The sequence below is a fragment of the Desulfovibrio sp. ZJ746 genome, assembly GCF_011039155.1.
Taxonomy (GTDB): Bacteria; Desulfobacterota; Desulfovibrionia; order Desulfovibrionales; family Desulfovibrionaceae; genus Desulfovibrio.
Map to the genome: position 1 here is coordinate 110,569 of NZ_JAAKEK010000007.1, position 50,910 is coordinate 161,478.

A 50,910-nucleotide genomic window follows, 5' to 3' on the forward strand; every position below is an offset into this window, starting at 1 on the left:
ATCTCCCCGGCCTCCACCTCGAGGCTCACGCCACGCAGCACGGGCGCGAAACCCGCGTAGCACTTGTACAGATCCTTGGCGATGATGACTGGTGCCATGCTTCACCCTTTCATTCAAAGCGCAGGGCCGAGACCACGTCCATGCGGCTGGCCTGGATGGCGGGGTAGAGGCCGCCCGCCACGCCGATGAGGGCGGAGAAAAGGATGCTGCCCACGCTGCTTGCGAGCAGCAGCGGGTAAGAAATGCCCGTGCCCAGCGCCCAGGAGCCCACCTCCACGATGATGACGCCGAGGAGGATGCCGAGCACGCCGCCCGCCAGCGACTTGCACAGCGCCTCGGCGAGGAACTGGGCCAGGATGTCTGCGTCCGCGCCGCCCATGGCCTTTTTGAGGCCCACCTCGCGGGTGCGCGCCCGCACCGCCGCGAAGGTGCCGTACCAGATGCCGAAGCCGCCGAGCATGAGCGAGGCCACGATGCCGAGCCAGAGCAGCGCCTCCACCCACATGAAGGTCGTCTGGATGCGGTCGAGCTGCTCCTCCTGGGTGCGGATGACCATGTGCGGCGCGGACTGGTGTTCGCGCACCACCTTGGGGATGAGCTTGACGAGCGGGGAGACATCCTCCCAGCCGATGGCGCGGATGAAGAGCCTGTCCACCTTGCCGCCCACCCAGTTGCGGTCGACCATGACGGTATAGGGCAGGAAGCCGCCGCGGCCCCAGCTCCCGAGCATGACGCCGCTCACCACGCCCACCACCTCGAACACGTCCTTGCCGAGGATGAGCAGCTTGCCCACGGCCTCTTCCGGCTTCTTGTAGAGCATGAGCGAGGCCTCGCGGCCGAGCATGGCCACGCGCCGCCGGCGCTCGATATCCGAGGTGTCGAAGAAGCGCCCCGCCACGAGCGTGAGGGAATAGACATCGGCGAAATACTGGTCGACACCGATGAAATCCATGTGGATCTTGCGCTCGCCCGATGTCCTGAGATCGAAGGCGCGGCCGCCGCGCAGGTTGCGGCTCACCATGCCCACACCCGGGAGTTTTCTGAGCGCCTCCACGGTCTCGGGATAGAACTCGCGCCTTGGCTGGCCGGGATAGGCCGCGTCGTCCATATAGACCTGAATGACATTTACGCCGCCCATGAGCACCATGTCCTGCCCGACCTTGTAGCGGATCTCGCGGCCCAGCACGGAGAGCACGATAAAGGCGGTGATGCCCAGGGCGATGGACAGGATCACCCCGAAACCGCGCTGGCGCACAACCTGCCTGAGGCTGACGCGAAAAAGGTCCGACATGACGATCATGGAAAGCTCCGGCTCCTCCGGCGGGAGTGGACGGCGTGCGACACCCGGCGCCTTCCGGGTGCCCCCCGGAAGGCCCAATGTACGGCCTTGGGCGCCGCCTGTCAAAACGGCGCCGGCGCATGCGGCAACGCGCCTACCCCCGGCGGCGCATGCCGAGGAGCACGCCGCCGCGCCCCACGAGGTAGACCATGTGCCGCCACGTGATGGTCCTGGCCGGGATGGTCCTGAGATACACCCAGCCGAAAAGCCCCGACGCCAGGAAAAAGGCCCCGAGCCAGCGCCCGAGCGGCACGCGCACGGGCACGAGCCGGCGCCACCCCGAGAGCGTGCCGGCAAGCAGCAAAAGCCAGAGCAAGGCGAGGAAGGGCCCGGTGCCGCCGCCGCGCCCGACAAGGTCGCGGCAGAAGGTGAAGCCGGCCCACAGGGTGGGCGCCAGCATGAGCGCGGCGAACACCCCGAGCAGGAGCCACTGGCCCGGCATGCAGAACTTGAGGAAGAGCACCTGCCGGTCCATCCACGCCCGCCACGTGCCGAAGGCGTGCCTGTGCGCCGTGGTGCGCAACAGCGCGGCCGCGCACAGCTTCACATGCACCCCCCGCGCCTCGAGCATGGCCCCGAGCGAGCAGTCGTCCACCACGGTGGAGGCCCAGAGCCTCGCCACGCCATAGCGCTCGAAGGCCGCCCGGGTCATGGCCATGGCGCCGCCCCAGGGCTGGGTGAAGGCGGAGAGGCCCTGCAACAGCCGCATGAGCAGCACGCTCAGGGCATAACCCAGGGTGACGAGGCCGTGGTCGCGCGGCTCCACCTCGTGATAGCCGGTGCTGAAGGCCGCCTCGTTGCGCGCGAGCGGCCCCACGAGGCAGCGCGCGAACTCCGGGTCGGCCATGTGCGTGCTGTCGCAAAACATGTAGATGTCCGCCGCGTCGCCCACGGCGGCCACGCCCGCGAGGCTGTTCCAGTTTTTCTGGCCGCAGTCCTTCGCTTCGCCGGCGATGACGTGCCTGAGGGATGGATAGTCCTCTTTCAGGCGCCGGATGATGTCCGCAGCCGGGTCGTCCGCGCCGGAAGTGACGAGCACCGGGAGCAGGTGCGGATAATCCTGCTCCAGCAGGCTTTTCAGCGCGGCTTCCATGCGCGGGTCATTGCCCGCGGCGGGGATGATCATGGCCACGCGCGGCCAGCCGCCGTGGGGCACATAGCGGGCTTCCTCCCGCTCTTTCCTCGCCCGGCGCGCCAGCTTGGCGCCCGTGCCCGTGAGCAGGAACAAAAGGCCGCACTGGACAAGGCCCACGATGAACAACACTACTGTCATGGCTCCTCCCCAAAGGGGCGCCGGCGACGGGGGCGCGGCTTCTGCGACGGGTCAGGGGGCAAGCGGCGCGCAGTCTTCCGCCGCCAGGGGCACATCGAGGGTGCGCTCGCCCTCGAGGTTGAGGGTAAGGCCGTTTTTGAGCTTTACCCGGCCTTCCATGCTGCGCGGGCCCGTGATGCGCCCGGTGAAGGAATGGCCTGAGGAATGCGTGAGGTCGAAGGCATTGGCGTGGATGGTGCCGTAGAGGTGGTACGGGTCTTCCTGGCCGTTGGCATGGCGCAGGATCAGCACGCCGCGCGCCCTGCCGTCCGCCCCGAAGCACATGCCCGCGCGGAAGGTGGCGCTGAGCACCTTGCCCGTCCAGAGTTCCGTCACTTCGCCGGGGCCGCTCGTGATGGTCTTTTGCGCCCCGGCAGCCCACAGGGGGGCGGCGCCGCAGAGGGCGCACAGCAAGGCCGCGGCAGAAAGGATGATCCCGCGCTTCATGCGTCGTCCTCCTCGCGTTCGCCGCGCCGCGTCCTGTGCAGGCGGTCGAACAGTTCCTCATGCGCCCCCACCATGGCGGCGAAGGAAAAATCCCGCTCCACGCGCGCTCGCCCCGCGCGCCCGAGGGCGTCGCCCAGGGGCGGCTCGCCGAGCAGGCGCAACAGGGATGCCGCCAAGGCCTCGGCATAGCCCGCCGGGGAAAGCAGGCCGGTCACGCCGTTCTCCACGAGGCCCGGGATGCCGCCCACGGCCGTGGCGCAGACGGGCAAGCCGCAGCTCATGGCCTCGAGGATGACATTGGGCTGCCCCTCGCGCACCGAGGCCAGGGCGAAGATGCGCGCCTCAGCATAATGCTCGCGCACATCGGGGCTTCCGGGCACGAATTCCACGCGCTCCTCGAGGCCGAAGGTGCCGACGAGCATGCGCAGCTGCGCCTCCTGCGGGCCGTCGCCCACGAGGCGCAGGCGCGCCTCGGGCACCTCGCGCGCCACGATGGCGAAGGCGCGCAGCAGGGTGAGGTGGCCCTTGTCCTGCGCGAGCCTGGCCACGCAGAGGATCAGCGGGGGCCGCGCCGAGGGTGGCTCGGGCGCGGGGCGGAAGCGCTCGGTATCCACGCCGTTGGGGATATAGCTGATGCGGCCGGCGGGCTCGCCCAATTTGCGCAGCCCCTCCGCCAGCGCGAGCGAATTGCAGACATGGTGGTCGCAGAGGCGCCAGAGAAAACGCTCGTGCTGGCGCCGGAGCGCGCCGCCGCCCCGGCAGGTGCCCACGATGGCCGGCAAGCCGAGCAGCCGCCCCCAGATGGGCCCCCAGATATTGGGCAGCGCCGTGCAGGGCACGAGGATGTCCGGCGCAAGGCGCTTGAGCGCGGGCCCGAGCCTGAGAAAGAAGAGGCTCGCCACGCCCCGGCCGGTGCCCAGATAGTGGAGGGGGATTTCCGCGCCGGCCGCCACGGCGTCGAGGTCCGTGGGGCCGGTGAGCATGAGCATGGACGGCGCGAAACGCCCCCGGTCAAGGCGCTTCGCCAGCTCGAGGGTCTGGCGCTGGGTGCCTCCGTAACAGAGGTCTTCCATGAGGAACAGGACGGAGCAGGGCTCGGGCATCGTTTCTCCCGTCGCCGGCGTGGCGACACCGCCCAACCATACGCCATCGGGCCCCGCTTGCAAAGCGCCGGGGCATTGCCTTGGCGCAAGGCCCGCGTTAAAGTCGGCCCATGCCTGCCCAAGCTCCGCCCGCCGCCGGCGCCGCCGGCCTCAAGCCGCCCCTGCGCGTGGTCATCAGCCTCGACGTGGAGGAGGAGGGCCTTTTCTGCGGCACCTACGCCGCCACTGGCTGCGGCGTCAGCAACGTGGCGCTCCTGCCGAAGCTCGCGCCCCTTTCGGACGAGCTCGGCTTTCCGCTCACGCTCTTCTGCGCCTACACGGTCTTCGCCTCGGCGGCCGCCCGCGCCGTGCTGGAAAAGATGCGCGACCGCCACGGCGCGGAGATCGGCGCCCACCTCCACCACTGGAGCACCCCGCCTTTTGACGGGTCGCCCCAAGCGGGGGTGTCGGGGGCACCCATGCGCACCCACCTCCTCCCGCGCGAGCTCCTGCGCCAGAGGCTGCGCACCCTGCTTGCCGCAGGGCGCGACTTCCAGGGCGCGCCGCTCACGAGCTTCCGCATGGGCCGCTGGGACCTCAAGGCGGAGCTTCGGCCCCTGCTCGCGGAAGAGGGCATTCTGGTTGACAGCTCGGTGTGCCCCTTGCGCGCCTTCGCTGGCGGGCCGGACCACTTCCTCGCGCCGGCCGACCCCTACTGGGTGGAGGGCGCGCCGGAGAGGCCCCTCCTGGAGGCGCCCATAACGCAGGTGCCGCTCGTGCCGGGCCTGGAACGCCTCTGGCACGGCCTTGCCGGGCGCCGGCGCGAAGGGCTCGACCGCTTCCACTTTTTCGGGGCGCTCAGCGCCAATCCCTTCTGGCACGGGGCAAGCGCCATGCGCCTCGCCACATGGCTCCATGTGCGGCGCGGCGGCAAGGTGCTCGGGCTTTTCTGGCATTCGTCCGAGATGCTGCCCGGGGGCTCGCCCCATGTGCCGGACGAGGCCGCGGCCACGGCCGCGCTCGAAAAGATCTTCAGCTTCTGCCGCTGGCTGCGTAAGCACTTCGCCGTGGAGGGCGTCACGCTGACGGCCTTGCGCGCGCTCGCGCCCGAACTGCGCTTTCCCGGCCGCGATGCGCTGCCGGACGCCGGCAGGGGCGACTGGTGAGCCGCCTCGTCTTCGTGCTGCTGGACGGCCTCGCCGCCGCGACGGCACGGCGCCACATGAGCTACATGGCCGCGCTCACCGAAAGCGGCGCGGCCCGGCACACGGAGCTCATGGCGGAACTGCCGCCGCTCTCGCGGCCGCTCTACGCCACCCTGCTCACCGGCATGGCGCCCTTGGAGACCGGCATCGTCCGCAACGAGGACGCCCGCCCCTCCCCGGCGCCGACCCTCTTTGCCCGCGCGCGGGAGGCCGGGCTCACAACGGCGGCCGCCGCCTACCACTGGATGAGCGAGCTCTGCAACCGCGCGCCCTTCGAGCCCGCCCGCGACCGCCTCTGCGACGATGCGCGCCTTCCCATCAGCCACGGACTTTTTTACAGCGAGGACGCCTATCCCGACGCTGAGCTCTTCCGCGACGCCGAGGCCCTGCTCCTGAAATTCGCGCCCGACCTCCTGCTCGTGCACAGCATGGGCATCGACTTCGCGGGCCATGCCCACGGCGCGGGCTCGCGCGCCTACCGCGAAGCCGTGCGCGCCGCCGACAGCCTGCTCGCAGCCGCCCTCCCCCGCTGGCTCGCGTGGGGCGCCACCGTCATGGTCACGAGCGATCACGGCATGGATGCGGACGCGAGCCACGCCGACCCTTCGGATGCCGCCCGGCGCGTGCCCTTCTGGCTCGTGGGCGCGCCGGCGGAGGCGCCGCTCCCCACCCGGCAGACGGACATCGCGGGGCTCGCCTCGCGGCTGCTCGGCCTTGCGTAGTCTTGCTAAGTTGCTCTCGTTTGTGTAAACTCAATTTTATATAACACATCGCGCACGGAGCTGCCCTACCCTCACCGAAGAGGCTTCGCTTTTTGCAGGCGCCGCACCTTCTCGGCTGCCAATGGAGTAGGTACGGGGTGTATAGGACACCTCGTTTCATCAATCACCGAATTTCGTCTCTCTCATTTCTACGATATTACAAATGTGAGGATATTACGCGCTCGAAAACACGTCTTCATTCGCGGGCTAGACAGCAGTATTAGCAATTTAATAACCCAGCGAAACATTTTTTGAACTCTTCCGTCATTTATGTACTTATTTACTTCGGATGGAGATACGCTGAACCAAACTTTTGAGGCAATCATATTTTCTTCCCTTCTCAACTAGATACAGGTTGCAGTTCATGGATGATAATCCTATAACCCATATCGATTGCTTTTCTGGTCCTGGCGGAATCTGCACCGGATTCCGAGCTGCGGGCATACGCACCATCGCTGCAATTGAGCAAGTCAAAAGCTGCGTGGATACATATTCAGCCAATCATCCTGAAGTTGTAGTCCTCCATGATGATATCCGCAACATCGGTCCCGAGAGGTTACTTCCACTTGTGCCCGAAAGAGGTATTGACATCGTCACGTCCGGAATGCCTTGCGAGACTTTTTCTACTGCCGGGAATACCTCCAGATCTTTCTACGATGACAGACAGTTTTTATTCCGAGAAGGAATCCGCATTGCGCGCATGGTCAATGCCAGAGTCATCCTTTTTGAGAATGTACCCGCCATTACTTCAAAAAAAATAAAAAAGAATTCAAGAGAACTCGTAGTAGAGGTGCTTGAGCGGGAGCTTGAGGAAGCCGGATACCCTATGCAAGCTCGTTTCCTGCTCAATGCACTCGACTACGGAGTCCCCCAGCGAAGGAAGCGTTTTTTTCTTCTCGCGTCACGCGAGAAGGATGTCAAATTTTCCCTCCCCCAAACAACTTTTAAAAAGAACGTGACGGTCGCACAGGCTTTGTCGGGTCTTCCTGACATTCTGCCAAATTCCAGTAACGAGGGACGGGAGTACAGGGGAAAATGTTCAGCCTATGCCAATCTCATGCGCGACGAGTCCTTCTGGAAGCTGGGTAGGGGCGTGACCGATACTGTATCCTACCAGACGCCGATGAAACACAGGGATTGCACTTTGGAGCGTTTCGCTCTCCTCAAGCAGGGGGAGAACCTGAAAGACCTTTTTGACAGGTTCATCGGCGATAAAAGGGCAGAACTCCAAGCGAAGAGAATACTCCCCAAAAAGTGGTACATCCAAAGAAACTATCGTCTTGTGCCAAGTGAAGCCGCGCCGACAGTCACGAGCCACTGTCTTGATGAGATGGTTCATCCCTTCAAAAATAGGGCGCTCACCGTTCGAGAATGCGCAAGGCTCCAATCCTTTCCTGATTGTTATGATTTTGCCGGGGGGCCATTCATCGTCCCCCATATCAACCGCGAGGTGCAGGACAAATACGAACAGATTGGCGACGCCGTTCCGCCGCTGCTTGCGTATGCGTGGGGAAGGTATCTGAAAAAATTACTGGTGGGAGACGAATGCCCGTTGACCTAAAAAAATTCTGTTCCCAACTGTATCTCCGTTACAGTACGCGTGAACTCGCCAGAATAGTAGGCGCGAGACATCTTTCACAGCAACAGATGGAGAAAGCAGCTATTGAGGCCCGAAAAAAGGCCATTGAGCAGTCCTTTGCAGAGGCAGTGACCGAATACCCTGACGTGGAACCACACCAGCTATGGGATGCCATATATGTGTCCCATGTAAAATTAAAAAGTGGTGTTGATAATCTAGATGTCATCGGAAAAATTGTAAGCTCTCATCAAAGCTGGATAAAATCAAGTGGACACGCATATGAAGAAATTATCAAATCAAAAGCTACTGAAGCTCTTAGCCCGCATAAGATAAAGATCGTTCTTCAACGAGACCTCACAGAGATGCTAAGGACTGGTTCCCTCACGAATGCCTCTCGAGATATTGAGATATTCGAGAGAATGAAGAGGGGCACTTTTGATTTGTACGCAATCGTGTCGCCCGAGAAGGACAAAAATTATTGCTTCGGGTGCATCCAGTGCAAGACCAGCATTCGCGAAAGGGTCAAGGGAGATCGGGAACCTTCAATCCAAGCAATGAATGATTTTTTCTGGAGCACCATATTTGTTCTGAACGGCGACTTTTTGCGCCTCCCTGAATTTATCGAGATGGTAAACGGGGGTACTGAAAAATTTTCTGGCAACGGCTGGCACGGGATGTATGTGTTCTCCCACTTACCGCAAAATGACCGCATCTATCCCACGAATCTCGCATTTACCAATTTCCAAGAGCATGCCGTTCAGGCCGCCAATATGTGGCTAACACAACGCCAATGGCTAAACACCAACTGGCGAGCAGACTGAAATTTAATATCCCGCTGGTTTCACTTCCCCCACCGCATGCCAGTAAAGGGCGATATCCACATACTCCCCGCCGGGGCGGCGAAAGCCCCCGGGGATGGTGCCGAGCGGCGTGAAGCCCAGTTTTTCATAGAGCCGCCGCGCCGGCGCGTTGTCCACGGCCACGGCGTTGAACTGGAGGATGCGGAAGCCGAGTCGCCCGGCCTCTTCAAGGCTCGCGCGCACAAGGGCGCAGCCCGCGCCGCGCCAGCGGGCGTGCCCGGCCACGGCATAGCTCGCGTTGGCGATATGCCCGCAGCGGCCCACATTGTTGGGATGCAGGATGTAGAGGCCGAGCACGCGGCCCGCGCCGTCCACGGCCACGCCGCAGGCGCTTTGCGCGGCGAAGAAATCCGCCGCCTCCCCGGGCGTGAGGCGCTCCTCCTGCGGGAAGGCCTGCCCCGCGTCCACCACCTCGTTCCAGATCTCCCGCATGGCGGCGAGGTCCGCCGGCGCAAAGGGCCGGACCCGTACCGCGGCCGCCTGCCCATCCTTTGCCATGCCCTCCTCCTTTCCTTTTGCGCGGAACTGCGCTAGTTTTACGCCGTGGCCGTTCTTCCGCGCCGGCATGCGGCGCGAAGTTCACGGAGGCTGGCATGGTTACGCCCATAGAGGTCGTCTGTCTACAGATGGCGAGCTCGGCCCGCGGGGGCGACGAGGCGCACTACCACCTCGCCGACCCGCAGCGCGCCAAGCCGCGGCCCATGACCGAAATGGCCAATTTCCATATCGTGGATCGCACCATCTCCCTCGCGCAGATCGGCTTCGACTTTTACGACAATATCGTCACCTACCGCGTCTAGGCCGGCCTGCACGGCGTGCCGCACCGTCCCCTTTCCCCATCTTCCCTTGATTTCGGCGTTTTCCGCAGGTACTGTGCCGCCGGGCGCCCCTGCTGCGCCCGAAGCGGGAGGAGGCACGATGAAGATCCTGTTTCTCGGCGCGGCGCGCACAGTCACGGGCTCCTGCCACATGATCGAGGCTGGCGGCTCGCGCTTCTGCATTGACTGCGGCATGCACCAGGGCAACCGCGCCATCGAGGCGCGCAACCGCAACCTCGCGCCCTACCGGCCCCGCGCCCTCGATTTCGTCATCCTCACGCACGCCCACATGGACCACGCGGGCCTTCTGCCGGCGCTCGCGGCCAACGGCTTCAAGGGCCCCGTCTACTGCACCACGGCCACGGCCGATCTGCTCGGCGTCATGCTGGAGGACAGCGCGCACATCCAGGAGATGGAAGCCGAGCGCGAGGCCAAAAAATTTCGCCGCCGCGGCCTCAAGCATCCGCCCGCGCCGCTCTATACGGTGGAGGACGCGCGCAAGGCCGCGGCACTCCTGCGCCCGGTGGACTACCACGCGCCTTTTGAACCCGCGCCTGGCGTGCGCGCCGTGCTTCACGACGCGGGGCATATCCTTGGCTCCGGCACCGTGCGCCTTGAGGTGAAGGAAGGCGGCGCGCGAACGAGCCTCATCTTTTCCGGCGACATCGGCCGGCCCGATGCGCTCATCGTGCGCGACCCGGAAACGCCGCCCGCCGCAGACTATGTGTTCATGGAATCCACCTACGGCGACCGCAACCACAAGAACGAGGGCGAAAGCGAGGCTGAGCTCGCGGCCGCCATCGCCTGGGCCCACGGCCACGGCGAAAAAGTCATCATCCCGGCCTTTGCGGTGGAGCGCTCGCAGGAGGTGCTCTATTGCCTGCTCAATGTCTGGCGCGGCGGCGGCTTGCCGGACGACATGCCCATCTTTCTCGACAGCCCGCTCGCCATCCGCGCCACGGAGATCTTCACCCGCCACGGCGAGCTTTTTGACGAGGCGGCCCGCGCCCTCTACCACGACGCGGACGCGGCGGCCTTCATGGCGCGCGTCAACTATACGCTCAGCGCGCAGGAATCCATGCGCATCAACGCCCTCGACGGGCCGGCCATCGTCATTTCCGCAAGCGGCATGTGCAATGCCGGCCGCATCCGCCACCACCTGCGCCACAATCTCTGGCGCCCCGGGGCCAGCGTGGTCTTTGTGGGCTACCAGGCGCAGGGCACGCCGGGCCGCAGGCTTGTGGAAAAGGCCACCAGCCTGCGCCTCTTCGGCGAGGAGGTGGCCTGCGCCGCGCGCATCTTCACCATCAATGGCTTTTCCGGGCACGCGGGCCAGAGCCAGTTGCTCGACTGGCTCGCGCCGCTCGCTGGCGAGGCAGGCGCCCGGCGCCCGCAGGTGGTGCTCGTCCACGGCGAGCCAAAGGCCCAGGCGGCCCTCGGCGCCCTTATCAGGGAACGCTTTGGCATCACGCCGCTCGTGCCGGACTATCTCGAACAACTGGCGCTCGAAGGCGGCCGCGTGGCCGGCGTGGAGCGCCACGAGGAGGCGCGCCCGCCCGTGGACCTCGCGGCCCTCACGGGCGAGCTTGAGCGCAAGCTGGCCCTGCTCAGGGAAAGGACGGCGGCGCCCCCACGGGACGACCAGGGGGAGCTTTCCGAAGCGTTGGCCCGGCTGGATGGCGAGCTCACGCGCCTGCTCGGACGGTTGTAGCCGTGCGCGTCATTGCGGGAGCATTCGGGGGCCGCAGGCTGGCCACGCCCGCGGGCGAAGGCTGCCGCCCGGCCATGGGCCGCACGCGCGAGGCGCTGTTTTCCATGCTCGAGGCCCGTGGCGCGGACATGGGAGGGGCGCGTGTGCTCGACATTTTCGCGGGCAGCGGCAGCCTCGCCTTCGAGGCCCTGAGCCGGGGCGCGCCCGAGGCCGTGCTCGTGGAAAACGCGCAGAACGCCCTGCGCGCCCTCGAGGCCAATGTGGCGGCCCTGGGCGTGGAAGACCGCGCGCGCGTCATCCGGGAGGACGCCCTGCGCTTTTTGCGGCGCCCCCCCGGGACGGTGCCGGGCGCGCCCTTTAACCTCGTGTTCCTCGATCCCCCCTACCGCAAGGGGCTCGCGCAGCAGGCGCTCACGGCGCTGGCCGGCGATGGCTGGCTCGCGCCGGGCGCGCTCGTCACGGCGGAAGTGGAGGAAGGCCTGGCGCTTGCGCCCATCCCCGGCCTCGAGCCGATCGCCTCGCGCCGCTTCGGGCAGACCGTCATCAACATCTGGACAGCATCGGAGCCTTCGGCATGAAGACCGCGCTCTATCCCGGCACCTTCGATCCCCTGACCAATGGGCACCTGAGCCTCATCCGCCGGGGTCTCGAGGTCTTTGACCGCATCATCGTGGCCGTGGCCGAGACCACTCCCAAGAATCCGCTCTTCACGCTTTCTGAGCGCGTGGCCCTCGCGGCCGAGGCCTTGCGCCACGTGAAAGGCGCGGAAGTAATGCCCTTCACCGGCCTCACCGTTGACTGCGCGCTCGAGCTCGGCGTCTGCGCCATTTTGCGGGGGCTGCGCGCCGTGTCTGACTTCGAGTACGAGTTCCAGCTCGCGCTCATGAACCGGCGCCTCCGGCCGCACATCCAGACGGTCTTCATGATGACCGACTACCAGTGGCTCTACATCAGCTCCACCATCATCAAGTCCGCGGCGAGCCAGGGCGCGGACGTGAAGGGCCTGGTGCCGGAGAACGTGCGCCTCGCGCTTGCGGAGAAGTACCAGGAGGGAGCGGTGCGCCGCGGCACGCCCTGCCTCGGCGCGCCCCACGGCGGCTTCGGCCCCAAGAGCCCCGACAGTCCCTCGGGCGCCTGAGCATGCCGGCAGCAGCGCCGGCCGGCGCCCCCTGCCCGGTCATCTGCCTCGCCGGCCCCACGGGCGCCGGCAAGACGGCGCTGGCCCTCCTTCTCGCGCGGGAGCTCGGCGGCGAGATCATCAATGCGGACTCGCGCCAGGTCTATGCCGATTTTCCGCTCATCACGGCCCAGCCCTCCCCGGAAGAGCGCGCCCTGGCCCCGCACCATCTCTACGGTTTTCTCCCCACGGAGCAGAAGATCAGCGCCGGCCGCTGGGCCGACATGGCGGCGGCGAAAGCCCGCGAAGTATGGGCGCGCGGCCGCGTGCCCCTGCTCGTGGGCGGCACGGGCCTCTATTTCCAGGCCTTGCTCAGGGGGATGGCCGCCATCCCCGCCATCGAGCTAGAGGTGGCGCGGGGCCTCGCAGCCCGGCTCGCCGAAAGCGGGCCCGAGGCCCTGCATGCGGAACTTTCCCGCGCCGACCCGACCTATGCCGCCCGCATCCACCCGCGCGACCGCCAACGCATCCTCCGCGCCCTCGAGGTGCTTCAAGGCACGGGCAAGCCTTTCAGCTGGTGGCACGGGCACGCCATGAGCGCGCCCCTGTGCTCGGGCCCGCTCTTCGTGCTCGACGCTGCGCTCGACTGGCTCGCCCCGCGCCTTGGTCGGCGCCTCGACGCCATGCTGGAAGCCGGCGCCGTGGAGGAGGCCCGCGCGGCCCTCGCGCGCACGCCCTCAGCGGCTGAGGGCGCGCGCCTGCCCGGCTGGTCGGGCATCGGCTGCGCCGAATTGCTGGACCATCTCACGGGCCTGACAAGCCTTGGCGAGTGCCGGGCCCGCTGGCTCGCCAATACCCGGGCCTACGCCAAGCGCCAGCTCACGTGGTACCGCGCCCGGCCCGAGGCGGTCTTTGTGCCAGCCGAGGGCGCGGAAGGGGAGCTGCTTTCGGGCGCGCGACGCTTCCTTGAGAGGCAAAAAGGCGCCTGAAACGCCGCGCCCCGGCCCTTCGGGAGCAAGCGCGCCGCTTTGCGCCGCCGCCTTGACGTAATCCTTTCTGTGGGCTACCGTTGACCTGATACGAAATTCCTTCCGGGGTGCGTCCGCGGCGCGGCGTCGCGGGCGGTGCATATCGTGGTCTCTGTTGCAAAAGGAAAAGCGCATGAGAAACGGCACAACTCTTTTTCTGCTGGCGGTCACGCTCCTGGCGTTCGCGGCATGTCCCCCGGCTCCCGGAGCGGCCCCTGCCGCCCTGGAGCCCACGGACAGCGGCGCGCCCTCGGCCATCGTCATCTTCCCCGTGGGCGCCAAGGCCAATCCCAAGGCCGCGGCCATGCAGCCCGTGACCTTCAACCATGTGGTCCATGAAAAATGGATGGAGCGCACCGGGAAAGACTGCATCGTCTGCCACCACACGGGTGACGCCGTGGCCTGTACCACCTGCCACACGCAGGAGGGCAAGCTCGAGGGCGCCAACATCACCCTGTATGACGCCATGCACGCCACCAAGATCGCGCCCCGCACGGATACCAAGCCCGCTAGCTGCGTGAGCTGCCATTCGCAGCAGATCACCCAGCGCGACTGCGCCGGCTGCCACACCACGCTTGTCAGGAATGCCCGCAACGAGGCCTGGTGCACCGTCTGCCACACGGTCACCAAGTCCATGACGGCCGAGGACATGCAGCAGGGCATCGCCGGAACCCTCCCCGAGCGCCGCAACGAGCAGCTCGCCACCGAGACCGAGCTTTCGCGCAAGATGGTCACCTATTGGAAGGCCACCAAGGCCCCGCAGAAGGTGGTCATCGACTCGCTTGCGGGCAAGTATGAGCCCTGCGTGTTCAACCACAAGAGCCATGTGCTCTCGCTCATGGGCCGCATCACGGAGAACAAGCTCGCCTCGGCCTTCCACACCGAGCCGGCCACCCTCTGCGTGACCTGCCACCACAACAGCCCCGCTTCGGCCACGCCGCCCAAGTGCGCGAGCTGCCACAGCCCGGCCATCGACCCCGCCACCCCCCAGCGTCCGGCGCTCATGGCGGCTTTCCACCTCCAGTGCATGAGCTGCCACAAGGACATGAAGGTGGCGCGGCCGCGCAATACCGACTGCACAACCTGCCACAAGCTCCGCGCCCCTGAGCGCGCCGCCAACCAGGCCAACTAGGGGGAACCATGAACCGCAGAAAATTCCTCACCATTCTCGGCAGCGCCGGCGTGGTCTCGGCGCTGGGTTCGGCAAAGGTCGCCGAGGCCTCCCCGGCGAGCTTCCCCTATTATCCCGACAGCTGGGGCGTGCTGCACGACACCACGCGGTGCATCGGCTGCCGCCGCTGCGAGGCCGCGTGCCAAAAGGTGAACAACCTGCCCGAGCCCAAAGTGCCCTTCACCGACCTTTCGGTGACGGAAAAGAAGCGCCACACCACGGCCTATGAATGGACGGTGGTCAACAAGTACGAAGTCAACGGCAAGCCGTACTTCCGCAAGCTCCAGTGCTTCCACTGCAATGACCCGGCCTGCGCCTCGGCCTGCTTCGCGCGCTGCTTCAGCAAGTTGCCCAACGGCGCCGTGGTCTATGACGGCTCGCAGTGCGTGGGCTGCCGCTACTGCATGGTGGCCTGCCCCTTCTATGTGCCCGGCTTCCAGTACGACCTCGCGTGGGACCCGCTGGTGCAGAAGTGCACCTTCTGCGAGCCGAGGCTCAAGGAAGGCAAGCTCCCCGGCTGCGTGGAAGCCTGCCCTGTGGACGCCATCACCTTCGGCCGCAGGAGCGACCTCATCAAGATCGCCCGCGCGCGCATGGCCGAAAACCCGGGCCGCTATGTGGACTACCTCTATGGCGAGTACGACGCGGGCGGCACGGCCTGGATGGTGCTGGCGCCCGCCGCGGGCGGCGCGCCCGTGCCCGTGGACGACCCTGAGGGCGCGGGCGCCGAGTTCAAGCAGCTCGGGCTGGACACGCACCTCGGCTCCCAGCCCATGGGGCAGCTCACCTACGGGGCGCTCGGCGCCGTGCCCATGATCGTGGCCTTCTGGCCCGTCCTCTTCGGCGGGGCCTGGGCCATGACCAAGCGCCGCGAGGCCATGGCAAAGCTTGAGCAGGAAAAGATCATCAAGGATGCCAAGGACGACCTCGCCGCCGCCGTGGACGCCGCCGTGCGCAAGATCGGCGAGACCGAGGGCGAAGGCGCGGCCGAGCGCGCGCGCCAGGCCATGACCGAGACGCTCAAGGCCCGCGAGGCCCAGAACTCCGGCGACGGGCATGGGGAGGAGAAGTAGATGGACACCCACGGCATCATCATTCCCACCAAGGACAAGCTCTTCAATCTCGAGCCCCTGCTCTCCAGAACGCCGGGCAACATCATCACCTGGATCATCCTGGCCGTGGGCTTTGTCATCACGGTCATCCGCTTCACCGTGGGCATCGGCTCGGTGACCAACCTGACCGAGGCCCAGCCCTGGGGGCTGTGGATCGGCTTTGACCTGCTTTGCGGCGTGTGCCTCGCGGCGGGCGGCTACTTCACCACCGTGGCCTGCTATGTCATGGGCATGAAGCACTTCCACTCGGCGGTGCGCCCGGCCGTGACCACGGCCTTTTTGGGCTACGCCTTCGTGGTCGTGGCCCTGCTCTATGACCTGGGCCATCCGCTCAGGCTGCCCTACATGTTCTTCTTCCCCGGCACCACTTCGGTGCTCTTTGAAGTGGGCCTGTGCGTGGCGACCTACCTCACGGTGCTCTTCATCGAGTTCTCCGTGGCGCCCATGGAATGGCTCGCGCAGAAGTTCCCATGGCTCTTGACCTGCCGCAAGATCGTCATCCGCGTGACCATCCTCCTGACCATCTTCGGCGTGACCCTCTCCACGCTGCACCAGTCCTCGCTGGGCTCGCTCTACCTCATCGCGCCCGGGAAGCTCCATCCGCTGTGGTATTCGCCTTTCATGCCCATGTTCTTCTTCGTGAGCTCCATGGCCGCGGGCGCGAGCATGGTCATCTTCGAGGGCCTTTTCGCGCACAAGGGCGTGCACCAGTACATGGACGCCACCCACCTGCGCGAGGCCGACGGCGTGGTGCTGAGCTTCGCCCGAGCGGCGTCGTTCATCCTCTTCGCCTACTTCATGCTCAAGTTCATCGACATGCTCGTCCAGGCCAACCTGCCGTGGCTCGGCACCGGCTGGGGCGCGTGGTGGCTGGTGGAGATGTTCGGCTTCGTGCTTCTGCCGGCCCTGCTCTACGCCAAGGGCGCGCGCGACGGCAATGTGGGCCTGTGCCGCCTGACCTCGGTGCTCGCCGTGGCCGGCATCGTGCTCAACCGCTTCAATGTCTCCATGATCGCCTTCAACTGGCAACTCCCCTCGGCGGAGCGCTATTTCCCGAGCATCTGGGAAATCTGCATCTCCATCTTCGTGGTGACCATGATCGTCACCGCCTACCGCTTCATCGTCTACAACATGCCCGTGCTCTACGAACACCCCGACTTCAAGGGCGAAGAGCACTAGGCCCGGGACAAGGAGAAGCCCATGGAATTCCCCACCTTTTACAGCTACTTCCTGTACACCAAGAACTGGGCGTACATCATGATGTTCGTGGTGCTCCCGCTCTATGTCCTGTACTGGAACTATATCCTCTACCCCGACAAAAAGAAGGGCAAGAACGGCCGGCATTGAGAACAGAGAAGGGCGGGGCTTCGGTCCCGCCCTTCTGGCTGCTGACAAAGTCAGCAGCCCCGAAAATTGCGAGGAGGTCGCGGCTTTGCCGCGCCGTTAACCGAGCGATTTTCGTGTCTTTCCGTCCAGCCGCCTTGCGGCTGAGACGGCGCAAACTCTGCGAAGCGGAGTTTGTCTCCCGCTGGCAGGCGGGGCTTCGGCCCCGCCCTTTTTGTCAGCGGCGTCGCGCCCGATTTTTCAGCCCGGGCGCCCGGGCTCGCGCAAGGCAAAGGGAGGAAAGAACCGCCCGGCCCCGGAACATCGCCGCCCCTTGTGCATGGGCCGGGGCATGCTTATTTTCTCCGCCTGAGACTGAACCCCGAGGAGGTTTTTCATGTGCCTTGCCATCCCCGCCCAGATCGTCGCGCTTGAGCCCTCCGACATGGCCCGCGTGCGCGTGGGCGAAAGCTCCACCTTTCTCTCCGCCTCCACCATGCTGTTGCCCGAGCCGCCCAAGGTGGGCGACTATGTCATTGTTCACGCGGGCTTTGCGCTCCATTCCCTGACGCCCGAAGAGGCGGAATCGAGCCTCGCCGCCCTGCGCGAGCTGGCCGAGGCCGTGGAAGGCCAGCCGGCCAATTTCTAGCCGCCGTCCCGCCTGACTTCACCGGGGGAGCCGTGATAGACGCCGCCACATGGATGCCCGCCGCCGTGGAGGCGCTGAAACAGGCCTTGGGCCCGAGGTTGCGCTTCGTGGGCCTGCAGGGCAGCTACCGGCGCGGCGAGGCCACGGAAGCGAGCGACATCGACATCTGCGTCATCCTTGACAGGCTCGCCACCCAAGATGTGGCGGCAGTGCGGGCCGTGCTGGACGCCCTGCCGGCAGGGGAAAAGGCCGCGGGCTTTGTGGCGGGCGCGGCGGAGCTTGCCGCGTGGCCGGTTTTCGAGCTCTTCGCCTTCGCGCAGGATATGGACGCCTGGCACGGCGAGCTTGCGCCGCTCCTGCCGCCCATCACGCAGGCCGACATCCTTTTGGGCGTGCGCACGGCCGTGGGCGCGCTCTACCACGAGGCCGCGCAACTTCTGCTGTCAGGCGACAAACTCGACGCCGAAGCGGCCGCAAACGCCCTGCACAGCCTGCGCAAGTCTTTTTTGCGGGCGTTGCAGGGCATCATCTATTTAAGGAGGGGGGAATTTCCGCGCGACAGGGCAGAAGCCCTGCGCCGGGCGCATGCTGATGAGGCGGAACTGCTCCGTATTGATGACGATGCCCTGCCCCTGAAAGCCATGGCCGCGGGCTGCCTCGCCTGGAGCGCCGCCCGGCTCGTAGAACTGCCCGGGCAAGTGTAGGGGACGACCGCCTCAGCGGCGCAGGAAGGCGGGCAGCGCGAAATACGCCCGCGCGGCCAGGTCAAAGCAGCTTCCGGGCAAATAGGTCGCGGCCCAGAACAGGCGGTACTTGGGCGAGCTTGCGCGCCATGGGCGGACGACCTCGCGGGCCTCGGCGTTGCGCCCCTCCCGCCACAGGGCCACGCCCTTCTGGAAGGCCGCGCGCCGCGTCAGCAGGGCCACGAGCTCCACGTGCTCCGCGTCATAGCCCGGGTAGAGCTGGCGGTGCTTCTCGAGGATGCGCAGGGTCTCGTCAGCGAACTGGCCGAACTTGCGGAAGGTGGTGTTGCCGCCATGCACCCGCCAGACCGTGAGCGGCTCATCGATATAGTCCAGCTCCCAGTCGTGCGCGATGCGGTAGAAGAGGTCGGCCTCCTCACAGACGTTCAGGGTCTCGTCGAACCAGCGGCCGGCGCAGCCCGAACCAGCCCCGAGCCCGCACGCCACGCGTTCCAGAGCCTCGCGGCGCACCATGGCCGAGGACATGGAGATCCACTGCCTGGCCATGAGCTCCGCAAAGGCCATGCCCCGCCCGGGCGCGCTTTGCGCGAACACGCGCGCGAGCACGCGCCCGCCGTCCACGATTTCCGTATCCGTGCACACGAGGCCCACGCGCGCATTGGCCTCGAAGAGCGCCACCTGCTTTTCGAGCTTGGTGGGCCGCCAAAGGTCGTCGCAGTCGAGGAAGGCCACATAGCGGCCGGCCGCCTCGGCGAGCGCCAGGTTGCGCGCGGCGCCCAGCGGCACGGTCTCTGCCCCGTAAAAATAGCGCAATTGCGGCCCATAGGCTTTGGCGATGGCCGCGCTTTCGTCCGTGGAGCCATTGTCCCAGAAGATGATCTCCAGGTCCTGAAAGGTCTGGCGGCGCACGCTTTCGAGCGCGGCACCCACGTCGCGCGCGCAATTGAGGCAATTCATGATGACGGAAACGGCGGGCGGCATGTTTCCCCCGGGCGCGCTCACGGGCGGAACACCCAGAGCTTGCAGATGAAGTACACGGCCACGGGCACGGCCGCGATGGCCGCCCACATGGCCACGGGATAGCCCAGGCCCGCGCGCATGAACACCCAGATAAGGGCGGAATTGAGCACGAGGCCCACGCCCTGTGTGGCCGCGAAGCGCGGCAGCATGGTGCGGTGGCTGGCCTGTGCCTGAAAGGTCCAGAGGGCCTGGCCGAGATAGGAAACCACGAAACCGGCCAGGAAAGCCAGCGCGTTGCCCGCGAGCACCGGGAGCCCGAGCAGGCTCACGAAGAAGAGGCCGGAAAAATAGTACACCAGCGAGGCCGTCCCGCCCACGATGCAGAAGCGCATCCAGCGGCGCGCGAGCAGCCGGCGCACAAGGGCGCGCAAGTCATCAAAAGTGGGCGCATGCAGGGGGGGCAGGGGCATGGCTCTCCCGGGGCGGGGCGCGCAGCGGGCGCGGGCTCAGAGGGTTTTTTCCACGATGTAGCGCGGCCGGTGCCGCACCTCGGTGAAGATCTTGGCGATATATTCGCCCATGACGGCGAGGCAGAACAACTGCACCGAGCCGAGCAACAGGGTCACGATGATGAGCGATGTCCAGCCCTGCACGGTCTCGCCCATGGCGTATTTCCAGAGGGTCACGCCGCAGAGCAGGAGCGCGGCCAGCATGCAGGCGAGGCTCATGAGCCCGGCCACGCGCAGCGGCGCCGCGCTGCAGGAGGTGATGCCCCGCCACGCGAAAGAGAGCATCTTGCGCAGCGGATACTTGCTCTCCCCGGCCTCGCGCGCCTTGCGCGCATAGCGCACCGTGGCGGTCTTGAAGCCCATGGTGGGGAAGAGCCCGCGCAAAAAGAGCGATTGCTCTCCATAGCCCGCAAGCGCCGTGAGCACCGGGCGCGCCACCAGGCGGTAATCCGCGTGATCCGGGATGATAGACACGTTGAGCTTGCGCATCAGGGCGTAAAAACAGCGGGCCGTCTCGCGCTTGAAGGGCGTGTCCGTGCTGCGGCTCGCGCGGACGCCGTAGACGATGTCGCAGCCTTCGGCATAGCGGGCCAGCATCTCCGGGATGACGGAAATATCGTCCTGCAGATCGGCGTCGAGGCTGATGATGCAGTCCGCGCCCCAGTCCCGGGCTGTCGCCATGCCGGCCCAGACCGCGTTCTGGTGGCCGGCGTTGCCCGCGAACTTGACGCCCCGCAAGGACGGGTCTTCGGCGTGGCGGCGCTCGATGAGGGCCCATGTGGCGTCGCGGCTGCCGTCATCCACATAGAGGGCGTAACTTTCAGGCTGCGCGAGACCCCGGGCCTTGCAGTCCGCGAGGAGGCGCGAGAGCGCGTCCATGGTGCGCGGCAGGGTTGCCTCCTCATTGTAGCAGGGCACGACGAGGGCGAGCAGCGGCGCGGGGCGCGGGGCTGGTTGGGGGAGAGTCGCCGGATTTTGCGCGTTCATGCGTTCTCCAGCGCGCGGGCGAGCGCCGCGCAGACGCGTTCCACATCTTCTGCGGAAAGGCCCGGATGCAGCGGCAGCGTCACGAGCTCGGCATAGAGTTCTTCCGTGGCGTTGAGGTGCTCGCGGCCGCCGCCGAAGAGCGTGAGCAGGTGGTTGGGCTTGTAGTGGACGCCGGTGGGGATGCCCTCGGCCTGGAGCGCCGCCACCACGGCGTCCTTGCGGCCGCCGAGGATGCGCACGGGCATGATGTGGGGCACGATGAAGTCCCGCGAGTCAGTCCGCAAAAGCGCCACGCCGGCAAGGCCCGAAAGGCGCTCGGCATAGAGCTTGGCGAGCTCGCGCCGTGCCGGGATGAACTCGCTCTCCAGCCGGGCGAGCTGGGTGCGCCCGATGGCCGCCATGATGTTGCTCATGTGGTAGCGCCAGCCGGGCAGCTTCACGTCCGGGTCCCACGAGCGGGCGCCGGAAAAGCGCTTCTCTGTATCGCCCTCCACGGAGAGCAGGCGCGCGTCCGCGGCGATGCGGGCCGATTCCTCGTCAAAGGCCACGAGGCAGCCGCCCTCGCCGCAGGTGATGTTCTTGATGCCGTCAAAGCTGAAGCAGACAAGATCCCCGAAGGAGCCGATCTTGCGGCCGTGGTGGCGGCAGCCGAAAGCGTGGGCCGCGTCCTCCACCACGCGCAGGCCATGGCGGCGCGCGAAATCGTAGGTCTCGTCGAGGTGCCAGGGGTTGCTCGCATAATCCACGGGCATCACCGCGATGGTGCGCGGGGTGATGCGGCGCCCGGCGTCGGCAACATCGAGGGTGCCGGTCTCGAGGAGCACGTCGCAGGCCACGGGCACGCAGCCGGCCGCGAGCACGGCCTGGAACGAGGCCACGAAGGTCAGGGAGGGCACCAGCACCTCGGGCGCGCCCGGCGCCGCGCCGGCGCCCTGCAAGGCCGCGAATACCGCGAGGTGCAGGGCGGCCGTGCCCGAATTGGCGCTCACCACCTGCCAAGGCGCGACGCCGAGATACGCGGCGACCTCCTCCTCAAAGCGCCGGGTCTCCGCGCCCATGCCGAGGTAGCCGTCCTCCTCGATGACGCGGGCCACGGCGCGGGCCTCGGCCTCGCCTACGATGGAGCGTGAAAGGCGCATTGCCATGCGTTCCCCCCTTGCGGCGTGATGCGCGGCGAGTGGAGCCGCGGCCGCCGGAAAATCCTCCCTCCCATATCCCCTAATGCCGGGTCAGGCAAGCCGCCTCCCGGGCCGCTGCGCCCCTGCGCCGCCGAAAATTCTGTTTGACAGCGGCCTTTTGGCTTCATAGATTTTCATGCGCGGGGACAGGCAAGAGCCGCCCCTGCGCGGGCGCCCTTGGGCGGGCGTCCCGTACCGCCAGTCTTCCATCCGTCCGCCGCCTGTCTACCGCGTGTCCGCCGCATATCCGGGAGGTCGCATGCGCCGTCTGCTCGCCCTGATCCTGCCCATCCCCCTCCTTCTGTCCGGCCTCGTTGGCTGCGCCAGCCGCTATGGCGAACAGAAAACCACCGTCAACTACTATCCCGGCTGTTACCGCCCCATCCAGGACCTGCGCGAGCGAGAGCACGACGTGGCCAAGGGCGCCGGTGGCGGCGCGGCCCTGGGCGCGCTGGGCGGGGCGCTGCTCGGGCTGCTCCTGAGCGGCGGAAAGTGGGAGGGCGCCGCCGTGGGCGCCGCCTCCGGCGCGGCCGCGGGGGGCATCATGGGCGCGAGCCACGCCCAGGCCCAGCACCAGCGCGACGACAACATGCGCATGGCGGCCTATCTCCAGAACATCGACGGCGATATTTCCGACCTCGACATCACGAGCGCCGCGGCGCGCACCTCGCTCCAGTGCTATGACCAGCAATTCGCCCTGCTTCTCAAGGACATCAAGGCCAAGGCCATCGACCGCGAAACCGCGGCCCGGCGCTTCGCCGAGATCTCCTCGGGGCGGGAGGAGGCCATAGCCCTCCTCGGCGATGCCGTGACCCATGCCCGCAATCTCGACCAGCAGTACGAGCAGGCCTTTGCCAATGAGGAACGCGCGGTCACGCAAAGCCCCACCCGGCAGAAGCAGAAAACCCAGGCCATCCGGGCCGCGCGCCAGAAAAAGCAGGCCCTGACGCAAAAGACAGCGGCCCTTGACCGGGAAAAGAGCGAAGCCGCCGAGGTCACGAGCCGCCAGACCCAGGAAATCAACGAAGCCCTTGCGGACATCCGGGCCTGAGAGCCGGAGCATGCGCCATGAGTGAAGATTCCCCCCAGAAAGCGCGGCCGTGGCTGCCGCTGCTCGTGAGCCTCCTTTTGCTGGCCGCCCTTATTTGGGCCTGCCAGCGCGTGTGGGCCGCGCACGAGGCCCGGCTCGAGGCCGACGCGGCCCTGCGCGCGCGCCTCGCCGCCCTGGCGGAAGAACGGGACGCGCTCTCGGCCCTGCTCGCGCTTGAGCCTTGCGCAGCCAAGGCCAAGCTCCACGGCGCAGAGCCGGCGGCAGCGCCCCCCGCAGCCCCCGCAACGCCCCAGAACCCGCAAACTTCCGGCGCGGCCGGCGAAACTCCGGCGCCCGTCAGCCACCCCTCCACTCCGGCCGCTGCCGCCCCGGTCGCCGCCACGCCCTCGGCGGTGGAAGACACCTGCGTCTTCCTCGTCAGCGTGGACGGGCAGGGGCACGGCGCCACGGGCTCGGGCTTCTTTGTGGCCCCGGGGCGCGTGGCCACCAACCGGCATGTGGTGGAAAACGCGCAAGGGGGCCTGCTCGTGACGAGCAAGGCCTTGGGGCGCCCGGTGCCCGGACGCGTGCTTGCCGCAAGCGGGAAGGCCCAGGGCGATTATGCCCTCGTCGCCGTGGAGCCGCCCGCGGGCGCGCACCCGGCGGTGCTCGTGTTCGCCGACGGCGCGCGGCGCACCGACAAGGTGGGCGCCTGGGGCTTCCCCGACATCGTGGGCAAGAACGACCCGGCCTACCGGCGCCTGCTCACCGGCAAGGACCTCACGGCCATGCCCGAGCTTTCCTACACCGAGGGCGTGGTCAGCGCCGTGCTCGACCGCAAGCCGCCGCTCGTGGTGCATACGGCGCCCATCTCCCCGGGCAACAGCGGGGGCCCGCTCGTCAACGAGCGCGGCGAAGTGGTGGGCATCAATACCATGATCTCCCTTGACGAAGGCAGCTACCGCCAGGCTTCCATCGCCCTCACCGCCGCGGACCTCATGCGCTTTCTCGCGGCGCAGGGCATCGAGGTGAAGAAGGCGCCGGCCGCCACGGAGGCCCCATGAGCGGCACCCGTATCGCCTCCACGCCCCGCGCGGGCATGCACGCCCTGGCCTTTCAGGGCATCGCCGCCAGCGCGAGCTTTCCGCAGATCCGCGACATGCTGCTGCGCAAGTTCGGCGACGCCTATGTGCTGCTTTTCGCCCGCCCGGTGGAAAACGCGGCCGACGGCACCATCGACTGGTATTCGCCCGTGCAGGGCGAGGCGCAGCCCCTGTCAAAGCTCCCGCCCGACAAGCGGAACGCCGCGCGCGCGCAACTGGCGCACATGGGCGCCGAGATCTCGCGCTACGCCGAGGAGCTCATCCATTCGCAGGACCCGCTCAAGGTGACGCGCGGCAATATCCTGAGGCTCGCGCTCTGTTATCCCGACGATTCCGCGCTCTATGCGGTGGGCGACCAGCCCGTGTTCACCTGCTGGGGCTTCGGGCCGGGCACGCCCGGCGTGGAGCCGGCCAGCCTGAGCCGCCTCGCCGTGCCCAGGGCCGCGGCCGAGCCGGCGCCCGAAACCCCCGCAGCGCCGCCCCCACCCGTTACGCCGCCCGCAGCTCCGCCCCCGCAAAAACGCGGCGGCTGCCTGTGGTGGCTTTTGCCGCTGGCGCTCCTCTGCGGCCTCTGCTTCGTGCTCTTCACGAGCTTTGCCGGGCTGCCGGCGCCTTCGGGCACGGCCTTCCTGCACCTCGACGGGCCGGACTTTCTCCGGGCGCCCGCGAGCCCGCAGAAAGAGATCGAGGAGCGCACGGCCGAGATCGACAGCCTGCGCCGGCGCGTCACGGAACACGCCGCCCTCTGCCGCCCCGTGGAGCCCGCCGCCCCCGCGCCGGAAGCGGAAAATGCGCTCGTCATCCCCGAAAACGCCAGCGACCCCGCCTTCCTCGCCGGCAGCTGGCGCTGCGACACGGGGCTCGCCAACAAGCGCACCGGCGAGGGAGTGGTGTTTGAATTCGCCTTTGACGAAAATGGCATGGGCGAGGGCATCATCCACGAGCAGCACGACCGCTGCACCGGCGAGGCCAAGGCCCAGTTCCGCGACGGGGTGCTCCACATCGAGCTGGGCCCGCAGCAGTGCCAAAATTCGGCCAACAGCTACGCGCCCGTGAGCATCGACTGCCGCGCCACGGCCGGCGGCCAGAGCCAGTGCGTGGGCACCAATGACGACGGCACCCGCTGGGACGCCGATTTCCGCCGGGTGCGCTAGGCGCCCGCATATCCAGGGCGCCCCGGCGCCCGCCGGAGCAAGCATGCGTATCGTCTTTTGCCTTGCGGTGTTTCTTGCCTTCTGCCTACTGGGGCCGCAAACGGGCCTCGCCGCCGACACCCTGACCAATATCCGGCCGGCGCCCGCCCCCGCCACGCCCCGCGCCCTTGTGCCGGGCACGGTCGTAAGGCTGCCCGACGGCCGGCAGACCCGCATCGTCGAAGTGCTGCCGGGGAGCATCCGCACCGAGCTCGGCGTGACGCTCACGCGCGAGGGCACGGTGCAGGGCGCGGCGGAACAAGTGCCTGTCACCGTGGTGGAAGAGGCCGTCACGCCGGCGAGCCCGGAAGGGGCGGCCATCGTGCCCGAAGCCGCGGCGCCGGAGACTCCGCAGGCGCCCCCGTCTCCCGTGACGCCGGAGCAGCAAAAAGCCGGGGCCGCGCCCGAAACGCCGCAAATCGCCCTGCCCGGCATGCAGACGCCGGACACGCGGACGGAGCCCGTCACGCCTGTCACGCCCACGCCCGTAACGCCGGAAGCCGCCCCGCACCAGTTGACCATCGTCGAGCTTTTGCCCATGACACCGGCGCCGGAACAGGCCAAAAAGGAAGACGTGAAGGAACAGCCGGCCCCCAAGCCCGAGGAAAAGAAGGCCCCGGCCAAGGAAGAAAAGCCCAAGGCCGAGAAGCCCAAGCAGGAAAAGCCCAAAGAGCAGCCCAAGCCCAAGGAAAGCAAGAAAAAGCCGGCCATCGGCGAGGAGCTGCGCATCCCGCCCGAAGCCGCGGCCACCGGCAATCTCGACTTTCTCGAGGGCTGCTGGCAGGGCACCCGGCCGGAATACTATTCCAAGCGCATCATCAAGGAATGCTTCTGCTTCGGCGCCAATGGCGGCGCGGGCAAGCGCCGCGTCATCGACTCCATCGGCGGCCGCATGTGCATCGGCTCGTCCAAGGCCAAGCTCTCGAAAGAGGGCGTGCTCTCGGTCACGTCGTCCGGCGCGGCCTGCACCGACGGCGAGCGCTGGGGCCAGGCCGAGATGGTCTGCAAGGGCACGGGACAGCGCGCGCCCTGCACCTGGGTCTTCAAGGATGCCCAGGGCGGCCGCCAATCCTATGAGATCCCCTTTGTCCGCGTGGAAAGCTGCGGGAGGTAGCCGATGTTCCCCTTGCCCCAGTATCGGAATCCCGTGAGCCTCATCCCCGGCGGCTGCCCGCAGTTGCTGGACTTCGCGGCACCCCTTTCCGGGCTCGACAGCGTGCGCTACAGCTTCGAGGAGCTTGCCGAGGCAGGCCCCGGCGGCGAGAGCCGCGTGCACCTGCATGCCTTCCGCAAAAATGCCGAGGGCGAGTACGTGGACGAGCTCGACCCCTCCCGCACCGTGGGTGCCTACGGCTACGAGCTCACGGCCAAAAAGGCCATCCAGCCCTGGCTCGGGCGGTGGATACCCGTGCCCTTTTTGCGCACGCGCGAGCAGACGTGGCCGGACAGCGGCGAGTGCCGCTTCGAGTACGGCCCCACCAACTGGGCGCGCGCCCGACTCTCCCTCGCCCCGGACGCGCCGGACACCTTGCGCGTGGTGCTGGCCTTTGACATGGGCGTGGAGGAAAAGACCGGCGACGTGTACGCCGCGCTCAGCCCGGACGATGTGGATGCCAACGCGCATTTCCGCCTCGCCTGGCGCTTCCGCGACAATGCGTGGTTCATGGACTTGGCCTGGGTGGAGGAATGGCTGCGCGAGCTCTGGCAGGCCTGGCGCAAGCGCGAGGGGCGGCCGCCCGTGGACGGGGAGCAGCAGTTCGCGCACCTCGCCTCTTACCTGACCACGCTGGAGGCTCTGGAGCGCGCCATCCGCGCCACAGAGGTCTACGTCATCCGGCCGGACGCCAAGAACTGCGTGGACGTGGACCTCGTGCTCGACATCGGCAATTCGCGCACCACGGGCATCCTTGTGGAAACGCACACCCAGAGCGCCACCAACCTCAACGACAGTTACCTGCTCCAGCTCCGGGACATGGACGAGCCAGACAGGATCTCCACCGAGCCCTTTGAGACGCGCGTGGAATTTTCCGAGATCAGCTTCGGCAACGACGCCTTGAGCCTGCGCTCGGGGCGGCGCACCCCGGCTTTCGCGTGGCCCTCGCCCGTGCGCATCGGGCCCGAGGCCGCGCGCCTGGCCACGCTTTCGCGCTGCGAGCAGGGCTCCACGGGCATGTCCAGCCCCAAGCGCTATCTCTGGGACGAGCGCAACTGGAAGCGCACGTGGCGCTTCAACACCAAGAGCGAAAAGGCGCCCTATGTGACGCGCGGGCCGCTCGCCCAGCGCATCAATTCCAGCGGCACGCCGCTCTGCTGCATGGACGACCCGCTCTTCACGCGCAACCGCGCCTTCCGCGAGCAGGAGCGCGAAAGCGCCTTCGAGTCGCTTTTCACGCGCTCCTCGCTCATGATGTTCCTGCTCGTGGAGATCATCCAGCAGGCGCTTCTGACCATCAATTCGCCCGGCCAGCGCTGCCGCCGCGAGGCCTCGGCCGAGCCAAGGCGCCTTCGGCAGGTCATCTTCACCGTGCCCGGCGGCATGCCCATCGCGGAGCAGAAGATCTACAAGCGCTGGGCCAAGTGGGCCGTGCACGTGCTCTGGGAGGCGCTCGGCTGGGGCCAGTACTATGTGGAGAACCCGGCGCGGCGGCGCCGCGGCGAGGCCGCGGACTACCGCACCAACCCGGTCATCCGCTGCGACTGGGACGAGGCCACCTGCACCCAGCTCGTCTTCATCTACAACGAGATCACCCGCAAGTTCCAGGGCGACGCGCAGCTTTTCTGCGAGATCATGGGCCGGCCCCGGCCCTTCCCCGGGCGCGGGGGCGAGGCCCCGAGCGTGCGCGTGGCCACCATCGACATCGGCGGCGGCACCACCGACCTCTCCATCACCACTTTCGAGCTCGCCAGCGACGAGGGCGCCACGCCGCGCATGGCCCCGCACCCCGAGTTCCACGACGGCTTCAACCTCGCCGGCGACGACATCCTGCGCGCCGTGGTGGCCGAGCATGTGCTCGAGGCCATCGGCGCGGCCATGGCCGAGGCAGGCGTGAAAAACACCCGCGCCGCCCTGGCCGCGCTCTTCGGGCGCGACACCATGGACAGCAGCAAGGAGATCCTCAACCAGCGCATCCAGTTCATCCGGCAGGTGGCGGTGCCGGCGGCCCTGCGCGTACTCTCCCTCTACGAGCAGGCGGACATGCGCGGCGCGGGCTCGGGCACGGTCTTCCGCCTGGGGGACTGCTTCGTGAAGCCCGCGGAAGAGCCCGACGGGAAAAAGACCGGGCGCGCCGGCAAGGCCCCGGCGGAGCAGGAGTCCCCGCCCGTGTTCGCGGACGGCCTCGCGCCCATGCCGAGCGCCGCCGCCCTTGGCTACCTCACGGACTATGTGCGCGAGCACGGCGGTGCCGCGGATTTCGACCCGCTCGCCATCCCCATCCGCGTGGAGCCGCGCCGCGTGGACGACACGGTGCGCACCGCCTTGAAGGAAGTGCTCGCCAATCTCTGCGAGGTTATCCACCTCTACGACTGCGACGTGCTCCTGCTCACAGGGCGCCCGAGCCGCTGGCCGGGCATTGCCGAGACCATCTGCTCCATGCTGCCCGTGCCGCCGAGCCGCATCTTCCCCATGGGCGACTACCGCGTGGGCGGCTGGTATCCTTTCTCGGACGCGCTCGGCAACATGACCGACCCCAAGACCACCGTGGTCGTGGGCGCCATCCTCTGCGCGCTCGCCGAGGGCCAGCTCGAGGGCTTCTCTTTCGACCCGCACGGGCTCGCCCTCTCCTCCACGGCGCGCTATATCGGCGAGATGGAGCTCAACGGCCAGATCCGCAAAAGCAAGGTCTGGTTCACGGTGGACCCGGAGCGGCGCAGCGTGGAGCCGCCGGTGGCCGAGATCAGGTTCAGCGGGCCCATGGCCGTGGGTTTCCGCCAGCTGGACGCCGAACGCTGGACGACCACCCGCTATTACTTCCTCGAATTCGTCAATGACGACGCCAGGCGCGAAAACGCGCACCTCCTGCCCTTCACCGTGAAGCTGCGCCTCGTGCTGCCCGAGGAGGACGGCGCCACGGCGCCCGGCGCGGACGGAGGCGCCGGCGAGGGCGAATTCGTCATCGAGGAAATCCGCGACCGCAACGGCGACACCGTGCCCAACAAGGTGCTGGACATGCGCCTCCAGACGCTGCCCCGGGACGAGGGCTTCTGGATGGACACCGGCATCGTCTACGGCGACTGAGGCAGGGATTTTCCCGGCTCCCAAGGACGCCGGCCCCGGTGGTTATAGGCAAGATTATGACACAGGATAGAGGTGAGGGACACTCCTTAGATCCGTCGGGAGCGAAGCGGAAGACGGGTGCTGGTGCCGGAAGAATCCTAAAAAATAAGATTTTTTGGTGCTTGCAAGGAAGATAAAAATTTTCGCAGGGAGTGTACTTAAGTACTCGACCAAGAAAATTTTTCTCTGACGCAGCAAGCACCAAAGCGGTAGCCGTTAGCAGGCTCTGCCTGCTTACGGATAGCGACAGCGGTTTCGCTGATTGTCCTACGCGGTAGCCAACTGCTGTCTCCATCCGTAGCTTCCTTCGTCGCAACGGCTGGAGCAAGGCTGTTTTTGACGGATAATTTCGGCGTTCCCACACAGCACAGGCACAATACCCGAACGCATGACCGGGCCTTGCATAAAGGAGCATTTGCATGGAACTTGCGACATATTGCGCCGACCTCGCTGAGGCCTGCACCGACGCCGGCGCCTGGGTCTCGCGCAACGGCGAGCTCGTGCGCGGCGAGCAGGAGGGCCTGCTCAAGGAACTGCGCCGCGCCGCCCGCGTCTTCAGGCGCTGCTCGCGCGCGGCCGGGCGCAAGATGTGCGCCGGCGTTTTCGGGCCGAGCCAGGCGGGCAAGTCCTACCTCATCTCGGCCTTGGCGCGCGACGCCGGGCACTCGCTCCTTGCCGTGTTTGGCAACGCAACAAAGGACTTCATCAGCGAGATCAACCCCGAGGGCGGCAAGGAATCCACGGGCCTTGTCACGCGCTTCACCATGACGCAGCCGAAAGACCTGCCGCCGGACCATCCCGTGCAGATCCGCCTTTTGTCCGAAACCGACCTCGTCAAGATCATCGCCAACACCTATTATGCGGACTGCGAGCACAAGGAGGCCCCGCAAAGCGACATTGAGGCCACGCTCAAGGCGCTCAAACAGCGCGCCCAAAGCCTGCCCGCGGGCAGCGGCTCGCCCTCGGCCGACCTCGACGCGCTGGAAGACCTGCGCGAGTATCTGGTCAAGGACTTTCGCGCCAAGGCCCGCGTGCAGGAGCTGGAGCGCTCCTACTGGGACCAGGCGCTCGCGCTCGGCCCCGTGCTCGACCTCGAGGGCCGCGTGCGGCTCTATTCCCTGATTTGGGATGAAGTGGCGCCCTTCACCGACCTCTTGCGCCAGCTGCTCAAGGCGCTGGACTCCCTGGGCTATGCGGAACGCGCGTATCTGCCGCTCGACGCCCTCATCCCGCGCGACACGAGCATCATCGACGTGGCGACGCTCGCCGGGCTGGACGACCCCGAGCGGGCCAGGGCCGAGGGCTCGCTCGACGTGCTCACGCCCGCGGGCGTGCACGCGAGTCTCCCCCGCGCGGTGGTGACGGCGCTCACGGCCGAGCTCACCATCGTCATGCGCGAAAAGCCGGCGCCCTATTTCGACCATACCGACCTGCTCGACTTCCCTGGCTACCGCTCGCGCTACAAGCTCGACGACGTGCGCCGCGAGCTCGGCAAGGAGGGCATGCTCAAGGAGCTCTTCCTGCGCGGCAAGGTGGCCTATCTCTTCCAGCGCTACTGCGCCGAGCGCGAGCTCACGAGCATGCTGCTCTGCATCGGCCCGAGCAACCAGGAGGTGCAGGATCTCCCCGGCGTCATCGACGAATGGGTGCGCACGACCCACGGCGAGCGCCCGGAAGACCGCGCCGGCCGGCCGCCCTCGCTCTTTTTCATCTTGACCAAGTTCGACATGGAATTTGAGGACAAGAAGGGCGCGCCCTCGCTGGAAAGCCGCTGGGACAACCGGCTCCACGCCTCGCTGCTGGACTTTTTCGGCAAGCAGCACGACTGGCCGGCCCACTGGACGCCCGAGCGCGGCTTCGATAACATCTTCCTCTTGCGCAATCCCAATTTCCGCTTTGACGCGGTGATGGAATACGACGGCGACCAGGAAAAGGGCATCCGCCCCGAGCGGCAGGACTATGTGGGGCGGCTCCAGTCGGCCTTTTTGCAAAGCCCGCTCGTGGCCGCGCACTTCCGCGAGCCCGCCCGCGCCTGGGACGAGGCCATGAAGCTCAATGACGGCGGTATCACCTATATCCGCGAAAGCCTGAGCCCGCTCTGCAACCCGGACATCAAGCGCGACCAGCTGCTCCAGAACGTGCAGGCCACGCGCGAGGCCGTGGAGCGCCGGCTGGCGGCCTTCTACCGCACCGACGACCGGGAGGAGATCCGCAAGCAGAAGCTCCAGCTCATCCATAACCTCTTCAACCGCCTGGGCCAGCTGGAGACGCAGCAGGGCCGCATGGGCCAGCTCTTGCACAGCCTGACCATCAGCGACGCCGACATCGCCGACATGCACCCCGAGGCCACGCGCCGCTACCTCGAGCTGGCGGACGCCGAGCCTGCGGACGCGGCACCGGCCGGGGCCGAGCCCCTGCCCGAGCTGGACATGGACACGGTGAACGTGGCCTCCTGGAACCCCTTTGCCGGCACGCCCGAAAGCGCCCCGCAAGCTGCCGAGGCACCGGCCAAATCGGCCGCCGCGCCCGCGGACGAAGCCGCCTTTTTCGCCGCCTATGTGGAAAGCCGCTGGATCGAGCGGCTGCACCAGCTGGCGGACGACGCGGCGAGCCAGAAATACTTTCTCCTCCCCGGCAAGGAGTTTTCCGACCTCGTCAACGAGCTCTCCACCGGCGCGGCCCGCCTCGCCCTGCGCGACGCCATGGCCGAAGCCTTCCGCCGGGCCTCGGCCTATGCCAACACAAGCAGGGAGAGCATCGCCCGCAAGGAGGCCGGCATCGCCGCCGGCATCCTGAACAGCTATGTGGACTGGCTCGGGCTTGACCCGCGCACCCATGACGAAAAGGCGCGCACCGTCGCCCTGCCCGGCTCCAAGAGCGCGGTGGTCTTCCCGCCGCTGCCCGCCGTTGAGGGCGTGCCGCAGCTCGGGGAGGCGCGCTCGGCCTGGTCGCGGCGCTGGCTCGGGGACTGGCTCAACGCGCTCGCCGCGCTCATCATGGGCAATGTGGACTTTGACGGCGAGCAGACCCTGAATGTGGAAGAAAACATGGCCCTCGGCGCCATCCTGCGCCGCCTCGGCGACGAAGCGGCAAAAGCGCCGGCGGCCGCCGCGGGCGCCACGGCCTGACATCCTCCAACCCGGGCGCCCGGCGCCCAGTAGACGCCATGAAGATCAGCTACAGCGACGACACTGAGAGGGGCGCCGGCCACGGCGTCCTCACCTGCCGCGAGGCGGACTTTCCCGCAGGGCCGTATTCCATGGCCGTGCTCCGCGCTTCCGACCAGGCCTCGCTTGCGGGCGCCGGCGGGGGCGCCGTGTGGGTGGGCGAGACGCGCTTCATCCCGGTGAAGACCGAGGCCACGCCCGACGGCGGCCTCACCGTGCTGCTCGGGCCCGAGGTGGTCAACGCCCTCGACCCGCTGGAGCAGTATCTCGTCACGCTCAAGCCCGAGCAGGGCGACCCGCTCAAGGCGCGCCTCCAGGTGCGGGGCATCACCTACAGCCCGGAGGGCGCGCTGGACAATACCGGCATGCGGCCGGCCGAAGACGTGAAGCCCGCGCCCAGGGCGCCGGAACCGCCCGCGCCGCCGGCGCCCCCCGCGCCGGAGCCAGAGCCTGCCCCGGTTGACCCCCCGGTGGCCGAAACTCCCGCCCAAGAGGCGCTGACGCTCGCGCCGGAAGCGCCCGCCAAGCCCCGGCGCGTGAACCCCGTGCTTCTCGTGGCGCTTGCGGCCGCGCTCCTCTCCGGCGCCCTGGCAACTTGGAAATTCTTTGACAGCAAAGCGCAGGAGGAGGAAGCGGCCCTCTCGGGCAAGCCCGCGCCCGAGGCCGCGGCGCCGTCCACGGCTCTCCCGCCCACGCAGAAGACCGCCGAGGAGCAGGTGCGCGCCTTTTTCAGCGGGCCGGACATCACGGCCGCGGCAGCCCTGAAGCTCGCCGCGGAGCTCCCCAAGGCCACCCCGGCCGAGCAGGACGCCGTCTACCGGCTCTATTATTTCGCGGCGGAAAACGAGGCCCCCGGCGCCTTCATGCCCTATGCGGCCTGCCTTGACCCGGCCGAACCCCAGTGGGGCAGCATCGAAAAGGACGCGGCCGCGGCCTATGCCGCCTATGCCAAGGCGGCCGCCAGCGACCCCAAGGTCGCCAAGGAGGCGCTCAACGCCCAGACGCGCCTGCGCGCCTGGCTCGACCGCGAGGCCGCCGCCGGCAACGCGCAGGCCCGCGCGTGGCTCCAGGAACTGCCCTAGACCCATGACACGCGGCACTGCCGCGTGGAGGCACCCCATGATGAAATTTTCCCGCTTCCGCGCCCTCCTCTTCCCGCTGCTGCTCGCGGCGGCGTTCAGCTTCACGGCCGCGCCCTCAGGCGCCGCGCAGCCCCTGCTCCAGGAGGGCAAGAAAAGCGTGTTCCAGCGCGTGGTCACGCATCCCGGCGCCAAACTCTACGCCGGGCCCGAGGCCGGCGCGGCCACCCTGCGCGAGAGCATCCCCACTTTCACAGCCCTCTATATCTATGACCGCCAGGGCGACCGCCTCGAGGTGGGCGCGGGCAGCGACAAGGCCGACGGCTGGATCGACAAGTCCCTTGTCACCGAATGGCCGCAGGCCATCACCATGGTGCTCACCGACAGGACAGGCCGCGAGCCGGTGCTGTTTTTCCGCAACCATGACGGGCTGGAGCAGGCCTGCCGCGCCGACGACCTCAAGGGCCTGCTCGCCGGCTACCGCCAGGAGCTGGCCTCCGGGAAGGAGCTGCCCGCTGACTACCCGGTCATCGCCACCGAGCCCGCGGCCTCGGCCGTGGCCGAAAAGAACTTTTATCTCCTGCCCGTGCTCTCCATCGACGACCAGTTCTACGGCCAGCACGGGCCAAGGCTCATCGAGGTGGCCTCCATCGACCCGGGCATCGCGGAGGCCGGCGGCGAAGCCAATGCAGGCGCCGCCAAGAGCCCGGCCGCCGCGGACTTCCGCACGGGCTTCGCCTTTGTCATCGACACCACCATCTCCATGAAGCCCTATATCGACGAGACCCTGCGCCTCGTGCAGGGCCTGTATGACGAGCTGGAAAAAAGCCCCTATGCCGACAAGATGGCCTTCGCCGTGGTGGCCTTCCGCAGCAGCACCAAGCGCACGCCGGGCCTCGGCTACACCGCGAAGATCATTTGCGATTTCACCTCGGTCAAGGACCGCAAGCGCCTGGAGGAAGCGCTCAGGCAGGTGGACGAGGCCACGGTGTCGAGCCACGGCATCAACGAGGACGCCTTCGCCGGCGTCAAGGCAGCGGTGGACGGCCTTTCCTGGCAGGACTACGGCAGCCGCGTCATGCTCATGATCACGGACGCCGGCCCCCTCGGCGCCGGCGACCCGGACTCGGCCACCGGCTTCTCGCCCGAGGCGCTGGCCGACTATCTCAAGACCAACCGCATCTACCTCACCGCGCTGCACGTCAAGAACCCGCGCACCGCCCAGAACCAGCCCTACGCGGCCGAGGCCTACCGCACCCTCACCCGCCAGAGCGACAACCAGGCGAGCTATATCCCCATCGACGCGGCCACGCCGGCCAAGGGCGCCAAGGCCTTTGAGAGCGCGGCGCGCGTGCTCGCCCAGTCGTATGGCAAGGTGCTGGCGGCCACGGCCGAGGGCAAGCTCATGGCGCCCTCGCGCATCAGCGCGCCCAAGGCGAAGCTCAGCCCCGAGGAAGAGGCGCGGCGCATCGCCGAAAGCACGGGCTATGCCATGCAGCTCCAGTTTTTCGGCAACCGCAAGGGGAGCACGGCGCCGCAGGTGGTGGACGCCTGGATCGCCGACGCCGACCTCGCCAAGCTCGCCGCCAACCCGGGCGACGCGCCGGTGCTCGCCGTGGAGCCGGCCGTGCTGCTCACCAAGGGCCAGCTCAGCAATCTCTACAAACAGCTCAAGCTCCTGCTGGCCGGAAGCGAACAGGCCTTCCTCAACGGCGACGCCGACCTCTTCGGGCAGATCCTTTCCGCGGCCGCGCAGATGAGCCGCGACCCCAACCAGTTTTCGCTCCACCCGGACCGAAACCTGGCCGAAAACGGGCTTTTGGACGAAGTGCTCGCCGACTTGCCCTACAAGAGCGTCATCGGCTCCATGACGCGGAAGGACTGGGAGGACATGTCCACAGGCCAGCGGGACGCCTTCGTGCGCCGCATCAAGGGGCTGCTCGCCCGCTACGAGGCCTATGACAAGGACGCCTCGCACTGGGAGAGCTTCGGCGCCACGAACCCCAATGACCGGGTGTACCGCGTGCCGCTCTCCATGCTGCCCTAGCGGGGAGAGGAGGCGCGGTCAGCGGCTGCGGCGCGCTGCCCGTGGCTCCAGGTATTGCGGGAGCACGAAGAGGCGGTAGGTCTTGGCCGGGGAGAGCGTCTTGGGGCGCGCGGCCCGGCCCTCGATGGAGAGCGGCTCGTCGGAGAGGCCGAAAGGCGTGAGCTTGCCCGGCTGCTCGGCCAGGGCGGCGAAGCTCTCGCCGGTGAGCGGGATGACCGGCAGGCTGCTCGTGGCGTTGCCCGCGAAGAGGGCCGCGCCGCCCGTCACCGCGCGCGAGCGCGCCACAGTGGCCTTGAGCAGGCTCGGGAGCGGCATGTCCGTGGCGCGCAGGGCCTCGAGAAAGTCATTGCCCGTGCGGCCCACGAAGGTGAACAGTGAGGCGCCGTCGCCGGCCACCAGCAGGCTCACCGGCATGGTGCCGCCGTGGATGCCCATGTAGGCCGGGCGCCCGCCCGCCGGCATGACCACCCAGCCGTCATCGGCGTCCGGCCGCTCTGGGGCCGCCCCCGCGGGGCTTGCGCCCGCAAGCGTCAGGACCAGGACGAAAAGGGCCGCCCAGGCCGTCAGAGATCCGCATCGTTCCATGCTGTCACCCAGCCCCGCGCCCGCCCGGGGCGCTCCGGCGCACGGCCCGGGCCGTGGGGCGCCGGTCGTGTCCGCTTGAGTTCTAGTGAGGGCGCCGCGCCATGTCAAGCGCCACATCTTGCCATATTGGCCTTTTTTTTGCATACTTACGGGCGTAGCGGCGCGGCCGCGTTAACAGCTAAAGTTTTCTGTTTTTTCGAGGCCTTGTATGAATAAAGTTCTTGCACAAGATGAGGTGGATGCCCTGCTCCGCGGCCTTTCCGGCGGCGAGATCGAGAGCGAGCAGGACGTTCCCGAAGACGAATCCGGCGTGGTCGCCTTTGACCTCGCCAACCAGGACCGCATCATCCGCGGGCGCATGCCCGTTCTCGAAATCGTCAATGACCGTTTTGCCCGGCTGTGTACCAACGCGCTCTCCAACGCCGTGCGCAAGCGCGTGGAGCTGAACCCCATCTCCATCGACATGACCAAGTTCGGCGAGTTCATGCGCTCGCTGCCCGTGCCCACGTCCATCAACATCTTCAAGATGGACCCGCTGCGCGGCAACGCCATCATGATCGTGGACTCGCGCCTGGTCTTCGCCCTGGTGGAGAACGTCTTTGGCGGCGCCGGCTCCCAGCCCAAGATCGAGGGCCGCGAGTTCACGCGCATCGAGCAGGCCGTCGTGGACAAGATCGTCAAGATCGCGCTGGACAATATGGAGGAATCGTGGCGCCCGGTGCATGACGTGAAGCTGGAGCTCGTGCGCAGCGAGATCAACCCCCAGTTCGCGGCCATCGTGCCGCCGAGCGACGTGGTGGTGGTCATCACCTTCGAGGTGGAGCTCGACACCTCGCTGGGCTCCATGATCATCTGCCTGCCCTATGCCACCATCGAGCCCATCCGCTCCAAGCTGCACGCCAGCTTCCAGACCGAGCGGCTTGAGGTGGACCACGCCTGGGTGGCGCGCCTCAAGGAGCGCCTGCTGGAAACGCCGGTGGAGCTCAAGGTGCATTTCGGCGACACCACCATCACTGGCAACCAGCTCTTGCGCATGCAGGTGGGCGATGTGCTCGTGCTCGACACGGACGTGGAGGACCTGCTCACCTGCACGGTGGCGGGCGTGAAGAAATACCAGGGCATCGCGGGCACGGTGAAGGCCATGAAGGCCTTTCAGATCATCCAGGAGAACGAGCCGCAGTGCACCTGATGGGCGGGCGCGGAGAGGCGGCGCCGGGCGCAAAAAACGCTTGACCGGGGGCGCCGCATGGCGTATGAGCTTTTTTCGGTTCGCCCTTGTAGCTCAGTCGGTAGAGTGCATCCTTGGTAAGGATGAGGTCACCAGTTCAATCCTGGTCAAGGGCTCCAGAAATTTTACGGGATGCTTTGCCAAGAACCCCGCAGCCTGAGGCTGCGGGGTTCCTGATATTTCGGGGCCGGCCCACGCCATCGGCTCCCAACTTTGGCGGCGCAGCCTGCGCCAGGCGGTCGCGCCATGAATATCCCGGTCCCGGCCCTCACCATCGGCCTGCTCATCCTCTCCAATGTCTTCATGACCTTCGCCTGGTACGGGCATTTGCGCTACAAGGGCCTTGCGCTGCCCTTGGTCATCCTCACGAGCTGGGGCCTGGCCTTTTTTGAATACGTGCTTCAGGTGCCGGCCAACCGCATCGGCTACGGGCACTTTTCCGCCGCGGAGCTCAAGACCATCCAGGAGGTCATCTCCCTCTCGGTCTTCATGCTCTTTTCCACCCTCTGGCTCGGGGAGTCCCTGCGCTGGAACCACCTTGTGGGCTTCGCCCTCATCGTGCTGGCGGCGTGGGTGATCTTCAAGGAGTGGTAGGATGCCCGTGCTCACCGTGACCACGGCCGTGGCCTGCGGCGGCGCGGCCCTCGTGGGCGGCTTCATCGACGCCATCGCCGGCGGGGGCGGCCTGCTCACCGTGCCGGCGCTCCTGCTCACGGGCGTGCCCCCGCACCTCGCGCTCGGCACCAACAAGGTGAGTTGCAGCCTGGGCACGGCCGTGGCCCTCGGCACCTTCGCGCGCAGCCATCTCGTGCTCTGGCGGCTGGCGCTCGCGGGCCTCGCCTTTTCGCTGCTGGGCGCGTGGGCCGGCTCCCTTCTGGCGCTGCGGGTGGACCCGGCCGTGCTTGGCAAGATCCTGGTGGGCCTGCTCCCCGTGGGCATGCTGCTCACGCTCGCCCCAAGGCGCCAGCGTGAGGCGGACGCGGGCGCGCCGCCGCTTTCCGGGCCCCGCCTCTGGCTGCTCACGCCACTCGTGTGCCTCGCCATCGGCGTCTATGACGGCTTTTTCGGCCCGGGCACGGGCAGCTTCCTCATCCTGGCCCTGCACTGGGTGCTCAACATCGGCCTCATCCAGGCCTCGGCGACCTCCAAGGTGCTCAACCTGGGCTCCAACGTGGGCGCGGTGGTGGCCTTTGTCTGGCACGGCTCGGTGTTCTGGCCCCTGGCCGCGCTGATGACGGCCTGCTCCATGCTCGGCAACTGGTTCGGCAGCCGCACGGCCATCCGCGTGGGCGCGGCCGCCGTGCGCCGCTTCCTCATGGTGTCGCTCGGCCTTCTCCTCCTGACCCTTGTCTGGCGCTATTTTGTGGCTCCGCAATAGCGGAAGGACGCGAAAATTTTTGTTGCAAATGCCGGGGAAAGGTTTACGCGGCGCGGGCCGGCTGACAGGATTCCCCGGCATAAAAAACGGTAGTTCGGGGACAGCGCGTCCCTTAACGGAAGTATCAAGCGAAACCCCCGGAGGTTGAGGATGAGCGGATGGATCGAAAAGGTGGAGTTCAAGAAAATTTCCCCGGACGCCCCGTGCGGGTTTGCGGGCTTTCTTCCCCTCAAGGGACTGGCGGAAAGCAAGTGCGCGGAAATTCCTGAAAAGCCTGGCGTTTACCTGATATTGACGCCAGGCACCCAGTTGCCCGGTTTCAATGCGGACAATCCGACTTTTAAAGAGGGCAAGCTCCAGCCCAGGACTGTTGAGGCCCTGCAAAAGCAATGGAACCCGTCCACGCACATTCTCTATATCGGCAAGGCCGGCGGCGCGGACAACGACTCGAACCTGAGAAAACGCCTGAACCAGTACTTTACCTGGTTCTCCGGCAAGGGCTCGGGCCACGACGGCGGACGCGACATCTGGCAAATCGACCATCCCGGCGAGCTGCTCGTCGCCTGGCGCGTCACTGAGGACAAAGACCCGGAAAGCTGCGAAAAGGCCCTGCTGGACAAATTTACGGCCGAGTTCAAGAAGCTCCCCTTCGCCAACCACCGGCACTGAAACACGACAGGGCGCACGGGCTCCCGCATGAAAAAACGCCGGTGAACCGCATCACCGGCGTTTTTCCGTGCAGGGCGCCATGTCGCCTTGCCCCGCCGGGGCGCGGCCGGGTTAGCGCATGATGTTGCGCCAGCGTTCGGCGGCGCGCTCCTGCTCCCGCGCCATGTCAAGAAATGCCGCGCCCGCCACCACATCCTGGAAGGAGCAGGCCTGCCGCTCCTCCCCCCGGCCCTGGGCCAGCAGGTTTTCCATCTCGCCAAGCGGGTCTTCTTCAGGCAGCAGGCGCGGGCCCCTGTCATGCAAAAAACTGCGCAAGCGCTCCTCCAGAAAAACCAGCAAGGACGTTTCGGCAGCGAATTCGTGCAGCCATTTCGCCGCAGCACCGTGCCCCGCCTGCCCGCCGAGCTCCATATGGACCAAGGCCAGCGCATAGGCGGGTTCGACCTGCGCAAAATGCAGGCTGAGCGAGAATACCGGCGCCGCTCCCGCATCCCCGGTCGCCTTTTCGGCGGCGGATGCCATGCTGGCTGGTTGCCCGCTTTCCTTTAGGGTGCGCTGATAGCGGACAAGCCGGGCGCCGGCCTCGCAGGAAACAGGGCCGCCGCCCGTCGCGTGTCCCGCGCAACAGGCGCCGCACAGCTCGCGCAACCGGGCCGGGAAGGCGGGGGAGAGTGGTGTGGGGCACGCGATGTTCAGGAGCCCATCGAGCCAGGCCTGGAGATCGATATCGGCGGCAAGCCCATTGGAAAGGCCGAGGCGGCACTCGCGTGCGCCGACCATGACCCGCGGGCTTGCGCCTGCGGCCGGGCCGGCGGGGTGAAGCGAAGCGCCCCCAGGGGGGCAGCTCCGGCCTGCCCCGGCGGGAACCTCCTCCACGAGCAGGCCCCGCACCCCGGCATGGGTCAGGGCCGGAGCTTTTTTCTTTTTATGCACGGCATATTCAAGCCCGAGCAGGCGCAACAGCTTGAGCTTTTCCGGGAGGGCCCACACCCTGAGCGCGCCGCCCTGCCTGGGCACGGCAGGAAAACAGGCCCACTTTGCCCCGGCGTCCGGGGGCTGCGCCAGTGCTTCCAGCAGGACTTTCTTGCTGTACATGATCCCCCTTTAACGGCGGCAGGGAACTGCGCGGGTAAAATGTCCACGCAGTTCCCTGTGGCATTTGGGGCATGCTGTCAAGCCCACGCACAACAGCCGGAACAAGGCCGCAAGGCACAACACCCCGTTTTCCCGGCAGGATCTGTGGAAGGCCATGCTCGTTTTCGGGTATTCCTTCTGACACATCCCGGCCCCTTCCCTCCCAAGGCCGCCGCTGGCGCACGCCCCGGCGGCCTTCCTGCCTGATGAGGCCAGCGCCCCGCGCCGCCGCTGCACACGAAAAAGACGCCGGCGAAACGTTCCCCGGCGTCTTTTCGCGGGCGTCACCGAAGTCCCGGCAACGCCCGCACCAGATGGAATCATGCGGGCGAAAGGCTGGCCCCTATTTCGCCTTCAGCTTGAAGCCGTTTTCCTGAAGGTACGCGGCCAGCTTTTCCTGCGTCCAGTAGTGAATGGTCTTGTCCTTGCACTTCGCCTTGATGAATTCCTTGACCTTTTCCTTGTCTTCATACTTGGCGCTGACGTGATCCAGCTCATGCTGTTCCGAGCAGTTGAAATACTTTGCGTCCTGGTTTGCCATGTGTCTCCTCCAGAGGTTTCAGGGAGGGCGCTCCCTGTGCGTTTCGCGCCTATTCCGGCACGATCTCCTTGAATTCCTCGCCGTACTGGTCATGCACCACGGTATTTTCGCGCATGAGCACGATCCAGCGGCGCACGGTGCCCCAGATGACCACGGCCATCATCACCATGACAAAGAGGCTCAGGAAGACGAGCAAATACTGCCCCTGCGGCATGTACTGGTACAGGATGAGCCACACGCCGGCCCAGAAGGTGATGACGGTCATGAAGACGCCCGGGATGCCCGTGAGCAGCGCGTACTTGTGGCGGTTCATGCGCAAAAGCACGGTCGTTCCGATGAGCAACGTCACCGAGGCGAGCAACTGGTTGCTGATGCCGAAGAGCGGCCAGATATTGCTGATATTGCCCGTATAGACGAGGTAGCCCCAGGCGCAGGTGAAGATCAGGCTCGTGGCGATGATGCCCGGCACCCATTCCACATCGCCCCACCTGGGCCAGATCTTGCCCATCATCTCCTGCAGGAAGAAGCGGCCCACGCGCGTGCCCGCGTCCACAGCCGAGAGGATGAAGACGGCCTCAAACATGATGGCGAAATGGTACCAGTAGGCCATGAGGTGCTTCATGAACGGGATCTGCGAAAAGATGTGCGCCATGCCCACGGCGAGGGAGACCGAGCCGCCGGGCCGGTGCATGAGCTGCTCCTGCACCTCGGCCTCGAGCGCGGGCAGCTCGCTCACGTGCATGCCAAGCTCCTCATAGGCCTCGGCCGGGGAATTGATGGCGAAATAGTCGGCCGGCACGAGCACGCAGGCCGCGATGAGGGCCATGATGGCCACGAAGCCCTCGAGCAGCATGGCCCCGTAGCCCACGAAGAGCACGTCGTGCTCGGTGCCGATCATCTTGGGCGTGGTGCCCGTGCCGATGGTGGCGTGGAAGCCGGAGAGCGCGCCGCAGGCGATGGTGATGAAGATGAAGGGGATGACCGGCCCGGCCACGATGGGGCCGCCGCCCGCGTCAAAGCGCGTGAAGGCGGGCATGTTGAAGTCCGGCATCACCCAGAGGATGCCCACGGCGAGGCCGAGGATGGTGCCCACCTTCAGGAAGGTGGAGAGATAGTCGCGCGGCAGGAGCAGCAGCCACACCGGCAGCACGGACGCGAAAAAGCCGTAGACCGGGAGCAGGATGGAAAGCGGCTCCTTGTCGATGTCGAGCCAGCCGAAATACTCGGGATGCGCCGTCACCCACGGCCCGGTGAGGATGCAGAGGAAGAGCAGGATGACGCCGATGACGGACGCGCCCCACACCCCGCCGTTTTTGGAGAACTTCATGTACAGGCCCATGATGACGGCGATGGGCAACGTCGCGGCCACGGTATAGGTCGACCAGAGGCTGTTGTGCATGGCGTTGACCACGGCGATGCACAGGCCGGCCAACGTGAGCAGCAGGATGGCGAGCACGGACCACGCGGTCACGGTGCCGGTGGCGGGGTCGATCTCCTTGGAGGCGATGTAGGCGAGGCTCAGGCCCTTGTGCCTCACCGAGCAGAAGAGCACCACGAGGTCATGCACGCCGCCGGCGAGCACGCAGCCGATGAGGATCCAGAGCAAGCCCGGCATATAACCGTACTGCGCGGCGAGCACCGGCCCGAGCAGGGGGCCGGCGGCGGCGATGGCGGCGAAATGGTGCCCGAAAAGCACATACTTGTTCGTTTTCACATAGTCGTGCCCGTCGGCGAAGCGCACGGCCGGGGTCTGGCGCGCGTCATTGAGGTTCAGCACCTTCTGCGCGAGAAAAAGGCCGTAAAAACGGTAGCCGATGGCAAAGACCAGAAGCGCGACAAAAATGACCGTTGCGGCATTGAGACCGTTGAGGGCGTCCATGGTTCACTCCTCCAACACCAAAACGCCGGGCAGCCCCAAGCCGCCCGGCGTTCCTGACCCGTCCGCTAGCGGGCGGCTAGAAATCTTCCTTCTCCATCACCTTCACAAAGCTCTTGATGGGTCCCGTGTGCTTGGAGGTGGCGACGTACTTGGCGAGGAACACATCGCCCAGGGTGGCGATATGTCCGGCGGTCTCCTTGTAGTAGGAGAGGTGGATCTCTTCTTCAGAGATGACGGAATGGAAGAGGCCCGCGCTCGTGCTGTCGCCCGCCTTGTGGCAGATCTCCGCGAGATCGTTGTAGGTCTTGATGGTGTTGGTTTCGAGGTTGATGTCGTAGGGGAAGATGTCCTTGATGCCCTGGCCCTGCACGATGGAGCCGTCCATGTCACAGGCGGGGGCGCCCCCCAGGGCGTCGATGCGCTCGGCGAAGCGCTGGGCGTGGCGCATCTCGTCCACGGAGATGAGCTTCACATAGGCGCCGAGCTGGCCGTAATCGAGGTCGCTCAGGATGTAGTGCTGGATCATGTACTGGTGGATGGCCTGCATCTCCATTCTGCGCGCCTTGTTGAGGGCGTCGATGACCTTCTTGGTGTTGGGGTCGATTTTCGCCATTGTCCGCTCCTTGCGGTTTGGAGGAAGTTCACGTTCGCCGAGCCGCACCGGCCCGTGTCGAAAAGAGCCTAACCGCGCCAAAAAGGGCTTGTCAAGCCGATGCGGCGTGACGAGCCGCCTCCCCCTTGACAGGAAAGGCGCGCCGGCGTATCAAGACCGCCTTGCGGCATCACGCAGCGCGCACTTTTTCGCTCCGCCAGGTCTTCCCCGTTGGCCCGGCGGCGGCGCCACATTTCCCGCGCAGGTGCGAGGGCCGCCCCCAAGGCTGCAATCCACCGAGGAGTTTCTCCCATGAAGACCTTTACCCTCACGCCCAAGGACATCGACCGCCAGTGGTTCGTGGTCGATGCCGCCGACCAGGTGCTCGGCCGCTTTGCGAGCCAGATAGCCAACCGCCTGCGCGGCAAGTACAAGCCCGAATATTCCCCGCACATGGATAACGGCGACTTCATCGTGGTCATCAACTGCGAGAAGATCCGCGTCACGGGCAAGAAGCTCGAAGAAAAGAAATATTACCGCCATTCCGGCTGGGTGGGCAGCCTCAAGACCACCAGCCTCGCCGACATGCTGGCCACCCATCCCAAGAGGGTGATCACCCTCGCCGTGCGCGGCATGCTGCCCAAGAACCGCCTGGGGCGCCACATGCTGAAAAAGCTCAAGGTCTGCGTCGGCCCCGAGCATCCCTACAAGGCCCAGAAGCCCCAGCCCCTGACCCTGCCCTACTGACCCCGCAAGGAGCGCATGCCATGAGCGACAAATTTGAATACGGCACCGGGCGCCGCAAGACCGCCACGGCCCGCACCCGCATCTATGCCGGTTCGGGCGGCATCCTGGTCAACGGCCGTCCCTATGAGGAGTATTTCCCGCGCAAGACCCTCCAGATGATCATCCGCCAGCCGCTCACCCTGTGCAAGGTGGCCGACAAGGTGGATGTGCGCGTCAATGTGGCCGGCGGCGGCGTGAGCGGCCAGGCCGAGGCCGTGCGCCACGGCATCTCCCGCGCCCTGCTTTTGGTTAACCCGGGCTTGCGCCCGGTGCTCAAGAAGGCCGGCTTCCTCACGCGCGACGCGCGCAAGAAGGAGCGCAAAAAGTACGGCCTGCGCGCCGCCCGCGCCCGCTACCAGTATTCGAAGCGCTGATCCGGGCTTTTCCGGCATGCGGGGCACTTCCCCCGGCCGGGCCCGGCATGCGGCCAGCCGCCCGCGTCCTTTCGAGGATGCGGGTGGCTGGCCGCGCGGCTTCCCCTCCCCTTCTTCCTTCGCACCCGCATGACCCCCGACGCCCCCACGCCCGACACGGACGCCCCAGCGCCCCTGCGCGAATACGCTTACGCCCACGCCCAGACCGTCGGCTCCACGGGCTATTTTTCCTGCGAGCCGTCTCCCCCGCTCCCGCTCGACGCGGCGCTCGCCGCCTTTGAGGCCGCGCCCCTCGACGACTTTCTCCACGAGCACCTGCTGCGCCTCCTGGGCGCGCAGGACAACGCGCGCCTGACCGCCCTCGCCGAAAGCTGCCTTGCGCCCAAGCCCCGCCCGGCGCTCGCCGCCCTGCTCCTCGAATGCGCCCTGCTCTTCCCCGAGGCCCAGGCCGCGCTCGCCGCCACGCTCGACGCCCTGCGCGCCCATGCCGCCCCGCCGGCAGAGGCCGCTTCCGGCCTGCGCCTCGCGGCCGCCGCGAGGGACGACCGGGAGGCCGCGCTCGCCTGGGGCGAGCTCTTCCTCGCCAACATGACCGGCCACCGCCCCTTGCCCCGGCTGGAGGAAAGCGACATCCCGCTGCCGCATGCCGCCCCCGCGCTGGCCCGCGCCATGGCGGAAGTGACGCGCAAGGACGCGGCCGACATTCTCGCGGCCACGCATGCCCGCCTCGCCGCGCGGGACTGGCCCGAAGGCGGCCGCCCCCCCGCGCAGGAGACCTATGAACGCGCCGTGAACGCGCTGGAACGCGCGGGCGTTTTTGCCGGCCTTGAAATGCGCCACGAGGCCTCGCTTTCGCCCATCGCGCTCTTGCGCGACTGGCAGGTGGACGTGACCGTGCGCAACGGGCGCCACGCCCACAGGCTGCGCGGCACGGCAACGGCCTATGGACGCGGCCTGAGCCTCGCCGGCGCCCGCGCCTCCTGCGTCATGGAAGTGGCCGAGCGCGCCAGCGCCTACGCCTCCCTGGGGCCCGGGGGCGCGCACGGCCACGGCGAAGTGCTCGGCAGGCTCCCGCCGCTCCCGCTCAGGCGGGCCACAGCTGCGGAACTCACGCCGGCCGGCCTCCGCCCCCTCCTGCCCGGTCCCGCCGGCGACCGCCTCGCGGGCGCCCCGCTCCACTGGGTCGAGGCGCGGGGGGCAGCCGGCGAAGCGCTGGTGCCGCTGCAAAACGTGCTCCTCTTCTGCAATGCGGACGAGCCGAGGCTCGGCGCCTCCCCGGGCTCCACGGGGCTCGCCTCGGGCAACAGCCTTGAGGAGGCCCGCCTGTCCGCGCTCATGGAGGTCATTGAGCGCGACGCCGACGCCACCACACCCTTCTGCCGCCACGCCTGCTTCACCCTCCAAAGCCGCGACCCGCGCCTGCAGGGTTTGCTAGACGACTATGCGGCGCGCGGCATCCGCGTGCAATTCCAGGACATCACCAGCGAGTTCGGCATCCCGGTGTACCGCGCTTTCGTGACCGCGCGCGACGGCCGCGTGGCCACGGCCACCGGCGCGGGCCTTTCCGGGGCGCAGGCCGCGCTCTCGGCGCTCACGGAGACGCCGTGGCCCTATTCCTGGGCCACGCCCGCGCCCCACGGCGTGGCCTCGGGCCCCGGGCTCGCCGGGCTTGGCACCCGCGCGCTCGAGGAACTGCCGGACTGGAGCCTCCCCACGCCGAAAGCCGGCCTCGCCCTGCTCGAGGCCGTGCTCGCGGCCCATGGCCGCGAGATATTTTTTGTGGAGCTCACCCGGGCCGACCTCGGCATCCCCGTGGTGCGCGTCCTCGTGCCGGGCCTCGAGCCGCACGCCGATTTCGACAGCGTAACGCGCCCCGCGCCGCGCCTCTTCGCGCGGCAGGCCCTGCTCAACGAAGGTGCGGGCCCGGATCATCCCCTTTTCCGCAACTGAAACCCAAACGCGCCCCCCGGCAAAGGCAGGCACCATGCCCAGTTCCAAAAGCGGCCACGGCCGCGCCAAGGCCCAGGCCGCACATGCCGACCACTCCGCCTATCTGCGCCGCATCCTCCTGAGCCGTGTCTATGACGTGGCCGAGGTGACGCCGCTGGACGAGGCGGCCAGCCTCTCCCGGCGGCTCGGCAACCGCGTGCTGCTCAAGCGCGAGGACGCGCAGCCCGTCTTTTCCTTCAAGCTGCGCGGGGCCTACAACAAGATGGCCCGGCTCACGCCCGACGAGCTCAGGCGCGGGGTCATCGCGGCCTCGGCGGGCAACCACGCGCAGGGCGTGGCGCTCGCCGCGCGCAAGCTCGGCTGCGAGGCCACCATCGTCATGCCCGTGACCACCCCGGCCATCAAGATCACCGCCGTGCGCCGCCTGGGCGGCCAGGTGGTGCTCTCGGGCGAGTCCTTCAGCGACGCGGGCCGCCACGCGGCCGAGCTCGTGCGCCAGACCGGGGCGGTGTTCATCCCGCCCTTTGACGACGCGGATGTCATCGCCGGGCAGGGCACCATCGGCATGGAGATCCTGCGCCAGCACCCCGGGCCCATCGACGCCGTGTTCATGCCCATCGGCGGCGGCGGCCTCGCCGCGGGCGTGGCGGCCTATATCCGGCACCTCAGGCCCGATATCCGGCTCATCGGCGTGGAGCCCGTGGATTCGGACGCCATGCGCCGCTCCATTGAGGAGGGCTTCCCGGTGGAGCTCTCCGAGGTGGGCCTGTTCGCCGACGGCGTGGCCGTCAAGCGCGTGGGCGACGAGACCTTCGCGCTCTGCCGCGACCTGCTGGACGAGATCATCACCGTGGATACGGACGCCATCTGCGGCGCCATCAAGGACATTTTCGAGGCCACGCGCGTGGTGGCCGAGCCGGCCGGCGCGCTCTCCCTCGCGGGGCTCAAGGCCTGGGCGGCGCGTGAAAACGCGCGCGACGCCACGCTCGTCGCCATCGTGAGCGGCGCCAACATGAATTTCGACCGTCTCGGGCATGTGGTGGACCGCTCCGAGCTGGGCTCCGAGCGCGAGGCCCTGCTCGCCGTGACCATCCCCGAGCAGGTGGGCAGCTTCCGCCGGCTCTGCGCGGCCATCGGCAACCGCAACATCACCGAGCTCTGCACCCGCTTCGGCGACCCGGAAAACGGCCGCGTCCTCGTGGGCATCAAGACCCAGGGCAAGGCCGACGTGGCCGAGGCCATGGCGGAGCTGCGAGAACAGGGCTTCAAGGTCATGGACCTGAGCGACAACGAGCTCGCCAAGCTGCACCTCCGCCACATGGTGGGCGGCAACGCGCCCGAGCTCAAGCACGAGCGGCTTCTGCGCTTCACCTTTCCGGAGCGGCCCGGCGCGCTGCGCAACCTCATGGACGCCATGCGCATGGAATTCAGCATCACGCTCTTCCAGTACCGCTACCACGGCGCGGATTATGGCCGCGTGCTCATGGGCTTTGACGTGCCGGAGGAAAAGCGCCCGGATTTCGAGGACTTTCTCGCGCGCGTGGCCGCCATGGGCTATCCGCATGCGGACGAGACGGAAAACCCGGCCTACCGCATGTTTTTAGGCTGGCACGGCGCGGCCTGATGCGCCAGGCCCCGTATTTTCGCTCGACCTTGCGGGAGGAGTCCGTTATGCTTAACACCCGGATTTTCCACAGCAACCGATTATTCTGCAAGGTTATGTTATAGTGGGCAGTTGACGGATCTTCCTTAGATCCGTCTGGAGCGAAGCGGAAGACGGGTGCTGGTGCCGGAAGGATCCTAAAAAATAAGATTTTTCGGCGCTGGCGCGCTAGCCGTTGGCGAGCTTGCGAGCCTTGCGCCAGCCGTCGGCGAGCTTGCGAGCCATACGGATGGCGACAGCGGTTTCGTTGAATGATTGCCGCGTTACCTAACTGCTGTCTCCATCCGTAGCTTCCTGCGTCGCAACGGCTGGAGCACGGATAGCGACAGTGGCAGCGTTGGCTGACCAGCGCGGTAACTAACCGCTGTCTTCATCCGTAGCGTCCTTCGTCGCAACGGCTGAAGCAAGGAAGATAAAAATTTCCGAAGGGAGTGTACTTAAGTACTCGACCGAGGAAATTTTTCTCTGACGCAGCCAGCGCCGAAGCGCTAGCCGTTGGCGAGCTTGCGAGCCTTACGGATAGCGACAGCGGCTGGGTTGACGGGCTGCAGGGGTAACTGATTGCTGTCTCCATCCGTAGCTTCCTTCGTCGCAACGGCTGGAGCAAGGCTGTTTTTGACGGATAATTTCGGCATTACAGATGCAGCACAGCCGCATCACCAGCTCAAAAGTATAACAAAGCCTTCCACAAACGGCGCGACGCGCCCAAGGAGATGCCCATGCGGATCAGCCTCTTCCTCGCCGTGCTGGCCCTCTGCGCCTTCGGCGCCGTGAGCGCCCACGCCACGGCCACGCCGGCGGTGCCCGAAGGCCCCATCGAGTTCAAGGGCTCCAAGAAGACCGTCATGTTCCCGCATTCGGCCCACGCCAAGGTGGAGTGCGTGGTCTGCCACCACAAGGTCAACGGCGAGGCCAACTTCCAGAAGTGCGCCACCTCGGGCTGCCATGACGACCTCACCGCCAAGAAGGGCGAAAAGAGCCTCTACTTCGTGGTCCACAACAAGGGCGCCGACCTGCGCCACCAGACCTGCCTCGCCTGCCACACCAAGGTCGCCGAGGAAAAGCCGGACCTGAAGAAGGAACTGACGGGCTGCTCCAAGTCCAAGTGCCATCCCTAGGGGGCGGCGTTCAGGACGGCCCGGCGCCGGCCACTATTTGCGCCGCGCGGCATAAACTGATACAGTTTTTTGCCGTTCTCTAGAGCGACTGCCCGGCGCCTCGCAGGCCCGGGCAAGCCGCCCTGCGCCCGCCGCGTCCGCGCGGCCGCGTACGCACGCAAACCGCGAGGTTGCCATGGCCGCCCATAACGCCCCCGTTCCTGAAGAGAACGCGGAAGACATCATCGACCTCACCGAGCTCATCGAAAGGGGCGACGCCGCGCCCGCCGCCGACGCCGGCGCGCAGCCCGACAACGAAGATGCGGAAATAGAAGCCCTGCTCGCCCAGATGGACGCCAGCGACGGCGCGAGCTTCAGCAAGGGCCCGGCCGCGCCGCTGGACGGCCCGGCCCCCGGCGCCGCCCCGGTGGTCGACCCCAACGAGCAGCTCGACATGTCCGACATGGGCGACATCGACAACCTGCTGGCCTCGCTCGACATTCCGCCGCAGCCCCATGAAAGCGCCGCCACGGCGACGCCACCCCAGGCGCCCCCGGCTGCCGCGCCGCACGCCGCCATGCCGCAAGACCTTGACGCGGCCATGGACGAACTGCTCGGCGGGAGCGCGCCCACGCCGCCACCCGCCGCCCCCGCGAGCCCGGCGGCTGTGGCTGAAGCCTCAGACAGCATGTTGCAGGATCTCGACGCGGCCATGGACGAACTGCTCGGGGGCACAGCCCCAACGCCGCCCCCGCCGCCGGCCGCGCCCGCAGGCGCACCCAGCGTGGAAGACCTGCTTGCCGCCGCCACCATGCCGGCGGCGCCCAAGGCCGAAGCGCCGGCGGCGCCCGATCTGGAGGCGGATCTCGACGCCCTTCTCGGCGACCCGGCCCTTGCCCCGCAGCCCGCGCCGGCTTCCGTCCCCGCGCCTGGCGAGCCGGGCCTCGAGGCCGACCTCGCCAGCCTGCTCACCTCGCTGGACGCCGAAAAGGCGGCCGCGCCCCAAGCCCCGGCACCGGTTCCCGAGGCCGCCGCGCCCTCCTTCGAGGACCTGATGGCGGCGGCAGCGCCGCAAGCCGAGGCCGCCCCTGAGCCTGCGCCGGAACCGGCCCCGGAACCCGAGACCCCGGCCGCCGTGGTGGAACACGCCTCGATAGTGGAAGAAACGGCCCTCACCGTGGAGGCCGCGGCGCCCGAAACCGCGCCAGAGCCCGCGTCTGCGCCAGAACCTGCAGAAGACCTGGCGCCCATCGAAGCCGAATTTACCGAGATGCCGCCGGCGGACGA

Annotated in this window: 47 protein-coding genes, 1 tRNA gene and 1 pseudogene (1 of these 49 only partly in view); 34 read left to right on the forward strand and 15 right to left on the reverse strand. The window is 67.2% G+C overall.

The genetic code is table 11. The features are described from left to right. The 5 genes from G7Y54_RS10970 to G7Y54_RS10990 form a co-directional block, all read right to left on the reverse strand. A protein-coding gene (locus tag G7Y54_RS10970; protein ID WP_165079324.1) for a glycosyltransferase crosses the window boundary here: on the reverse strand, positions 1–98 show its beginning. Its footprint begins 2,032 nt before the window's first position; the window shows 98 of its 2,130 coding nt (coding positions 1–98); its start codon is at positions 96–98; its stop codon lies beyond the left edge, outside the window. 11 nt (positions 99–109) lie between these two features. Next, entirely contained in the window at positions 110–1,300 is a 1,191-nt protein-coding gene (locus tag G7Y54_RS10975; RefSeq protein ID WP_165079323.1) for an ABC transporter permease, read from the reverse strand. Between the two features lie 133 nt (positions 1,301–1,433). Further along, positions 1,434–2,612 (reverse strand): glycosyltransferase family 2 protein, encoded by a 1,179-nt coding sequence (locus G7Y54_RS10980; protein ID WP_165079322.1) that lies wholly within the window; start codon positions 2,610–2,612, stop codon positions 1,434–1,436. Positions 2,613–2,663: 51 nt separating this feature from the next. Next, entirely contained in the window at positions 2,664–3,098 is a 435-nt protein-coding gene (locus tag G7Y54_RS10985; RefSeq protein WP_165079321.1) for a hypothetical protein, read from the reverse strand. Then, complete coding sequence (locus G7Y54_RS10990; protein WP_165079320.1) at positions 3,095–4,201, reverse strand: glycosyltransferase; 1,107 nt, start codon at positions 4,199–4,201, stop codon at positions 3,095–3,097. The genes G7Y54_RS10985 and G7Y54_RS10990 overlap by 4 nt, the downstream gene beginning before the upstream one ends. A 110-nt stretch (positions 4,202–4,311) precedes the next feature. On the opposite strand from G7Y54_RS10990, the gene G7Y54_RS10995 reads away from it, so the two are divergent. The 4 genes from G7Y54_RS10995 to G7Y54_RS11010 all read left to right on the forward strand — a co-directional run bounded on the left by G7Y54_RS10995 (position 4,312) and on the right by G7Y54_RS11010 (position 8,546). Continuing rightward, the gene (locus G7Y54_RS10995; RefSeq protein WP_165079319.1) at positions 4,312–5,346 is read left to right on the forward strand and encodes a hypothetical protein; all 1,035 of its coding nucleotides are present in this window, start codon (positions 4,312–4,314) and stop codon (positions 5,344–5,346) included. Beyond that, the gene (locus G7Y54_RS11000; protein ID WP_206214954.1) at positions 5,343–6,107 is read left to right on the forward strand and encodes an alkaline phosphatase family protein; all 765 of its coding nucleotides are present in this window, start codon (positions 5,343–5,345) and stop codon (positions 6,105–6,107) included. The genes G7Y54_RS10995 and G7Y54_RS11000 overlap by 4 nt, the downstream gene beginning before the upstream one ends. Before the next feature lie 403 nt (positions 6,108–6,510). Beyond that, a complete protein-coding gene (locus tag G7Y54_RS11005; protein ID WP_165079318.1) occupies positions 6,511–7,707 on the forward strand; it encodes a DNA cytosine methyltransferase in 1,197 nt (398 codons plus the stop codon). Further along, positions 7,692–8,546 (forward strand): BsaWI family type II restriction enzyme, encoded by an 855-nt coding sequence (locus tag G7Y54_RS11010; protein WP_165079317.1) that lies wholly within the window; start codon positions 7,692–7,694, stop codon positions 8,544–8,546. The genes G7Y54_RS11005 and G7Y54_RS11010 overlap by 16 nt, the downstream gene beginning before the upstream one ends. A gap of 3 nt (positions 8,547–8,549) precedes the next feature. On the opposite strand, the gene G7Y54_RS11015 is transcribed toward G7Y54_RS11010, so the two are convergent. Beyond that, the gene (locus tag G7Y54_RS11015) at positions 8,550–9,083 is read right to left on the reverse strand and encodes a GNAT family N-acetyltransferase (RefSeq protein WP_165079316.1); all 534 of its coding nucleotides are present in this window, start codon (positions 9,081–9,083) and stop codon (positions 8,550–8,552) included. 95 nt (positions 9,084–9,178) lie between these two features. Here G7Y54_RS11015 and G7Y54_RS11020 point away from each other — a divergent pair, with 95 nt between their 5' ends. The 11 genes from G7Y54_RS11020 (at position 9,179) to G7Y54_RS11070 (ending at position 18,218) form a co-directional block, all read left to right on the forward strand. Further along, complete coding sequence (locus tag G7Y54_RS11020; RefSeq protein WP_165079315.1) at positions 9,179–9,385, forward strand: hypothetical protein; 207 nt, start codon at positions 9,179–9,181, stop codon at positions 9,383–9,385. A 118-nt stretch (positions 9,386–9,503) separates the two neighbouring features. Continuing rightward, positions 9,504–11,114 carry an MBL fold metallo-hydrolase gene (locus G7Y54_RS11025; protein WP_165079314.1) on the forward strand — a complete coding sequence of 537 codons (1,611 nt, stop codon included), beginning with the start codon at positions 9,504–9,506 and terminating at the stop codon, positions 11,112–11,114. Positions 11,115–11,116: 2 nt separating this feature from the next. After that, on the forward strand, positions 11,117–11,692 hold the full coding sequence (rsmD, locus tag G7Y54_RS11030) for a 16S rRNA (guanine(966)-N(2))-methyltransferase RsmD (protein ID WP_165079313.1): 576 nt from the start codon (positions 11,117–11,119) through the stop codon (positions 11,690–11,692). Further along, entirely contained in the window at positions 11,689–12,252 is a 564-nt protein-coding gene (coaD, locus tag G7Y54_RS11035) for a pantetheine-phosphate adenylyltransferase (protein WP_165079312.1), read from the forward strand. The genes rsmD and coaD overlap by 4 nt, the downstream gene beginning before the upstream one ends. A gap of 2 nt (positions 12,253–12,254) precedes the next feature. Further along, positions 12,255–13,220, forward strand: coding sequence for a tRNA (adenosine(37)-N6)-dimethylallyltransferase MiaA (miaA, locus tag G7Y54_RS11040; protein WP_165079311.1), 966 nt, complete (start codon positions 12,255–12,257; stop codon positions 13,218–13,220). A 172-nt stretch (positions 13,221–13,392) separates the two neighbouring features. Beyond that, entirely contained in the window at positions 13,393–14,391 is a 999-nt protein-coding gene (locus G7Y54_RS11045; protein WP_165079310.1) for a cytochrome c3 family protein, read from the forward strand. A gap of 8 nt (positions 14,392–14,399) precedes the next feature. Then, positions 14,400–15,503 carry a sulfate respiration complex iron-sulfur protein HmcB gene (gene hmcB, locus G7Y54_RS11050; RefSeq protein ID WP_165079309.1) on the forward strand — a complete coding sequence of 368 codons (1,104 nt, stop codon included), beginning with the start codon at positions 14,400–14,402 and terminating at the stop codon, positions 15,501–15,503. Continuing rightward, a complete protein-coding gene (gene hmcC / locus G7Y54_RS11055) occupies positions 15,504–16,721 on the forward strand; it encodes a sulfate respiration complex protein HmcC (protein WP_165079308.1) in 1,218 nt (405 codons plus the stop codon). Positions 16,722–16,742: 21 nt separating this feature from the next. Beyond that, the gene (locus G7Y54_RS11060) at positions 16,743–16,889 is read left to right on the forward strand and encodes a hypothetical protein (protein WP_165079307.1); all 147 of its coding nucleotides are present in this window, start codon (positions 16,743–16,745) and stop codon (positions 16,887–16,889) included. Between the two features lie 373 nt (positions 16,890–17,262). Next, positions 17,263–17,514, forward strand: coding sequence for a HypC/HybG/HupF family hydrogenase formation chaperone (locus G7Y54_RS11065; protein ID WP_165079306.1), 252 nt, complete (start codon positions 17,263–17,265; stop codon positions 17,512–17,514). 32 nt (positions 17,515–17,546) lie between these two features. Then, entirely contained in the window at positions 17,547–18,218 is a 672-nt protein-coding gene (locus G7Y54_RS11070; RefSeq protein WP_165079305.1) for a nucleotidyltransferase domain-containing protein, read from the forward strand. A gap of 12 nt (positions 18,219–18,230) precedes the next feature. Here G7Y54_RS11070 and G7Y54_RS11075 read toward each other — a convergent pair whose 3' ends face one another. From G7Y54_RS11075 to G7Y54_RS11090, 4 genes are read right to left on the reverse strand one after another with little or no spacing between them, the layout of a single operon-like run. After that, complete coding sequence (locus G7Y54_RS11075) at positions 18,231–19,199, reverse strand: glycosyltransferase (protein WP_165079304.1); 969 nt, start codon at positions 19,197–19,199, stop codon at positions 18,231–18,233. 17 nt (positions 19,200–19,216) lie between these two features. Then, the gene (locus G7Y54_RS11080) at positions 19,217–19,648 is read right to left on the reverse strand and encodes a GtrA family protein (RefSeq protein ID WP_165079303.1); all 432 of its coding nucleotides are present in this window, start codon (positions 19,646–19,648) and stop codon (positions 19,217–19,219) included. Positions 19,649–19,684: 36 nt separating this feature from the next. Beyond that, positions 19,685–20,674 (reverse strand): glycosyltransferase family 2 protein, encoded by a 990-nt coding sequence (locus G7Y54_RS11085; protein WP_165079302.1) that lies wholly within the window; start codon positions 20,672–20,674, stop codon positions 19,685–19,687. Then, positions 20,671–21,819, reverse strand: a complete 1,149-nt coding sequence (locus tag G7Y54_RS11090; RefSeq protein WP_165079301.1) for a DegT/DnrJ/EryC1/StrS family aminotransferase — start codon at positions 21,817–21,819, stop codon at positions 20,671–20,673. Before G7Y54_RS11090 ends, G7Y54_RS11085 begins: the two co-directional genes overlap by 4 nt. A gap of 292 nt (positions 21,820–22,111) precedes the next feature. Between G7Y54_RS11090 and G7Y54_RS11095 the strand changes: the two genes are divergently transcribed. The 8 genes from G7Y54_RS11095 to G7Y54_RS11130 all read left to right on the forward strand — a co-directional run bounded on the left by G7Y54_RS11095 (position 22,112) and on the right by G7Y54_RS11130 (position 35,747). Next, positions 22,112–22,903, forward strand: a complete 792-nt coding sequence (locus tag G7Y54_RS11095) for a hypothetical protein (protein ID WP_165079300.1) — start codon at positions 22,112–22,114, stop codon at positions 22,901–22,903. Positions 22,904–22,920: 17 nt separating this feature from the next. Continuing rightward, the gene (locus tag G7Y54_RS11100; protein ID WP_165079299.1) at positions 22,921–23,946 is read left to right on the forward strand and encodes a serine protease; all 1,026 of its coding nucleotides are present in this window, start codon (positions 22,921–22,923) and stop codon (positions 23,944–23,946) included. Continuing rightward, positions 23,943–25,139 (forward strand): hypothetical protein, encoded by a 1,197-nt coding sequence (locus G7Y54_RS11105; protein ID WP_165079298.1) that lies wholly within the window; start codon positions 23,943–23,945, stop codon positions 25,137–25,139. The genes G7Y54_RS11100 and G7Y54_RS11105 overlap by 4 nt, the downstream gene beginning before the upstream one ends. Before the next feature lie 43 nt (positions 25,140–25,182). After that, on the forward strand, positions 25,183–26,292 hold the full coding sequence (locus G7Y54_RS11110) for a hypothetical protein (RefSeq protein WP_165079297.1): 1,110 nt from the start codon (positions 25,183–25,185) through the stop codon (positions 26,290–26,292). Positions 26,293–26,295: 3 nt separating this feature from the next. Next, the gene (locus G7Y54_RS11115; protein WP_165079296.1) at positions 26,296–29,415 is read left to right on the forward strand and encodes a virulence factor SrfB; all 3,120 of its coding nucleotides are present in this window, start codon (positions 26,296–26,298) and stop codon (positions 29,413–29,415) included. Between the two features lie 458 nt (positions 29,416–29,873). After that, entirely contained in the window at positions 29,874–32,582 is a 2,709-nt protein-coding gene (locus G7Y54_RS11120) for a virulence factor SrfC family protein (RefSeq protein ID WP_165079295.1), read from the forward strand. 38 nt (positions 32,583–32,620) lie between these two features. Beyond that, on the forward strand, positions 32,621–33,703 hold the full coding sequence (locus G7Y54_RS11125) for a hypothetical protein (RefSeq protein WP_165079294.1): 1,083 nt from the start codon (positions 32,621–32,623) through the stop codon (positions 33,701–33,703). 37 nt (positions 33,704–33,740) lie between these two features. After that, complete coding sequence (locus G7Y54_RS11130) at positions 33,741–35,747, forward strand: vWA domain-containing protein (protein ID WP_165079293.1); 2,007 nt, start codon at positions 33,741–33,743, stop codon at positions 35,745–35,747. Positions 35,748–35,765: 18 nt separating this feature from the next. Here G7Y54_RS11130 and G7Y54_RS11135 read toward each other — a convergent pair whose 3' ends face one another. Next, entirely contained in the window at positions 35,766–36,332 is a 567-nt protein-coding gene (locus tag G7Y54_RS11135; RefSeq protein WP_165079292.1) for a hypothetical protein, read from the reverse strand. A 208-nt stretch (positions 36,333–36,540) separates the two neighbouring features. Between G7Y54_RS11135 and fliM the strand changes: the two genes are divergently transcribed. The 5 genes from fliM to G7Y54_RS11160 all read left to right on the forward strand — a co-directional run bounded on the left by fliM (position 36,541) and on the right by G7Y54_RS11160 (position 39,607). Then, the gene (gene fliM, locus G7Y54_RS11140; protein WP_165079291.1) at positions 36,541–37,521 is read left to right on the forward strand and encodes a flagellar motor switch protein FliM; all 981 of its coding nucleotides are present in this window, start codon (positions 36,541–36,543) and stop codon (positions 37,519–37,521) included. A gap of 82 nt (positions 37,522–37,603) precedes the next feature. Continuing rightward, positions 37,604–37,679, forward strand: a tRNA-Thr gene (locus tag G7Y54_RS11145). A gap of 127 nt (positions 37,680–37,806) precedes the next feature. After that, complete coding sequence (locus G7Y54_RS11150; protein WP_165079290.1) at positions 37,807–38,154, forward strand: DMT family protein; 348 nt, start codon at positions 37,807–37,809, stop codon at positions 38,152–38,154. A gap of 1 nt (position 38,155) precedes the next feature. Next, positions 38,156–38,938: a TSUP family transporter gene (locus G7Y54_RS11155; protein ID WP_165079289.1), complete on the forward strand. Its 783-nt coding sequence runs from the start codon at positions 38,156–38,158 to the stop codon at positions 38,936–38,938. Positions 38,939–39,088: 150 nt separating this feature from the next. After that, positions 39,089–39,607: a hypothetical protein gene (locus G7Y54_RS11160; RefSeq protein WP_165079288.1), complete on the forward strand. Its 519-nt coding sequence runs from the start codon at positions 39,089–39,091 to the stop codon at positions 39,605–39,607. 111 nt (positions 39,608–39,718) lie between these two features. Here G7Y54_RS11160 and G7Y54_RS11165 read toward each other — a convergent pair whose 3' ends face one another. The 4 genes from G7Y54_RS11165 to G7Y54_RS11180 all read right to left on the reverse strand — a co-directional run bounded on the left by G7Y54_RS11165 (position 39,719) and on the right by G7Y54_RS11180 (position 43,774). Beyond that, positions 39,719–40,387, reverse strand: a complete 669-nt coding sequence (locus tag G7Y54_RS11165; protein ID WP_165079287.1) for a hypothetical protein — start codon at positions 40,385–40,387, stop codon at positions 39,719–39,721. 697 nt (positions 40,388–41,084) lie between these two features. Continuing rightward, the gene (locus G7Y54_RS11170) at positions 41,085–41,282 is read right to left on the reverse strand and encodes a hypothetical protein (RefSeq protein ID WP_165079286.1); all 198 of its coding nucleotides are present in this window, start codon (positions 41,280–41,282) and stop codon (positions 41,085–41,087) included. A 49-nt stretch (positions 41,283–41,331) separates the two neighbouring features. After that, the gene (locus G7Y54_RS11175) at positions 41,332–43,161 is read right to left on the reverse strand and encodes a carbon starvation protein A (protein ID WP_165079285.1); all 1,830 of its coding nucleotides are present in this window, start codon (positions 43,159–43,161) and stop codon (positions 41,332–41,334) included. A gap of 76 nt (positions 43,162–43,237) precedes the next feature. Continuing rightward, positions 43,238–43,774, reverse strand: coding sequence for a ferritin-like domain-containing protein (locus tag G7Y54_RS11180; RefSeq protein WP_165079284.1), 537 nt, complete (start codon positions 43,772–43,774; stop codon positions 43,238–43,240). A 291-nt stretch (positions 43,775–44,065) separates the two neighbouring features. Between G7Y54_RS11180 and rplM the strand changes: the two genes are divergently transcribed. The 6 genes and pseudogenes from rplM to G7Y54_RS11210 all read left to right on the forward strand — a co-directional run. Continuing rightward, the gene (gene rplM, locus G7Y54_RS11185; RefSeq protein ID WP_165079283.1) at positions 44,066–44,500 is read left to right on the forward strand and encodes a 50S ribosomal protein L13; all 435 of its coding nucleotides are present in this window, start codon (positions 44,066–44,068) and stop codon (positions 44,498–44,500) included. Positions 44,501–44,520: 20 nt separating this feature from the next. Next, a complete protein-coding gene (gene rpsI, locus G7Y54_RS11190) occupies positions 44,521–44,913 on the forward strand; it encodes a 30S ribosomal protein S9 (protein WP_165079282.1) in 393 nt (130 codons plus the stop codon). Between the two features lie 129 nt (positions 44,914–45,042). Continuing rightward, the gene (locus G7Y54_RS11195; RefSeq protein ID WP_165079281.1) at positions 45,043–46,863 is read left to right on the forward strand and encodes a YcaO-like family protein; all 1,821 of its coding nucleotides are present in this window, start codon (positions 45,043–45,045) and stop codon (positions 46,861–46,863) included. A 34-nt stretch (positions 46,864–46,897) separates the two neighbouring features. Then, positions 46,898–48,487: a threonine ammonia-lyase, biosynthetic gene (gene ilvA, locus G7Y54_RS11200; protein WP_165079280.1), complete on the forward strand. Its 1,590-nt coding sequence runs from the start codon at positions 46,898–46,900 to the stop codon at positions 48,485–48,487. A 758-nt stretch (positions 48,488–49,245) separates the two neighbouring features. Further along, positions 49,246–49,644 carry a cytochrome c3 family protein gene (locus G7Y54_RS11205; protein ID WP_165079279.1) on the forward strand — a complete coding sequence of 133 codons (399 nt, stop codon included), beginning with the start codon at positions 49,246–49,248 and terminating at the stop codon, positions 49,642–49,644. A 175-nt stretch (positions 49,645–49,819) separates the two neighbouring features. Beyond that, positions 49,820–50,910 (forward strand): annotated as a pseudogene (locus tag G7Y54_RS11210) (hypothetical protein); the annotation flags it as partial.

Bases quoted from the DNA above. Each gene is read 5' to 3' on its own strand.
- G7Y54_RS10975 (WP_165079323.1), bottom strand. From the start codon at position 1,300: ATGATCGTCATGTCGGACCTTTTTCGCGTCAGCCTCAGGCAGGTTGTG.
- G7Y54_RS10980 (WP_165079322.1), bottom strand. From the start codon at position 2,612: ATGACAGTAGTGTTGTTCATCGTGGGCCTTGTCCAGTGCGGCCTTTTG.
- G7Y54_RS10985 (WP_165079321.1), bottom strand. From the start codon at position 3,098: ATGAAGCGCGGGATCATCCTTTCTGCCGCGGCCTTGCTGTGCGCCCTC.
- G7Y54_RS10990 (WP_165079320.1), bottom strand. From the start codon at position 4,201: ATGCCCGAGCCCTGCTCCGTCCTGTTCCTCATGGAAGACCTCTGTTAC.
- G7Y54_RS10995 (WP_165079319.1), top strand. From the start codon at position 4,312: ATGCCTGCCCAAGCTCCGCCCGCCGCCGGCGCCGCCGGCCTCAAGCCG.
- G7Y54_RS11005 (WP_165079318.1), top strand. From the start codon at position 6,511: ATGGATGATAATCCTATAACCCATATCGATTGCTTTTCTGGTCCTGGC.
- G7Y54_RS11010 (WP_165079317.1), top strand. From the start codon at position 7,692: ATGCCCGTTGACCTAAAAAAATTCTGTTCCCAACTGTATCTCCGTTAC.
- G7Y54_RS11015 (WP_165079316.1), bottom strand. From the start codon at position 9,083: ATGGCAAAGGATGGGCAGGCGGCCGCGGTACGGGTCCGGCCCTTTGCG.
- G7Y54_RS11020 (WP_165079315.1), top strand. From the start codon at position 9,179: ATGGTTACGCCCATAGAGGTCGTCTGTCTACAGATGGCGAGCTCGGCC.
- G7Y54_RS11025 (WP_165079314.1), top strand. From the start codon at position 9,504: ATGAAGATCCTGTTTCTCGGCGCGGCGCGCACAGTCACGGGCTCCTGC.
- coaD (WP_165079312.1), top strand. From the start codon at position 11,689: ATGAAGACCGCGCTCTATCCCGGCACCTTCGATCCCCTGACCAATGGG.
- miaA (WP_165079311.1), top strand. From the start codon at position 12,255: ATGCCGGCAGCAGCGCCGGCCGGCGCCCCCTGCCCGGTCATCTGCCTC.
- G7Y54_RS11045 (WP_165079310.1), top strand. From the start codon at position 13,393: ATGAGAAACGGCACAACTCTTTTTCTGCTGGCGGTCACGCTCCTGGCG.
- hmcB (WP_165079309.1), top strand. From the start codon at position 14,400: ATGAACCGCAGAAAATTCCTCACCATTCTCGGCAGCGCCGGCGTGGTC.
- hmcC (WP_165079308.1), top strand. From the start codon at position 15,504: ATGGACACCCACGGCATCATCATTCCCACCAAGGACAAGCTCTTCAAT.
- G7Y54_RS11060 (WP_165079307.1), top strand. From the start codon at position 16,743: ATGGAATTCCCCACCTTTTACAGCTACTTCCTGTACACCAAGAACTGG.
- G7Y54_RS11065 (WP_165079306.1), top strand. From the start codon at position 17,263: ATGTGCCTTGCCATCCCCGCCCAGATCGTCGCGCTTGAGCCCTCCGAC.
- G7Y54_RS11075 (WP_165079304.1), bottom strand. From the start codon at position 19,199: ATGCCGCCCGCCGTTTCCGTCATCATGAATTGCCTCAATTGCGCGCGC.
- G7Y54_RS11080 (WP_165079303.1), bottom strand. From the start codon at position 19,648: ATGCCCCTGCCCCCCCTGCATGCGCCCACTTTTGATGACTTGCGCGCC.
- G7Y54_RS11085 (WP_165079302.1), bottom strand. From the start codon at position 20,674: ATGAACGCGCAAAATCCGGCGACTCTCCCCCAACCAGCCCCGCGCCCC.
- G7Y54_RS11090 (WP_165079301.1), bottom strand. From the start codon at position 21,819: ATGGCAATGCGCCTTTCACGCTCCATCGTAGGCGAGGCCGAGGCCCGC.
- G7Y54_RS11095 (WP_165079300.1), top strand. From the start codon at position 22,112: ATGCGCCGTCTGCTCGCCCTGATCCTGCCCATCCCCCTCCTTCTGTCC.
- G7Y54_RS11100 (WP_165079299.1), top strand. From the start codon at position 22,921: ATGAGTGAAGATTCCCCCCAGAAAGCGCGGCCGTGGCTGCCGCTGCTC.
- G7Y54_RS11105 (WP_165079298.1), top strand. From the start codon at position 23,943: ATGAGCGGCACCCGTATCGCCTCCACGCCCCGCGCGGGCATGCACGCC.
- G7Y54_RS11110 (WP_165079297.1), top strand. From the start codon at position 25,183: ATGCGTATCGTCTTTTGCCTTGCGGTGTTTCTTGCCTTCTGCCTACTG.
- G7Y54_RS11115 (WP_165079296.1), top strand. From the start codon at position 26,296: ATGTTCCCCTTGCCCCAGTATCGGAATCCCGTGAGCCTCATCCCCGGC.
- G7Y54_RS11120 (WP_165079295.1), top strand. From the start codon at position 29,874: ATGGAACTTGCGACATATTGCGCCGACCTCGCTGAGGCCTGCACCGAC.
- G7Y54_RS11125 (WP_165079294.1), top strand. From the start codon at position 32,621: ATGAAGATCAGCTACAGCGACGACACTGAGAGGGGCGCCGGCCACGGC.
- G7Y54_RS11130 (WP_165079293.1), top strand. From the start codon at position 33,741: ATGATGAAATTTTCCCGCTTCCGCGCCCTCCTCTTCCCGCTGCTGCTC.
- G7Y54_RS11135 (WP_165079292.1), bottom strand. From the start codon at position 36,332: ATGGAACGATGCGGATCTCTGACGGCCTGGGCGGCCCTTTTCGTCCTG.
- fliM (WP_165079291.1), top strand. From the start codon at position 36,541: ATGAATAAAGTTCTTGCACAAGATGAGGTGGATGCCCTGCTCCGCGGC.
- G7Y54_RS11150 (WP_165079290.1), top strand. From the start codon at position 37,807: ATGAATATCCCGGTCCCGGCCCTCACCATCGGCCTGCTCATCCTCTCC.
- G7Y54_RS11155 (WP_165079289.1), top strand. From the start codon at position 38,156: ATGCCCGTGCTCACCGTGACCACGGCCGTGGCCTGCGGCGGCGCGGCC.
- G7Y54_RS11160 (WP_165079288.1), top strand. From the start codon at position 39,089: ATGAGCGGATGGATCGAAAAGGTGGAGTTCAAGAAAATTTCCCCGGAC.
- G7Y54_RS11165 (WP_165079287.1), bottom strand. From the start codon at position 40,387: ATGGTCGGCGCACGCGAGTGCCGCCTCGGCCTTTCCAATGGGCTTGCC.
- G7Y54_RS11170 (WP_165079286.1), bottom strand. From the start codon at position 41,282: ATGGCAAACCAGGACGCAAAGTATTTCAACTGCTCGGAACAGCATGAG.
- G7Y54_RS11175 (WP_165079285.1), bottom strand. From the start codon at position 43,161: ATGGACGCCCTCAACGGTCTCAATGCCGCAACGGTCATTTTTGTCGCG.
- G7Y54_RS11180 (WP_165079284.1), bottom strand. From the start codon at position 43,774: ATGGCGAAAATCGACCCCAACACCAAGAAGGTCATCGACGCCCTCAAC.
- rplM (WP_165079283.1), top strand. From the start codon at position 44,066: ATGAAGACCTTTACCCTCACGCCCAAGGACATCGACCGCCAGTGGTTC.
- rpsI (WP_165079282.1), top strand. From the start codon at position 44,521: ATGAGCGACAAATTTGAATACGGCACCGGGCGCCGCAAGACCGCCACG.
- G7Y54_RS11195 (WP_165079281.1), top strand. From the start codon at position 45,043: ATGACCCCCGACGCCCCCACGCCCGACACGGACGCCCCAGCGCCCCTG.
- ilvA (WP_165079280.1), top strand. From the start codon at position 46,898: ATGCCCAGTTCCAAAAGCGGCCACGGCCGCGCCAAGGCCCAGGCCGCA.
- G7Y54_RS11205 (WP_165079279.1), top strand. From the start codon at position 49,246: ATGCGGATCAGCCTCTTCCTCGCCGTGCTGGCCCTCTGCGCCTTCGGC.